We start from the raw sequence: 56,134 nt of genomic DNA on the forward strand, positions 1-56,134 counted from the left end.
TGGTCGTCAAGGAGGACCGCCCCGAGTTCCGCGGCATGGTGCACACCGTCCGCCACCTCGTGACGGTCGAGGAGGTCGACTGATCATGGCGGAGAACAACCCGCTCAAGATCCACAACCTCCGTCCGGCCCCCGGCGCCAAGACCGCCAAGACCCGTGTCGGTCGTGGTGAGGCGTCGAAGGGTAAGACGGCCGGTCGTGGTACCAAGGGTACGAAGGCCCGTTACCAGGTTCCGGAGCGCTTCGAGGGTGGCCAGATGCCCCTCCACATGCGTCTTCCGAAGCTGAAGGGCTTCAAGAACCCGTTCAAGACCGAGTTCCAGGTCGTGAACCTCGACAAGCTGGCCGCGCTGTACCCGGAGGGTGGCGAGGTCACCGTCGAGGGTCTCGTCGCCAAGGGTGCCGTTCGCAAGAACAGCCTCGTCAAGGTCCTCGGCCAGGGTGAGGTCTCCGTGGCGCTGCAGGTGACGGTCGACGCCGTCTCCGGCTCCGCCAAGGAGAAGATCACCGCCGCCGGCGGCACCGTCACCGAGCTCGTCTGATCGTTTCGGACGTCTCGATGACGTAAGCGAATCCCGACCGGGGATACCTCACAATGGGGTATCCCCGGTTGGTCGTTCCTAGGGGGGCAGTGCGGCCGGTAAGGTGGCCAGCACTGTTCTTTTTCCCATTCGTCGAACCTCAAGACCGTCACCCTTGACGCACTTGCGCGGGGGTCGCAGGAGGCACCGTGCTCACCGCGTTCGCCCGGGCGTTCAGGACGCCCGACCTGCGCAAGAAGCTGCTCTTCACGCTGGGCATCATCGTGGTCTACCGGGTCGGTACGCACATCCCGATCCCGGGTGTGAACTACACGTCTGTGCAGCAGTGCGTGAAGGAGGCCTCTGGCAACCAGGGGCTCTTCGGCATGATCAACATGTTCAGCGGCGGCGCCCTGCTGCAGATCACGATCTTCGCGCTGGGCATCATGCCGTACATCACGGCCAGCATCATCCTTCAGCTGCTCACCGTGGTGATCCCGCGCCTGGAAGCCCTGAAGAAGGAGGGGCAGGCCGGTACGACGAAGATCACGCAGTACACCCGGTACCTGACCGTGGCCCTCGCCATCCTCCAGGGCACCGGTCTCGTCGCCACCGCCCGCAGCGGCGCGCTCTTCAACGGCTGCTCGGTCGCGTCCAGCATCGTCCCGGACCAGTCGATCTTCACGACGATCACGATGGTCGTCTGCATGACCGCCGGTACGGCCGTCGTGATGTGGCTCGGCGAGCTGATCACCGACCGCGGCATCGGCAACGGCATGTCGATCCTGATGTTCATCTCGATCGCCGCGACCTTCCCGTCCGCGCTGTGGGCCATCAAGAAGCAGGGCACCCTGGCCGACGGCTGGATCGAGTTCGGCGCGGTCATCGCGATCGGCCTGATCATGGTCGGGCTCGTCGTCTTCGTCGAGCAGGCCCAGCGCCGCATCCCGGTGCAGTACGCGAAGCGCATGATCGGCCGTCGTTCCTACGGTGGTACGTCCACGTACATCCCGCTCAAGGTGAACCAGGCGGGTGTGATTCCGGTCATCTTCGCCTCGTCGCTGCTGTACATCCCGGCCCTCGTGGCGCAGTTCGCGGGCGGCAACTCGGGCTGGAAGAGCTGGATCGAGCAGAACCTGACCAAGCAGGGCGACAGCCCCACGTACATCACCATGTACTTCCTGCTCATTGTTTTCTTCGCGTTCTTCTACGTGGCGATCTCCTTCAACCCCGAGGAAGTCGCCGACAACATGAAGAAGTATGGTGGCTTCATCCCGGGCATCCGGGCTGGCCGACCGACCGCTGAGTACCTGTCGTACGTGCTCAACCGGATCACCTGGCCGGGTTCGCTGTATTTGGGGCTGATCGCTCTCGTACCGACAGTGGCGTTGGTCGGCTTCGGGGCGAGCCAGAACTTCCCGTTCGGCGGGACCAGCATCCTCATCATCGTGGGTGTCGGTCTCGAGACGGTGAAGCAGATCGAGAGCCAGCTCCAGCAGCGCAATTACGAAGGGTTCCTCCGCTGATGCGTATCGTCCTCGTCGGGCCGCCGGGTGCCGGTAAGGGAACGCAGGCCGTCCGCCTCGCCGAGATGCTGGCCGTTCCGCACATCTCCACGGGCGACCTGTTCCGCGCCAACATCAGTCAGCAGACCGATCTCGGCAAGCTCGCCAAGTCCTACATGGACGCCGGTGACCTCGTACCCGACGAGGTCACCATCGCCATGGCCAAGGACCGCATGGAGCAGCCGGACGCGGCGAACGGCTTCCTGCTGGACGGCTTCCCGCGCAACGTCTCGCAGGCCGAGGCGCTGGACCAGCTGCTGAGCGACGAGGACATCGTGCTGGACGCCGTCCTGGACCTGGAGGTCCCGGAGGCCGAGGTCGTCAAGCGGATCGCCGGCCGGCGCGTCTGCCGCAACGACTCCTCGCACGTCTTCCACGTGACGTACAGCCCGCCGAAGCAGGAGGGCGTCTGCGACATCTGCGGCGGCGAGCTCTACCAGCGTGACGACGACTCCGAGGACACCGTCCGCACCCGGCTGGAGGTCTACCACACGCAGACCGAGCCGATCATCGACTACTACAAGGCGCAGGGGCTGGTCGTGACGATCTCCTCGCTGGGCCCGGTGGACGAGATCACGCAGCGGGCGCTGGAGGCGCTGAAGCGCGAGAAGGCCGAGAACAACTAGATCGCGGTTCTTCCGGCCGCGGCGCCCTCCCCCCCGGACCAGGTCCGGGGACCCCAGGGTGCCGCGGCCGTACTGTTGTACAGGTAACCCAGTCGACGTGAGTGACGGAGAGCGCAGGCCGCCCATGGTGCAGATCAAGACCCCCGAGCAGATCGCCAAGATGCGGGCGGCGGGCCTGGTCGTGGCCGCGATCCACGCGGCGACCCACGAGGCCGCGGTGCCCGGCGCCACCACCAGGGACCTGGACGAGGTCGCCCGCAAGGTGCTCGCCGAGCACGGCGCCAAGCCGAACTTCCTCGGCTACGGCGGCTTCCCCGCCACGATCTGCACCTCGGTCAACGAGGTCGTGGTCCACGGCATCCCCTCCGACGAGGTCGTCCTGAAGGACGGCGACATCATCTCCGTCGACGCGGGGGCGATCGTCGACGGCTGGCACGGTGACGCCGCCTACACCGCCTTCGTGGGCTCGGGTCACGCTCCGGAGCTGGTCGAGCTGTCCCGGGTGACCGAGGAGTCGATGTGGGCCGGCATCGCGGCCGTCAGGCAGGGCAACCGCCTGGTCGACGTCTCCCGGGCCATCGAGACCTACATCCGCCGCCAGCCGAAGCCCGGCGGCGGCCGCTACGGCATCATCGAGGACTACGGCGGCCACGGCATCGGCACCGAGATGCACATGGACCCGCACCTGCTGAACTACGTCGACCGCCGCCGCGGCAAGGGCCCCAGGCTGGTCACCGGCTTCTGCCTCGCGATCGAGCCCATGGTCTCCCTCGGCACGCCCAGGACCGAGGTCCTGGAGGACGACTGGACGGTCATCACGACGGACGGCACCTGGTCCTCGCACTGGGAGCACTCCGTCGCCCTGACGGAGGAGGGCCCGCTGGTGCTGACGGCTCCCGACGGGGGCCGGGCGAAGCTGGCGGAGCACGGGATCACGGCGGCGCCCGACCCGCTGGCCTGAGGATCGCAAAGAGATCACAAAGCCCCCCTGGGAATCGATCCTCTGTTCGACCTTTGAGGATAAGATCATTGCCGACCGGCAGGGGGGCGGTCACGCGGTGCTGTGCACGGCACTGCGCCCGCTTCCCTGTCATGCACATGATGAAAGGGAAAACGGTGGGTTCCACTCTGAAGCGAACGGTCGGCATCCTCGCGGGAGCGGCCGCTCTGGCCATCACGACCGGCACCGCGCCCGCGTTCGCGTCCGCGGCCGGGTGTCACGGCGGTGCCTGTGTCCGGGTCGACGGCTCCGGCCTCAAGGTCAACTGGATCCAGGCCTACTCGGGCGACGAGACCTTCCACGGCAAGTTCAAGATCTACGCCGAGAAGATGGGGTACGTGAAGTACTCGCCGCTGACGACGTACTACAACAACGGCAACCACTTCACCTACTTCCGGGTTCCGATCAACGCGAACTGGAAGGACGGCACCGACATCTGCGTCCAGGCGCTCCTGGACGGCACGCACGATGACGGCACCGCCTGCGAGACCGTCGAGAAGTAAGCGGCAAGCAGCGAGAAACACGCAGTAACGAGCGGTCGGGGGAACGACCGCTCGTCCGCCCCGTCCGTCGCGCATAACCAGCCGACGGGCGGGGCATTGTCATGGGCAGGTGCGGAGGACGAGTGAGTTCGTCTTTTTCTGGGTGCTGACGTAGACTGACTCGTCGGCTCTCGTGCACCCGCATGTCCGCATGCCCCTCGGGAGTCGATCAAGGTAGTCGATTCGAAGGGCGAAGCGTGGCCAAGAAGCAAGGTGCCATCGAGATCGAGGGCACTGTCGTCGAGTCTCTTCCGAACGCCATGTTCAAGGTCGAGCTCCAGAACGGCCACCAGGTCCTGGCACACATCAGCGGCAAGATGCGTATGCACTACATCCGCATCCTCCCTGACGACCGGGTCGTGGTGGAGCTGTCTCCGTACGACCTGACGCGTGGCCGGATCGTCTACCGATACAAGTAGATCTTGCCCACGTCCCGCGCGAGCGGGGCCGCCGGCAACTGACCCGGAGAACCTCAATCCCATGAAGGTCAAGCCGAGCGTCAAGAAGATCTGCGACAAGTGCAGGGTGATCCGCCGTCACGGTCGGGTCATGGTCATCTGCGAGAACCCGCGCCACAAGCAGCGCCAGGGCTGACGCACGACCGATCCCTCTGCATCCATCGCAGAGATTCGCGCGACGCAAGCTGAATATGTTCATACGCAGAATCCAGGTGCCACGGCGCCTGACACCCCCGGTTCGGAGGCCGGGGACCCAGTACGTACCTGATACGGCGGCTGGGGACCGGTTCTGCGGAAGACCTCCGAAGATCACCAGGAGCCATTGAATGGCACGCGTTTCCGGTGTTGACATCCCGCGCGAAAAGCGCGTGGAGGTCGCGCTCACCTACGTGTTCGGCATCGGCCGGACACTCTCGCAGCAGACGCTGGCCGAGACCGGCATCGACCCGAACACCCGCGTTCGCGACCTGACCGAAGAGCAGCTGGTCGCCATCCGCGAGTACGTCGACAACAACATCAAGACCGAGGGTGACCTCCGTCGCGAGATCCAGGCCGACATCCGCCGCAAGGTCGAGATCGGCTGCTACCAGGGTCTGCGTCACCGTCGCGGTCTGCCCGTCCGCGGTCAGCGCACCAGCACCAACGCCCGCACCCGCAAGGGTCCGCGTCGCGCCATCGCCGGCAAGAAGAAGCCGGGCAAGAAGTAGTCCGCAGCGGACAACGCTTCATCAGCGGTCTTCGCTGTAGGACCGACCACCTCCCCGTAGGAGTTACTAGATGCCCCCCAAGGGTCGTCAGGGCGCTGCCAAGAAGGTGCGCCGCAAGGAAAAGAAGAACGTCGCTCACGGCCACGCGCACATCAAGAGCACGTTCAACAACACGATCGTCTCCATCACGGACCCGTCCGGCAACGTGATCTCCTGGGCCTCCGCCGGCCACGTCGGCTTCAAGGGCTCCCGGAAGTCCACGCCGTTCGCCGCGCAGATGGCCGCCGAGTCGGCTGCCCGCCGCGCCCAGGAGCACGGCATGCGCAAGGTCGACGTGTTCGTGAAGGGCCCGGGTTCCGGTCGTGAGACCGCGATCCGCTCCCTGCAGGCCACGGGTCTCGAGGTCGGCTCCATCCAGGACGTCACCCCGACCCCGCACAACGGCTGCCGTCCGCCGAAGCGTCGTCGCGTCTGACCTCGCTTCGCAGGGTTTGCTCGGGCGGTACGGCTCCGTAAGGGTCGTGCCGCCCGTACCCTTGCAGTACCCGCACTCTCACGGGTGCGGCTCCGTCGGGCGTCAAATAGCGGGCGTCCACGAAAGAAGGATCTGATCCACACATGCTGATCGCTCAGCGTCCCTCGTTGACCGAAGAGGTCGTCGACGAGTTCCGGTCCCGGTTCGTGATCGAGCCGCTGGAGCCGGGCTTCGGCTACACCCTCGGCAACTCTCTCCGCCGTACCCTCCTGTCCTCGATTCCCGGCGCGGCTGTCACGTCGATCCGGATCGACGGCGTGCTGCACGAGTTCACCACCGTGCCGGGCGTCAAGGAGGACGTCACCGACCTGATCCTCAACATCAAGCAGCTGGTCGTCTCCTCGGAGCACGACGAGCCGGTCGTGATGTACCTGCGCAAGCAGGGTCCGGGTCTGGTCACCGCCGCCGACATCGCGCCTCCGGCCGGTGTCGAGGTGCACAACCCCGACCTGGTCCTCGCCACGCTCAACGGCAAGGGCAAGCTGGAGATGGAGCTGACGGTCGAGCGTGGCCGCGGTTACGTCTCCGCCGTGCAGAACAAGCAGGTGGGCCAGGAGATCGGCCGTATCCCGGTCGACTCCATCTACAGCCCTGTGCTGAAGGTCACGTACAAGGTCGAGGCGACCCGTGTCGAGCAGCGCACCGACTTCGACAAGCTGATCGTCGACGTCGAGACGAAGCAGGCGATGCGTCCCCGTGACGCCATGGCCTCGGCCGGCAAGACCCTGGTCGAGCTGTTCGGTCTCGCCCGCGAGCTGAACATCGACGCCGAGGGCATCGACATGGGCCCGTCCCCGACGGACGCCGCCCTCGCCGCCGACCTGGCGCTGCCGATCGAGGAGCTGGAGCTCACGGTCCGCTCCTACAACTGCCTCAAGCGCGAAGGCATCCACTCCGTGGGTGAGCTGGTGGCGCGCTCCGAGGCGGACCTGCTGGACATCCGCAACTTCGGTGCGAAGTCCATCGACGAGGTCAAGGCGAAGCTGGCCGGCATGGGCCTGGCCCTGAAGGACAGCCCGCCCGGATTCGACCCGACCGCTGCGGCTGACGCCTTCGGGGCCGATGACGACGTGGACGCTGGGTTCGTGGAGACTGAGCAGTATTAAGAGTTCGGGCCTTCCGGTCCGTACTCGGGTGCGGGTGCGCTGTGGCTTGTCGCGCAGTTCCCCGTGCCCCTTCCGGTCGGGCCCCTTCGGGGCCTCGACCGGATCTCCGACAGACAACCGTCTGCTCGGATACTGACCCCGGTACCTGACACGGCCAGGGCAGACACACAGGAGAAGAACCATGCCGAAGCCCACCAAGGGTGCCCGTCTGGGCGGCAGTGCCGCGCACGAGAAGCTGCTCCTCGCGAACCTCGCGAAGTCGCTCTTCGAGCACGGCCGTATCACCACCACCGAGGCGAAGGCCCGCCGCCTGCGCCCGTACGCCGAGCGTCTGGTCACCAAGGCGAAGAAGGGCGACCTTCACAACCGCCGTCAGGTGCTCCAGGTCATCACGGACAAGAGCATCGTGCACACGCTCTTCACCGAGATCGGCCCGCGGTACGAGAACCGTCCCGGTGGCTACACCCGCATCACCAAGATCGGTAACCGCCGTGGCGACAACGCGCCCATGGCTGTCATCGAGCTGGTCGAGGCGCTGACGGTTGCCCAGCAGGCGACCGGTGAGGCCGAGGCCGCGACGAAGCGTGCGGTCAAGGAGGCCGAGGAGACCAAGGCTGCCGAGACCGTCGAGGTCGAGGACGCCAAGGTCGACGTGACCAAGGCCGACGAGGCCGAGGACGCTGCCGAGGAGTCGAAGGACGCGTAAGCGTTCTGCCGGGGACTGCCGGCCGGCGGCTGCGGCGCCGTAGTGGCTGGTCGCGCAGTTCCCCGCGCCCCTGACGGGGCGCATGAGTGGGCCTGTTCCTTTCACGGGACGGGCCCACTTTTCTTTACCTGAGAGGATTCTTCCGTGAGTGACGACGTTCAGCCCGGCCATGTGCGCATCCGTCTCGACCTGTCCTACGACGGCGCCCACTTCCACGGCTGGGCCAAGCAGGCCGGCGGGAAGCGGACCGTGCAGGGGGAGATCGAGGACGCGCTGCGGACGGTGACGCGGTCGGGGGAGACGAGGTACGAGCTGACCGTCGCCGGGCGGACCGACGCCGGGGTGCACGCCCGCGGCCAGGTGGCGCATGTCGATCTGCCCGGGGAACTGTGGGCCGAGCAGGGGGAGAAGCTGCTGAAGCGGCTGGCCGGGCGGCTGCCGAAGGACGTGCGGGTGTGGTCGCTGGCGGAGGCCCCCGACGGTTTCAACGCCCGGTTCTCCGCGATCTGGCGCCGGTACGCGTACCGGGTCACCGACCACCCCGGGGGAGTCGACCCGCTGCTGCGCAACCACGTCCTGTGGCACGACTGGCCGCTGGACGTGGACGCGATGAACGAGGCGGCCGGCCGGCTGCTGGGGGAGCACGACTTCGCCGCGTACTGCAAGCGCCGGGAGGGGGCCACGACCATCCGGACGCTCCAGGAGCTGAGCCTTCGGCGGGGGACCGACGGGATCGTCACGGCCACCGTGCGGGCCGACGCCTTCTGCCACAACATGGTGCGGTCCCTGATCGGCGCGCTGCTGTTCGTCGGGGACGGCCACCGCGGGCCGGAGTGGCCGGGGAAGGTGCTGGCCGCCGGGGTCAGGGACTCGGCCGTACACGTCGTACGGCCGCACGGGCTGACCCTGGAGGAGGTCGGCTATCCGGCGGACGAGCTGCTGGCCGCGCGGAACAAGGAGGCGCGGAACAAGCGGTCGTTGCCCGGGTGCGGCGGATGCTGAGCGGGAGTCCCGCCCTGGGCCGGCGGCCGGGGGCGGGACCCGTGCTCACTGCCTGACGGTGAAGTACTGCCAGGCGCCCCAGGTGCTGAGGTTGGTGTTGTCCCTGCTGCTCCGCACGTACTCCGCGGCGATGCGGAACCTGCTGTCGACGGAGTTGGTCAGGGACATCCTGTGGCGGCCGGCGCTGGCCGAACTCAGGGCCGCGCAGGGAGTGGTGGTCTGCGTGTGCCAGGCGCCGCTGTAGTAGCGCTGCACGCGGAAGAGGATGCACTGGCCGGCCTTGCCGGGTGTGACCGTGACGTCCAGCTGCTCCTTGGCGGTGTGGTGGTACACCCGGTAGAGAGTGCTGCCGTAGTGCGTGTTCGTGTAGTAGCCGGACAGTTTCTCCGAGACGCGCACATGGGACTGCACACTGCGGGCGACGGTCTTCGGGGCGTACCGGTAGTCGCCGGCGAACACCGCGCTGAACGTGGTGTTGCGGGCGAGCTTGTAGGACCCGGTCAGATTGCCGTGGCCGTCCACCGTCCCCGACTTCACCAGGACCGACGTGCCGCCGAACGGCTGGGCGTAGATCGCCACCGTGCGCTTGTCGTACGTCGCGCCGAGGTGCGCGGTGACCTTCGCGGTCTGACCGTACGAGTAGGTCGCGTGGTCGGTGGCGATGGTCAGGGAGGTCGGGACCCGGGAGACCTGGACGGTGGCGCTGGTGCTCCCCTGCTTGTGCGAGACGTCGCCGCCGTAGGTCACCCGGTAGGTGTTGGCGCCGCCGATCTGCGGGGTGTCCGGGAACGTGAACGAACCGTCCGCGGCGACCTTCGCGTCGGCGAGTGCGGTGCCGGAGGTGTGGGCGAGGTCGGTCTTCGTGACCTTGACGACCCCACCGGTGGCGAAGGGTGAGCCGGAGAGCCTGCCGGACACGGTCAGTTTCTGCGCGCGGGTGGCCGTGGCCGGGGCCGTCAGACTGACCGAGGTGGCCAGCTTGGACACCTGGACGAGGGCTGTCGTGCTCGCCGTCCCGTGTGTCGTGTCCCCCGCGTAGCTCGCGGCGTAGGTGTAGGTGCCCTCCGCGGGCGGGGTGTCGGTGAAGGTGAAGGAGCCGTCCGCCGCCGTCGTCACGTCGGGCAGCGCTGTGCCGTTCCGCGTGATGTGCGCGACCTGGCCCGCGGGAAGCGCCGCGGACGAGGTCAGGGTGCCGGAGACGGTCAGCGGCCGGCCCGGGACGCCCGTGCCCGGCGCGGTGAGGTGGAGCGAGACGGCCGCCGCCGCCCCTTCACTGACGACCGGTCCGCTCACCGTCTGCACGTCGGAGCTGTCGGCGTTGGCGCCGGAGAAGGCGAGGAGCGCGGTGGATGTCAGTGCCGGTGTCGTGTCCACCACCTGGGTTCCGTCGACCCATACGTACAGATGGCCGGTGGCCACCTGGACGTCGACCTGGTGGGTGCCCTGGCGCAGGGAGGTACCGAGCGGGACCACCGACTGGTAGTCGATCGTCGACGAGCCGGCCGAACTGCGGCCGACACCCGCGAAGTTCTGTGCCTTCAGCGTGTTGTTCCAGCCGGTGCCGAGCGTGACCACCGTGCCGGGCCGTCCCGCGATGCCGAGGCCGTCACCGGTACCGCCCAGTGCCGAGGCGGAGTTCTGGGCCGGGTCGAGGAGGGCGAGCGTCATGCCCTTCCCGCCGGTGCCGGGGCCGAACTTCGCGGTGAAGGTGGCCCGCAGGCCGTCGGTGCGCAAGGGCTTGGTGTACACCGCCGAGCCCGCCTTGTTGCTGGTGGCCGGGGTCAACTGGACGCCGTCGCCGGACGGCACCGCCGAGCCGTTGGTCTGCCAGAGTCCGTCGGCGGTCGAGGTGGTCGTGGCGGTGCCGGTACCGGTGCCCTTGACCTGCACGTACATGGCGCCCTGGGCGGTGCCGTCCGCGTCGGTCCCGGTGCCGGTGACCTCGTAGGAGGCGCTCAGATCGGCGGCCGAACGCGGAGTGAACGTCACGCTCTGCACCGCGGTCTGCTCGGGACCGATGACCAGGCCCTCCGACAGCTGTACCGGGCTGTTGAAGTCACCGGTCGGTGCCTTGGCCTTGGTCACCGTCACCGGGATGTTGCCGGTGTTGGTGATGGTGAACGACAGCGACTTCGAGCTGCCGATCGGGACCTGGCCGAAGTCCAGCGAACTCGTGGAGAACTGCAGGTGCCCCTGCCCCGTGACGGCCGTCGCGCCGACCGGCACGCTCAGCGTGTGGGTGGCACCCCCACCGCTGCTGCTGATCACGAGCGCGTCGCTGTCGACCTGGTCGCCGGCCGGCGTGTAGGTGACCGAGAGCACGAACGAACCGCCGGACGGTACGACCGTCCCCGTGCTCGGCAGCCCCGAGGCGGAGAAGGCGCCGCCGGGCGCGTCGACCGAGTCGACGGTCTCCGGTTCGGTGCCGGTGTTGGTGATCTGGAGGTTCAGCGTAGAGGTGCTGCCGGTGGGTACCTCGCCGAAGTCGAGGGAGCCGGGCGCCGCCCCGAAGCCGGGCCTGGTGCCGATGCCGTGGACGGCGAAGACCAGCTTCTGGCCGTCCGACAGGTTCGCGGTCAGTGTGCCGTTGACGCCGCCGGTGGTGGTGGGGGCGAAGCTGATCGGAACATCGAGGGTGGCGCCCGCCGCCAGCGCCGTGGGCTGCTCGGGGGTGGGTACGGCGGACGGCGCGACCGTGAACGGGCCGGAGGCCTTGAGCCCGGTGATGCCGACGTCCTGCGTGGCCGTCAGCGTCATCCGGGCGGAGCCGCTGTCGCCCACACCGACCTGGCCGAAGTCCAGCGAGGCCGCGGTCAGGGCGGTCCTGGCCGGGCTGCCGAAGCCGTAGAGCACACCGTCCCGGGTGCCGACGTACACCTTGCCGCTCTCGGCGGTCGGCGTGCTGAACTTCGTCGCGGTGCCGATCGGTGCCGACCACAGCAGCTGGAGGCGGCCGTTGCCGTCGGGGGTGGGGCTGTAGGCGCGCAGAGTGCCGTCGGCCCCGGAGGCGTTGGTGGCGGAGGTCATCCACACCAGGGCACTGGACGCGTCCGTGCCGTCGGACGTGACCAGGGGGGAGCCGCTGGTGTAGCCGAAGGTGTCCTGGCTCTGGCCGGTGAGGGTGAGGGTGGGTGTACCGCCGTTGCGCACGCCGTACTTGAGGGCGCGCAGCGGGCCCTGGTTGCCGACGACGTAGACGTAGCCGCCGTCGCCGCCCCAGAACGCGGGGTGTCCCCACATGCCCTGGTAGGGGCCGGACACGCTCACCGCGGCGTCGCCGCCCTGGGGCCCCTGGCCCATGCCGCCGAGGTTGTCGCGGTCGAGCAGGAACACCCGCCCGTCCTTGCCCTGCTGGACCAGGAGATGCGGGTGCTCGCTGGTGCCGAAGCCGTCCGGCAGCGCCATCGGGGCGCCCGAGGAGATGTCCTGGTCGTTGAGGTCCAGGGTGGCGGCGTTGCTGGGGCTGAAGAAGTCGGCCGTACCGAGGCTGTCGTCCGTGCCGACCTGGAGGCGTACGACGGACTCGGCCAGTGTTCCCTGCACGGTCCTGCCGGGGCCGGGCGCCGGGCTGATGCCGTTTCCGGTGCTGAAGAAGATGCGGCCGGAGCCGTCCGAGACCAGTCCGCCGCCCGCCTGCCAGATGCCGGCGCCGCCGACACCGGTCGCCGAGGCCCACATCGAGGTGATGCTGTGCCCGGTGGTGCTCACACCGACCACATAGCCGCGGTACGGCCATGCGTCGCAGTGGGCGCCGAAGCCCGCGTAGACGACGCCGTCCATCAGCAGCAGGCCGGGGCGCTGCTGCTCGTAGTAGGCGTCGAAGGTGGCGCTCGGGTCGTTGACGGGACTTCCGGCGATGGTGACCGGCCACCCGGAGCGCTCGGCTCCGGAAGCGGGGTCCACCGCGTGCATCAGCCACTTGGGGTGGCGGTGGGTGGCGGTGCCGTCGTCGACCTTGGTGGTGAAGTAGAGGGAGTCGGTGGACGGATCGTAGACCGGCGTCGCGGTCGCGCCGATGTCGGGCACGAGGTCCCCGCAGCCGATCGCCGAGGCCGGCCACGCCGGTCCGTAGTTCTTGCTCCACTCGATCGCGCCGGTGGTGCGGTCCAGGCCGTACAGGGTGTTGCTCTCGGTGACGGCGATCACCTGGTCGCCGAGCACCAGTGGCTGGGCGTATATCTGCCCGTCCAGTCTGGTGGCGAAGAGCCGGCCGAACGCGGAGGACTGGACGACCGCCGGGGAGAGCGAGGACTCGTCCTGATCCCAGTTGGTGCGCAGGTTGTCCACGCCCTGGGTGTTCTGGTCGGCCCGGGCCGAGGGCGCGACCAGGCCGATCGTCGTGCCGATCAGCGCCGCGGTGGCCACGGCCACGACGGAGACCAGCCAGGTGCGCCGCCGGTCGCGATGACGGCCACCGCGTGCGGGCATGAGAAACCCGGGCAAATCGGGACCCCCCTCGTGTTCGCACCCGGAGCGGTCACGGGTGCGGCACAAATGTGAAGACTAAGTGGTTGTTCTTATCACCGGTTGAGGTTTTTGGGCACCGTGGGGCGCGTTTCGCTTCGGCATCGTCAGCGGGAGCGGCGTGTTCGCGGGCCGTGTCCACGCGCGGACCGGATGTCGCCGGTGGTGTGACAAGAAGCGCACAATCAGGGGCAACTGCCCGGGTCGTCCCGATCTGAAACCTGTTGGTTACCCCACTCTTCAACAAAAAAAAGGTGCATAAAGTGACTTGTCGGGCGTTTGTCTCCGCGCTGCCCTTACGTCATTCACACCTCTCGGATAACCTTTCACATCTGGCCCCTTTGTTCGAAAGGGGTTCTTCTTTGGGGTGGGGAACACATCGGGCACATCGCCCGGAGGGTAGGAATGTCATCCATTGACTCTGCCCGCATGTCCGGAGTGACCGGTGCCGGGGGGCATCGATCTTCAAGGCGTGGAGGAAAGCGTGGTGCCGAGCAGGCGCCCCTGGGACTTCTGCCCGCGCCGCCGTCGCATGCGGAGAAGTATTCGTACGTCAAGAGGCGCCTGTGGGTGCTGACGCTCGCCTCGATCGTCAGCTTCGGGTGCCTGACCGTCAGCCAAGTGGCGCTGACCAAGGCCAGCCCACTGATGTGGATCTTCGCGCCGCCGCTGTTCTTCACCGTCGTCTACTACCTCGTGTCGCTGCGGGTCAACGGCTTCACGCGCGACTTCGACTTCGAGTACCACCAGCAGCTCGTCCGTGACTGGCGGCCCCGCGTCTACCCCAGCGTCGACGTCTTCCTGCCGGTGTGCGGCGAGCCCATCGAGGTGCTGCACAACACCTGGACCCATGTGCGCCAGCTGGCCGACCGCTACCCCGGCACCTGTGTGCCCTTCGTCCTCGACGACGGCGCGAGCCCCGAGCTCGCCGCCATGGCCCGGGACTTCGGCTTCCGCTACGGCACCCGCGAGAACCGTGGCTGGTTCAAGAAGGCGGGCAACCTGCACTACGGGTTCGGTCAGTCCGACGGCAAGTACATCCTGATCCTCGACGCCGACTTCACGCCGCGCTCCGACCTCCTGGAGGAGCTGCTGCCGTACATGGAGGCCGACGAACGCATCGGGATCGTGCAGTCCCCGCAGTACTTCCGGGTGCTGGACTCGCAGAACTGGATCGAGCGCGGGGCCGGTGCCGTGCAGGAGCTGTTCTACCGGTCCGTGCAGGTGTCCCGGCAGAACAGTGACGGCGCCATCTGCGTCGGCTCCTGTGCCATCTACCGGCGGGCCGCGCTGGACACCAACGGCGGCACGACCCTCATCGAGCACTCCGAGGACGTGCACACCGGGTTCGACCTGCGCGGGCTCGGCTGGGACCTGAAGTACGTGCCGGTCGCGCTGTCCACGGGCGTGTGCCCGGACACCGCCGGGGCCTTCTTCAACCAGCAGTACCGCTGGTGCTCCGGCTCGATGTCGCTGCTCGCCAGCAAGAAGTTCTGGGACGCGCCGATCGGTTTCTCCAGCCGGCTCTGCTACATGTCCGGCTTCTTCTACTACATCCACACGGCGCTCTTCACCTTCCTCGCGCCGCTCGTGCCCATCATGCTGCTGCTCACCAGCCCCGAGATGCTGCAGGTCAAGCACCTCGTCTGGGTGCTGCCCAGCATCGCCTACACCACCCTCGTCTTCCCGATGTGGCACAAGGCGCCGTACCGGCTGGAGGCATGGTCGGCACGGATGATGTACGGCTGGGCGCACGTCTTCGCCATCTGGGACATCCTGCGCAAGCAGCGCATGGGCTGGCAGCCGACCGGCTCCAAGGGCGCGAAGAAGAACAAGACCCGCCGGTTCTGGCTCGGCCTGTGGATCTGGAGCGGGGGCACCGCCGTGGTCTGGGTCGGCGCGGCCGTGTACCGGCTGTTCACCGGCTACCCGCCGGACTTCGCTCTCGTCCTGTCCTCCGGGCTGTTCTACGCGCTGGTCGTCGCGCGTGCGCTCATCCAGCCCAAGGAACACCCCTCAGCAGGTGAACCCGCATGATCCGCAAGACCGTCCTGCCGCTGTGCGCGGCGCTGATGTCCCTGGCGGCGGTCGCCGGCTGCGGCGTGCTCGGCGGTGACGACCCTGCCGCCGAGGCCGCGAAGGCACCGACCGCCGGGTCCTCGAAGGGATCCGAGGCGGAGCCGCCGTACGACGTGAAACCGCTGCTGCACCCCGACAAGGACTACTTCGGGGTGGCCCTGAACGGCGCGCCCAGCTCGATGAAGCCGGTGGACGCCTTCGCGAAGACCGTCGGCAAGAAGCCCAACCTGGTCGGCTCCTACTCGTCGTGGGGCGACGGCTTCAACGCCGTGGGCGCCCAGAACGTCTTCGGCGACGGCGGCATGCTGTACGTGTCGTGGGAGCCGTTCAAGCCCGGCCTCGGCAAGATCGCCGACGGCTCGCAGGACACGTACATCAAGAAGTACGCGGACAGCGTGCGCAAGACGAACGTGCCCGTCGCGATCAGCTTCGGCCACGAGATGAACGGCCAGTGGTACCCGTGGGGCACCAAGGACACCACCCCCGCGACCTTCGTGAAGGCGTGGCGGCACATCCACGACGTCTTCCAGGAGGTCGGCGCCACCAACGTCATCTGGGTGTGGAGCCCGAACGTCATCAACCCGGTCCCCTCCGTGAAGCTGAAGCCGTACTGGCCCGGTGACGCCTACGTCGACTGGGTCGGCATCGTCGGCTACTGGACGCAGACCGGCGCGCACACCTTCGACACCCTCTACGGCCCGACCCGCAGCCAGATCGACGCGTTCACCGACAAGCCGGTGCTGATCAGCGAGACCTCGTCCGAGCCCGGGGAGCGGCGGCGTGCCGACGTGCGCGCGCTGCTCGGAGGCGTGAAGCAGGACAAGAACGTCATCGGCTTCCTGTGGTTCAACATCCCCAAGCGGGCCGACTGGCGCATCCAGAGCAGCCCGCTCGCCCTGGCCGAGTTCAAGCGCCTCATGGCCGACGACGACTTCGGATTCGAGGTGCCGCGTTCATGACGACGCAGCAGGACGGCGGCTGGTCGGAGCGCGGACAGCAGCAGGACTGGCAGCAGCACTACCCGCCGTACGCCGAGCAGCAGCACCAGGTCCACGGCGAACAGCAGGCGTACGAGCAGCAGCAGGCGTACGGACAGCAGCAGGCCTACGGGCAGCAGCAGGCCTATGGTGATCAGCAGACCTACGGGCAGCAGCAGGCCTACGGTGATCAGCAGACCTACGGTGATCAGCGGGGTTACGGGCAGCAGCAGCCGTATGCCGGGCAGCCGTACATCCCGCAGCAGCCGACCGCCGCGCAACAGCACTACGCGCGTCCCTACACGGGCGGTTCCGACGCCGAGTACTACGTCCCCGAGTACACCGTCCTCGACCCCGAGCCGGAGCCGGAGCCCGAGCCGGGCTATGTGCTGCCCGAGGTCCCGGTGTCGGCCTGGTCGGTCGACAACAGCCGCTCGGCGTGGATCAGCCGGGGCGTCCTGCTCCTGATCCTGCTCGTGCAGGCGGGCCTGTCCTTCCGGCTCGACGGCAGCGCCTTCCCCCAGGAGGCGAAGTTCCTGACCTCCGACGGCGAGCTGTCGGGGCTGGTCTCCCAGCTCGGCCTCGGCGGGGCCCGGGCGCTGAGCCTGGCGTGGGCGCTGGGGGCCACGGCGCTGCTGTTCGGCGCCACCCGGCTGCTGTTCAACGCGCGAGCCGGTCTCGCGGCCGCCGCCATGTACTCCGTGCTGGAGTCGACCGCCTTCACCGGCCGTTACGCCTCCCTGCACTCCCTGTCCCTGTTCCTGCTCGCCGCCGCCCTGTGGCTGCTGGCCCGGACCCGGCAGGCCAGCCCCGCGGCCGTGCTGCTCGCGGCGCCCTTCGCGGCGCTCGCGCCGTTCGCCGCCTACTCGGCGGCCCTGTACCTGCCCACGCTGACCGTGCTCGCCGTGCTGACCGCCTACCGCTTCCGCGGCGCGGGAGCCTTCGCGCGGGGCGCCGTCTTCGCCGGGGCCACCGGCGCGCTGTGCTTCGCAGGCCTGCAGCTCGCCGGCACGCCGAGCGGCTGGAACGTGAAGGGCACCGACAGTGCCGTCACCCTGCTCAAGGAGAGCGCCGAGTGGGGCGGGGTCGTCCTGCTCGTCGCGGTGATCGGTGCCGCCGGTTTCGTCCGGCGGGCCCGGATGGGCGAGATGCCATGGGCCGAAGGCAGCGCACCGGGCGCGATCCGGCGCTCCCTGCTCGGTCTGACGATGTGCGCCACCGCCCTGCTCGCCCCGCTCTACCAGGCCTGGCTGGGCAACGGCAGCTCGCTGTACATCCACGTCGGCTTCGGACTGCTCTTCGCGGTGCCGATGGCCGGTCTCGGTGTCTCGCGGATGATGGGCGCCCACTTCAGGTACCCGCAGATCGGCATCATGATCTACGTCGCCGCCCTGGTCATCGGCATGGCACAGACCGGGGGGCTGTACCGGCCGCCGGACTCGGCCGCCATGATCGGCGCCCTGCGCGAGGTCGTGGACACCAAGGGCGAGTACCTGACGGACGACCCCGAGATCTCCGCCTACTACCTCCGGGCGCAGACGAAGCCGGCCCAGTGGCACCAGGCCGAGCGCGGCGCGGCTCTCGCGGCCGAGGTGAAGAAGGGCTCCTACGACGCGATCGTGCTGCGGGCCGCCTCCGTTCCCGAGGCGCTGCGCGGCACCGCGGACTACCGGCTGCTGGCCGTGCTGCGGCCCTCCGACAAGGACGGCGGACAGGAGCCGTACCGGATCTGGGTGAAGCGATGACTGCGTACACACCATCGGTCGACGAGACCGCCGCCCAGGAACCCGGGGAGGGCACGTCCGCCGAGCACCGGAGGTCCGCCGACGGTGCCGGCCGGGGCTCGGCGTGGCTCGCCTTCGTGCTGCCCGCTCTGGTCGCCGCCGCCTGTGCGGTGCCGGGGCTCGGCGGGCGCCAGCTGTGGCGCGACGAGCACGCCACCTGGTGGGCGTCCACGATCTCGTGGCACGACCTCGGACGGCTGATCGGCAGCATCGACGTCGTGATCGCGCCGTACTACGCGGTGATGCATCTGTGGATCGACGTCGCCGGGGACTCGGCGGCGATGCTGCGGCTGCCGGAGGCGCTGGCCATGGCGGTCTCGGCCGGTCTGGTCGGGCTGCTGGGGCGCCGGATGTTCGCGGTGCGCACCGGGGTGCTGGCCGGGCTGCTGTTCGCGGTGGTGCCGATGATCACCCGGTACGGCCAGGAGGCCCGGCCCTACGCCTTCGCGACGATGTTCGCGCTGCTGGCCACCCTGTGGCTGATCCGGGCGCTGGACAGGCCGAGCCTGCGCAACTGGACGCTGTACGCGCTCGCGATCGCGGCCACGGGGTTCAGCCACCTGGTGGCCATGGCGGTGCTCGCCGGTCACGTGTGGCTCGTCTTCCTGGCCAGGAAGCGGGGCGACCGCATCGCCCACTACGCCTTCGCCGGCGCGGCCATGCTGGGACTGTCCATCACCTTCCCGATGGTGGCGCAGGGCACCGGGCAGAGTGGCCAGATCGCCTGGAACGTCACCACGACCCAGGACCTGACCCGGCTCCCGGAAACCCTGTTCGGGTCGTGGGTCACCGGGGGAGCGGTGATGGCCCTCGGCGTGGTCGGCCTGCTGGTGGCCGGGCGGTACTCGGTGCTGCTCGCCGCCTGGGCGGTCCTGCCGCCGGTGCTCACCTTCGTGACCGCCAACCAGCTGCACCTCTTCCTGCCGCGGTACCTGCTGTTCACCATCCCGGCCTGGACGCTGCTGGTGGCCGCCGCGCTCACCCGGCTCGTCGGCAGGCTCGACCCCGACGCCCGCCGGGGGACCGGCGCGCGGGTGCTGAGCGGGCTGCTGGTCGCGGTCGTGGCGGCCGGGTACGCCTTCGTGGCGTGGCCGGCGATCGGCGATGCCAAGAAGGACCTGCCGACGGAACCGGACTTCCGGGGCGCGGCGAACACCGTCGCGGCGGGCGAGCGCCCGGGCGACGGGATGATCTTCAACGGCGGGATGTCGGAGCGCCGGGCCATGGCGTACGAGCTGCGGGACCGCAAGGCCCCCGAGGACGTGCTCATGGAGTACACCCCGCAGCAGAACGGGTCCTACGGCGCCACCGAGTGCCGCAAGCCGGCGAGCTGTCTCAAGGGCACCGACCGGCTGTGGCTGGTCTCCACCGTCAGCGACGGGCGCCCGCTGCTCACCGGCATGAACGAGAAGACCGCGGCGGCGATCGAGAAGTCCTTCAAGGCCGGTCGCACGGTGAAGCTGAACCATGTGGTGGTGCAGGTTCTTGAGCGCAAGTAGCGGCCGGCACGGAGTTGTGAAGGAGGCCGCCGGATGCGGCTCACAGTCATAGGCACCGGCTACCTGGGTGCCACCCACGCCGCCTGCATGGCGGAGCTCGGGCACGAGGTGCTCGGGGTCGACGTGGACCCGGACAAGGTGGCCGCGCTGCGGGCCGGCCGGGTGCCGTTCCACGAGCCGGGGCTGCCCGGGCTGATCGCGAAGCACACCGCGAGCGGTCGGCTGCGGTTCACCACCGACTACGCGGAGGCCGGGGCCTTCGGCGAGGTGCACTTCGTGTGCGTCGGCACCCCGCAGCGGCCCGGCTCCGAGGGCGCGGACCTGACCTACGTCGACGCGGCCTTCGCGGCGATCGCCGGGCACGCGGCGCCGGGGGCGCTGCTCGTCGGCAAGTCGACCGTGCCGGTCGGCACGGCCGAGCGGCTGGCCGCCGCCTTCGACGCGGAGATCGCCTGGAACCCGGAGTTCCTGCGGGAGGGGTTCGCCGTCGAGGACACGCTGCGGCCCGACCGGCTGGTGTTCGGGGTCCGGTCCGCGCGTGCTGAATCGATTCTGCGGGCGGTGTACGAGCCCGTCCTGGACCTCGGCACCCCGCTGGTCGTCGCCGACTTCCCGACCGCCGAGCTGGTCAAGACGGCCGCCAACGCCTTCCTCGCCACCAAGATCTCCTTCATCAACGCGATGGCCGAGGTCTGCGAGGCGGCCGGCGGCGACGTCGGCGTCCTCGCCGAGGCGATCGGGTACGACGACCGGATCGGCCGGAAGTTCCTGCGCGCCGGCGTCGGCTTCGGCGGCGGCTGCCTGCCCAAGGACATCCGCGCCTTCGCGCACCGCGCCGACGAACTGGGCGTCTCGCTCGCCTTCCTGCGCGAGGTGGACGCGATCAACATGCGCCGCCGTGACAAGGTTGTCGACCTGGCCCGGGAGCTGTGCGGGGGCACGGTCCTCGGGGCCCGCGTCGCGGTGCTCGGCGCCGCCTTCAAGCCGGACTCGGACGACATCCGGGACTCGCCCGCGCTCAACGTGGCCGCCCGGCTGCGCCTGGACGGCGCCGACGTCACGGTCTACGACCCCGAGGCGCTCGACAACGCCCGCAAGGCGTTCCCGCTCCTCGGCTACGCACTGTCGGCCGAGGAGGCGCTGCGCGGCGCCGACCTCGTGCTGCATCTGACGGAGTGGCCGCAGTTCCGGGAGATCGACCCGGAGCACGCCGCCACGCTGGTCGCCCGGCCACTGGTCGTGGACGGGCGGGGGGTGCTCGACGCGGACCGCTGGACCGCGGCGGGCTGGCACTTCCGGGCGCTGGGCAGACCCGCGCCCGCTGTACAGAGGCCCGTCGCGGGCCTCCACGGGGAGGGAAAGAGAACACCATGACGGAGCTCGACAGACACGCCGGCACCCCGGTCACCGTGGTGATGCCGACCTACAACGAGGCGGCGAACCTGCCCCGGATGGCGGAGCTGGTCCTCGGCCTGCCGGTCGACGGGCTGCATCTGAAGATCGTCGACGACTCCAGCCCGGACGGCACCGGGCGGATCGCCGAGGAGCTCGCCGAGAAGTACAACGCCGACCGGCCCGCCGGGCGGCCCCGCATGAGCGTGCTGCACCGGACCGAGAAGGACGGCCTCGGGCGTGCCTACGTCGCCGGCATGTCCGCGGCGCTGGCGGAGGGCGCCGCGTACGTCGTCCAGATGGACGCCGACGGCAGCCACCCCGCCGAGGCGGTCGTGCGGATGCTCGACGCGGCCCTGACCGAGGGGGCGGGCCTGGTCGTCGGCAGCCGGTACGTGGCCGGCGGCTCGCTGGACGAGGAGTGGGGCAGGCACCGCGTGCTGCTCTCCCGGTTCGCCAACCGCTACGCGCGGACCGTGCTCGGCACCGAGATCCGGGACATCACCGCCGGGTTCAACCTGTGGTCGGCGCAGACCCTGCACGACGTGGACCTGCGGACCCTGGACAGCGCGGGCTACAGCTTCCAGGTGGAGCTGAAGTTCAAGGCCGTCCGGGCCGGGCACCGCGCCGTGGAGATCCCGATCCGCTTCGAGGAGCGGACCGAGGGCGAGTCCAAGATGAACCTCGCGACCCAGATCGAGTCCGCGGTGATGCCGCTGCGGCTGCGGCTGCGCCACCGGCAGAGCCGAACGGGACGGTGAGCGGGCGGCACGCGCTCCCCTCGCGGTGGGGGAGCCTGTACCGCGAGATCGCGAAGTTCGGGCTGGTGGGGCTCACCGGGTTCGTGGTGAACCTGGCGGTCTTCAACCTGATCAGGGCCGCCGTCCACTGGCAGCCGGTGCGTGCGAGCGTCGTCGCGACGGCCTGTGCCGTGCTGGGCAACTACGTGGGCCTGCGCTACTTCGCCTACCGGGACCAGGACCGGGACGACGGCGGCGGCCGGAAGGAGCTGGGTCTCTCTTCCTCTTCTTCAGCGCCGTCGGCCTGGTCATCGAGAACGGGGTGCTCTACGCGACCACCTACGGGCTGGGCTGGCAGAGCACGCTCTCCTACAACATCAGCAAGTTCCTGGGCATCGGCATCGCCACCCTGTTCCGCTTCTGGTCCTACCGCACGTGGGTCTTCAGGACCGTCGAGGGCACCCCGCCGCGCACGGTCGCGCGCGGCGGGCCCCAGGAACCCGTGCTCCAGGCCTCCTGGGAGCGGAGCTGACCGGACGTGTCCGGGATCACTGGCCGACGTCGGCAGCCGCCGACGCCTGGGCCTCGCCGCGGCGGTGGATCTGGCGGAAGGTGAACTCCGCCAGGTCGTCGCCGGCCTGGAAGACCTTGGTGTCCTTGGTCGTGACGTCCTTGCCGTTCACGAAGCCCGCGGTGGTGAAGTAGGCGTAGCGGCCGTACGAGTTGGTCGTCGTACGGCAGACGCCGGAGTCGCAGAAGGCCTTCACGCCGGAGCCGGCCAGGGCGGTCACGAAGCCCTTCTTGTCGGCCTCGGTCTTGGCCTTGCTCGCCTGTGCCTCGGTGTTGAACACCGCCACACCGACCGTGACCGCGACACCGTCCTTGGAGTAGGTGACCCGCAGCAGGCGGGTGCAGCCGTCCTTGTTCAGGACGGCCGGGAGGGTGCCCTTGGCGGCCGTGGCGCACTTCGTGGTGTCGGCCGTGGCGCCCTTCTTGTAGACCGTCCCGCCCATGGTCAGCTGGGTGCCCGGGAAGAGCGTCGCGGCGCTCAGCGGTGCCGTGTCCTTCTGCACGCTGGCTATGAACTCCTGCGGGTCCAGCGGCGGCGGCGCGGTGGTCGGTGCGAAGGACGGCACCGCGGCGGCCGTGTCGCTGGGCAGCGAACCGCTGGCCGGCAGGTTGGTGGGCGTGCCGGAGGCCTTGTTGTCGCCGTTCGCGGACACCACGGCCATCGCGACGGCGGTGCCGATCGCCAGCGTGGCGACCACGCCACCGCCGATGAACAGCACGCGACGCCGTTTGTTCCGCGTCTCCGACGCCTCGGCGAGCGACGCCCAGTCCGGGGTCTGGCCGGCGCCGCTGCCCCAGGGCTGCTGAGACTGCGGTTTCCACGGATCCCACTGGGACTGAGGTCCCCCCTGCCCATAACTCATGGGGCGCATCTTAGACGGGGGCAGGGGGGTACCGGTGCGACTGTACGAACGGAGACAGGGGACCTTTGGGGGCAGGACGGCGCATCCCGGTACGGCCGTGCGCCGAGGATTTCCGCTGCGGTCGACGACGGCTCGCCCCGATGTCCCCGGGAGCTCGTTTTGACCCTTGCGGGGCCACCCCGGTACGCTAGCTCTTCGTTGTGTATTGGCCCGCTCATTCTCACGGGAGTGGCCTCTACCTAGGTTCCCTGGAGCAGTTACCAGTGGGCGGCATACGGGCAGCGTCCCCGGCATTGTCGTCCCCAGCTGCACGATCGCTTCAGTGATGCCATGTGTCAGCACCCATCCACTGAAGAAGAAGGCTGCGAAGTGCGTACGTACAGCCCCAAGCCCGGCGATGTGACTCGCCAGTGGCACGTCATTGACGCTCAGGACGTCGTCCTGGGCCGTCTCGCCACCACCGCCGCGTCCCTTCTCCGCGGCAAGCACAAGCCGATCTACGCGCCCCACGTCGACACCGGTGACTTCGTCATCATCATCAACGCCGACAAGGTGCACCTGTCCGGCAACAAGCGGACCCAGAAGATGGCGTACCGCCACTCCGGCTACCCGGGTGGTCTGCGCTCCGTCCGCTACGACGAGCTGCTGGACAAGAACCCCGAGAAGGCCATCGAGAAGGCCGTCAAGGGCATGCTCCCCAAGAACACACTGGGCCGTCAGATGCTCTCGAAGCTGAAGGTCTACAAGGGTGACGTGCACCCCCACGCTGCGCAGCAGCCGGTGCCGTTCGAGATCACCCAGGTCGCGCAGTAGTTCCGGCCACCCCCTAAGACTGAAGAGAATCTGAGGAGCATCGTGGCCGAGACCACTGCCGAGCAGCCGCTCGAAGAGCTTGACATCGACAGCTACACCACGGAGTCGGACGTCCCCGTCGAGGGCGAGTACACCTCCGAGTCCCTCGCGTCCCGCTTCGGCGACCCGCAGCCGGCCGCCGGCCTGGGCCGTCGCAAGAACGCCATCGCCCGCGTCCGGATCGTCCCGGGCACCGGCAAGTGGAAGATCAACGGCCGCACCCTTGAGGACTACTTCCCCAACAAGGTGCACCAGCAGGAAGTCAACGAGCCCTTCAAGGTGCTCGAACTCGAAGGCCGTTACGACGTCGTCGCCCGCATCGCGGGTGGCGGTGTCTCCGGTCAGGCCGGTGCGCTCCGTCTCGGTGTCGCCCGCGCGCTGAACGAGGCCGACGTCGACAACAACCGCGGCCCGCTCAAGAAGGCCGGCTTCCTCAAGCGCGACGACCGTGCGGTCGAGCGCAAGAAGGCCGGTCTGAAGAAGGCCCGCAAGGCCCCGCAGTACAGCAAGCGCTAATCACCAGCTGCCTGCACGTACTCCGAACGCCCCGGCGGCACGCCACATGTGCCGTCGGGGCGTTCGTTTATCCCGGCCAAGGGCGTATAACGACACAAGATGCTCAAAGGCCGGTGTGATCGCATGACTAAGCGCCTGCCATCATTTCCTGGCAGCAAGGACGCTTCTTCAGGAGGACAAGTGGGACGACTCTTCGGCACGGACGGCGTGCGCGGTGTCGCCAACGCGGACCTGACCGCCGAGATGGCGCTCGGCCTGTCCGTCGCGGCGGCGCACGTGCTGGCCGAGGCGGGCACGTTCGAGGGCCACCGGCCGACGGCGGTCGTCGGACGGGATCCGCGCGCGTCCGGGGAGTTCCTGGAGGCCGCCACGGTCGCGGGCCTGGCCAGCGCGGGCGTCGACGTCCTGAGCGTGGGTGTCCTCCCGACGCCGGCCGTCGCCTTCCTGACCGGCGCGCTCGGCGCCGACCTCGGTGTCATGCTCTCCGCCAGCCACAATGCCATGCCCGACAACGGCATCAAGTTCCTCGCCCGTGGCGGGCACAAGCTCGACGACGAGCTGGAGGAGAAGATCGAGGCCGTGTACGAGTCCCACCGGCACGGCGAGCCGTGGGAGCGGCCGACCGGCTCGGGCGTGGGGCGGGTGCGGCCGTACGACGAGGGCTTCGAGCAGTATGTCGGTCACCTCCTGTCGGTCCTGCCCAACCGGCTCGACGGACTGAAGATCGTCCTGGACGAGGCGCACGGCGCGGCCGCGGGGGTCTCGCCGGAGGCGTTCCGCCGGGCCGGTGCCGAGATCATCACCATCGGCGCGGAGCCGGACGGGCTGAACATCAACGACGGCTGCGGGTCGACCCACCTCGGCAAGCTCAAGGCCGCGGTCGTCGAGCACGGGGCGGACTTCGGCATCGCGCACGACGGGGACGCGGACCGCTGCCTGGCCGTCGACCACACCGGCGAGGAGGTCGACGGCGACCAGATCATGGCCGTACTCGCCCTCGCCATGCGGGAGCGCGGTGAGCTGCGCGCCGACACCGTCGTGGCCACCGTCATGTCCAACCTCGGCTTCAAGCTGGCGCTGGAGCGGGAGGGGCTGCACCTGGTGCAGACCGCGGTCGGCGACCGGTACGTGCTGGAGGAGATGAAGGAGCACGGCTACGCCCTCGGCGGCGAGCAGTCCGGCCACGTCATCATCCTGGACCACGCGACGACCGGCGACGGCACGCTGACCGGGCTGCTGCTGGCGGCGCGGGTCGCCGAGACCGGGCGGTCGCTGCGGGAGCTGGCGGGTGTGATGGAGCGGCTGCCGCAGGTGCTGATCAATGTGCCCGACGTGGACAGGACGCGGGTGCGGACCTCGGCCGACCTCGCTGCCGCCGTCGCCGAGGCGGAGCGGGAGCTGGGGGAGACGGGCCGGGTCCTGCTTCGTCCCTCGGGGACCGAGCCGCTGGTGCGGGTGATGGTCGAGGCTGCTGATATCGAGCAGGCGCGGTCGGTGGCGGGGCGGTTGGCGGACGCCGTGAAATCGGCTTTGGGATAACGCTGTTCCGGGTTCGGGGCGGGGGTTCTGCGGAGAGCGGGCCGCAGGTCGGCCGTGGCTGGCCGCGCAGTTCCTCCCCCAGCCTTCGGCCGGGGGTACCCCCAGCGCCCCTAAAGGGGCGTTGATACTCGGGTCGGCTTTCTCCAGAGCCATTTCTGGGTCAGCAGTGTCGCCGTGCCCGCCAGGATGATTCCGAGCAGGTTCAGCAGTAGCTGTTCCGTCGAACCCCATGCCTGCCGGTACTCCGTGAAGGCGAAGGCCACTGCCGCGTTCGCGGCTGCCGGGACCGTGGTCACCGAGATGGCCACGCCCACGAGGGCACCGGACTTCGCCGAGGTCAGGGAGAGTATGCCGGCGATGCCGGCCAGCACCGCGACCACGAACGAGAAGGCGTCGGGGCGGTAGATGAAGTTGGTGTTCGGGCGTTCCGCCTCCAACTGCACCTTGGTGAACAGGCCGAGGCCGTCCATGAGGTAGGTGAACCCGACCGTCACCAGCATCGCCACCGCGAAGCCGACGAGGAGTGCGGTCAGGGAGCGGAGCGCCAGGCGGGGGTGGCGCTGCACGAGTGCCGTGCAGATGCCGGCCAGCGGGCCGAACTCCGGGCCCACCGCCATCGCCCCCACGATCAGGATCGCGTTGTCCAGGACGACACCGCAGGCCGCGATCATCGTGGCCAGCGTGATGAAGGCGACGTAGGTGACCGACAGCGTCGACTCCTCGTGGGTCGCCTCGGTCAGCCCCTCCCACAGCACCGCGTCCGCGCCCTCGCCCGGGGCCTCCGCCTCGGCCTTGTCGGCACGGCGGGAGAGGCTCAGGTCGATGTCCTCTACGGCGATCGAGCCGGTGCGGTCGAGGTCCAACGCCCGCAGCCCGCTGATGAGTTCGTCACCGGCCTCGCGGGCCACGTCGCACATCACGACGTCCCCGGCCGGGTTGCGGGCGGCGCCCGGCAGCACGACCAGGTGCGTGGTGCCCACGGTCGTCTCGATCAGCCGGACCACGTCGTCGGTCAGTCCGGCCGGGGTGATCAGGCGCAGATGCAGCATGACGCCTTTTTAACAGGCCTGCCTGAACATACGCTCTAGAGCTTGCGGAGCCGCAGCCGCTGCACCTTGTGGTCGGGGCCCTTGCGGACGACGAGGGTGGCGCGGCCGCGGGTCGGGGCGATGTTCTCCACCAGGTTGGGCTTGTTGATGGTGCGCCAGAGGCCGCGGGCGTAGTCGACGGCCTCGTCCTCGGAGACCTGGGTGTACTTCCTGAAGTACGAGTCCGGGTTCTGGAAGGCGGTCGCGCGCAGCTTGCGGAACCGGTTGAGGTACCAGCGCTCGATGTCCTCGGTGCTCGCGTCGACGTACACGCTGAAGTCGAAGTAGTCGGCGAGACCGACCCGGGTGCGGCCGTCCTGGCCGGGGAGGGCGGGCTGGAGGACGTTGAGGCCCTCGACGATGAGGATGTCGGGGCGGCGGACGGTGAGCTTCCGGTCCGGGACGATGTCGTAGATGAGGTGGGAGTAGACGGGCGCGGTGACCTCGTCCTTGCCGGCCTTGATGTCGGCGACGAAGCGGGTCAGGGCCCGGCGGTCGTACGACTCGGGGAAGCCCTTGCGCGACATCAGGCCGCGGGCTTCGAGCTCCCTGGTCGGCAGCAGGAAGCCGTCCGTGGTGACCAGCTCGACGCGGGGGTGCTCGGGCCAGCGGGAGAGCAGGGCCTGCAGGAGCCGGGCGACGGTGGACTTCCCCACGGCCACCGAGCCGGCGACACCTATGACGAACGGGGTGCCGGACTGGGAGCCCTGCTCGCCCAGGAAGGTGTTCAGGGCGCCGCGCAGGCCGTCCGTGGCACCGACGTACAGGTTGAGCAGGCGCGACAGCGGGAGGTAGATGTCCCGCACCTCGTCGAGGTCGATGACGTCACCGAGACCGCGCAGCTTCTCGACCTCCTCGGCGGTGAGCGGCAGCGGCGTCTTGTCGCGCAGCGCGCTCCACTCGGAGCGGGTGAGGTCGACGTAGGGAGTCGCCTCCGGCCTGTGCCGGTGGGCGCTCCGGGGCATCGGGGAGACCGGAGAGATCACATTCCATTGTTAACGGAGTTTGAACGGGGTGGGAGGTGGGGTCGGTCACGTGGGGTTCCGACCATGCGAAGGACGACCCTGCCGCCCGGTGGTCCGGTGTCCGCCGGCACGGATCATGCCGCGTAGTGGCGGGATAATTTCCGATTCCGGGCACGCTGAGCCGTGTTCGGGCACGGGTCGGCACTTAGGCTGCCGCTCATGTGCGGAATCGTGGGATACGTGGGGGCGCAGTCTGCGCTCGATGTGGTGGTCGCCGGGCTCAAGCGACTGGAGTACCGGGGGTACGACTCGGCGGGCGTCGCGGTGCTCGCGGACGGCGGGCTGGCCTCGGCGAAGAAGGCCGGGAAGCTCGTGAACCTGGAGAAGGAGCTGACGGAGCGGCCGCTGCCGACGGGTGCCACCGGCCTCGGGCACACCCGCTGGGCCACCCACGGCGGGCCGACGGACGCCAACGCGCATCCGCACCTCGACAACGCCGGCCGGGTCGCCGTCGTCCACAACGGGATCATCGAGAACTTCGCCGCGCTGCGGGGGGAGTTGGCCGAGCGGGGCCACGACCTGGCCTCCGAGACGGACACCGAGGTGGTCGCGCACCTGCTCGCCGAGGAGTTCTCCGGCACCGCCGACCTCGCCGAGGCGATGCGGCTGGTGTGCCGGCGCCTGGAGGGCGCGTTCACGCTGGTCGCGGTGCATGCCGACGATCCGGACGTGGTCGTGGGGGCGCGCCGGAACTCCCCGCTCGTGGTGGGCGTCGGAGAGGGCGAGGCCTTCCTCGCCTCGGACGTCGCCGCGTTCATCGCCCACACGCGGTCGGCGATCGAGCTGGGCCAGGACCAGGTGGTGGAGCTGCGCCGGGACGGCGTGCGGGTGACGGGCTTCGACGGCGCCCCGGCGGACGTCCGCTCGTACCACGTCGACTGGGACGCGTCGGCGGCGGAGAAGGGGGGTTACGACTACTTCATGCTCAAGGAGATCGCCGAGCAGCCCAAGGCGGTCGCCGACACCCTCCTGGGCCGCATCGACGCGAACGGCTCGCTGACCCTGGACGAGGTCCGGATCGGCGCCGCCGAGCTCCGGGAGGTCGACAAGGTCGTCATCGTCGCCTGCGGTACGGCCTTCCACGCCGGCCTGATCGCCAAGTACGCCATCGAGCACTGGACGCGCATCCCGTGCGAGGTCGAGCTGGCCAGCGAGTTCCGCTACCGGGACCCGATCCTGGACCACCGCTCGCTGGTCATCGCCATCTCCCAGTCCGGCGAGACCATGGACACCCTGATGGCCCTCCGGCACGCCCGCGAGCAGGGCTCCAAGGTCCTCGCCATCTGCAACACCAACGGCTCGACGATCCCGCGCGAGTCGGACGCGGTGCTGTACACGCACGCCGGGCCGGAGGTCGCGGTCGCCTCCACGAAGGCGTTCCTGACCCAGCTGGTGGCCTGCTACCTGGTGGCGCTCTACCTCGGCCAGGTGCGGGGCACCAAGTGGGGCGACGAGATCAGCGCGGTGATCCGGGACCTCTCGCACATCTCCGGCGAGGTCGAGCGGGTCCTGGAGACCATGGAGCCGGTGCGGGCGCTGGCCCGGTCGCTGGCGGACAAGAAGACCGTGCTGTTCCTCGGCAGGCACGTCGGCTACCCGGTCGCCCTCGAAGGCGCCCTGAAGCTCAAGGAGCTGGCGTACATGCACGCCGAGGGCTTCGCGGCGGGCGAGCTGAAGCACGGGCCGATCGCGCTGATCGAGGAGGACCTGCCGGTGGTGGTCGTGGTCCCGTCCCCGCGCGGCCGCTCGGTGCTGCACGACAAGATCGTGTCCAACATCCAGGAGATCCGGGCCCGGGGCGCCCGCACCATCGTGATCGCGGAGGAGGGCGACGAGGCGGTCGTCCCGTACGCCGACCACCTGATCCGGATCCCCGCCACCCCGACCCTGCTCCAGCCGCTGGTCGCGACGGTCCCGCTGCAGGTCTTCGCCTGCGAACTGGCCACCGCCCGGGGCAACGAGGTGGACCAGCCGAGGAACCTCGCCAAGTCGGTGACGGTGGAGTAGAGGAGAGGGCGGGAGAGCGGGCCCGGCCCGACGGGGGCGGGCCCGGTGGGGGTCACAGCCGGGTGGCCGTGCGGACCAGGGCGGCGAGGGCCAGCGAGCGGCTGTGCGCGGGCCAGGCGATGTGGGTGACCACGGGTGGCGCGTCGGTCAGCGGGACGGCGGCGTGCTCGGCCCACAGCCAGGCGCGGGCCGAGTCGGGCAGGACGGTCACGGTGCGCCCGAGGGCGATCAGCTGGGCCAGCTGCGTCTGGTCGTGGATCTCCGGGCCGGGGCCGGGCGGGTACGTGCCGTGCCGGGGCCAGCGGGCCAGCGGCAGGCCGGGGATGTCGGCGACGTCGGCCAGGGAGAGCGTCCGGTGCGCGGCGAGGGGGTGACCGGCGGGCAGGACGGCGATCTGCCCCTCGGTCGTCAGCTCCTCGCTGTCGAACCCGGCGAGGGAGTTGAACGGCGCGTGCATGAGCGCCACGTCCGCGCGGCCGTCGCGCAGCATGCCCTCCTGCTCGCACATGCCGGTCGGCAGCACCTCGATCCCGGCGGCGCCGGGCTCGGCCGCGTAGGCGTCGAGGAGCTTGTGCAGCAGCTCGTGGGACGCGCCGGCCTTCACCGCCAGCACCAGGCGGTCCCGGGGGCCGCCCGGGCGGTCGGCGCCACCGGCACGGCGGGCGCGGCGGACGGCGGCGGTGGTCGCGTCGAGGGCAGCGCGGCCCTCGTGCAGCAGCACCTCTCCGGCGCCGGTCAGGGCGACACCGCGGCGGTTGCGCTCCAGCAGACGGACACCGAGGCGCCGTTCCAGCTGCTGGACCGCCCGGGACAGCGGGGGCTGCGCCATGCCGAGGCGCTCGGCGGCGCGGCCGAAGTGCAGCTCCTCGGCGACGGCCAGGAAGTACCTCAGCTCGCGGGTCTCCACGGTGTCCATCGCCACAGCGTACGTCGGTGATACCCGACGGGTATGACAGGGCACTGCGGCGGTATTGGATGCGCGGCGGCTCCGCGCGTGACCATCGACGGCATGGACAACACACCCTCCGCAGCACTGCCCGGCGGCACCTGGAACCTGGGCGATCTGACCGTCACCCGTCTCGGCTACGGCGCCATGCAGCTCGCCGGCCCCGGGGTCATGGGCCCGCCCGCCGACCGTGACGGCGCACTCGCCGTCCTGCGCGAGGCCGTCGCCCGCGGGATCACCCACATCGACACCGCCGGCGCGTACGGACCGCGCGTCACCAACCGGCTGATCCACGAGGCGCTGCACCCCTACCCCGCACCGCTGCACATCGTGACCAAGGTCGGCGCGGTCCGCGACGAGCAGGGCGACTGGATCCCCGCCCGGCGGCCGGAGGACCTGCGCAGCGCCGTCCGGGAGAACCTCGACGACCTCGGCCTCGACGCGCTCGACGTGGTCAACCTCCGGCTCGGCGACGCCCAGGGGTTCCGGCCCGGCTCGCTCGCCGAGCCCTTCGAGGCGCTCGCCGAACTCCGGCAGCAGGGCCTCGTCCGGCACCTCGGAGTGAGCAACGTGACGCCCGAACAGGTCGCCGAGGCGCAGACGATCGCGCCGGTCGTGTGCGTGCAGAACATGTACAACCTCGCCCACCGCCACGACGACGAGCTGATCGACGACCTCGCCGCCCAGGGCATCGCCTACGTGCCCTTCTTCCCGCTCGGCGGCTTCACCCCGCTGCAGTCCACGGCACTGTCCGCCGTCGCCGCCCGGCTGGACGCGACGCCGATGTCGGTCGCCCTGGCCTGGCTGCTGCGCCGGTCGCCGAACATCCTGCTCATTCCCGGCACCTCCTCGGTGGCGCACCTGCGCGAGAACATCACGGGCGCGGGCCTCGCGCTCTCCGACGAGGACCTCGTGGAGTTGGAGAAGATCGGCCGCTGAGCGCCCGGTAAGGGGCGCTGGGGGTACCCCCGGCCGAAGGCTGGGGGAGGAACCGCGCGACCAGCCACGACGGCGCCGCAGTCGGCATTCGGCAGATCGTGGCACTTCCCGCGGAGCGTTCAGCGGGCACTTGCGGGGCGCAGCCCGGCCGTGCCGGTTTGACGGGTCGTAAGGTGCTTCGGTGAGCATCATCGGAGTGGGTATCGACGTCGCCGAGATCGACCGGTTCCGGGAGTCGCTGGAGCGGACTCCCGGGCTGGCCGGGCGCCTCTTCGTCGAGCGGGAGCTGTATCTGCCGAGCGGGGAGCGGCGGGGCGTCGCCTCGCTCGCGGCGCGGTTCGCGGCCAAGGAGGCGCTGGCCAAGGCGCTCGGCGCGCCGCCGGGGCTGCTCTGGACGGACGCGGAGGTCGTCGTCGAGGACAACGGGCGGCCACGGCTCCAGGTGCAGGGGAGCGTGGCCGCCTGCGCGGCGGAACTCGGCGTGCGGTCCTGGCATGTGTCGCTCAGTCACGACGCCGGTGTGGCGTCGGCGGTGGTGGTCGCCGAGGGGTGACACGGGCGGGGCGGGCGGATGCGCGTCCCGCCGGTTCCGGGGGAGACTCGGGGCATGCGGACTGCTTACAGCGTGGAGACGGTACGGGCGGCCGAGCGGGAGCTGATGGCGCGGCTGCCGGAAGGGGCGCTGATGCAGCGGGCCGCCGCCGGGCTGGCCGCCGCCTGCGCCGAGTTGCTCGGGCGGGTGTACGGCAGCCGGGTGGTCCTGCTGGTCGGCAGCGGGGACAACGGCGGGGACGCGCTCTACGCCGGGGCGCGGCTGGCGCGGCGAGGGGCCGGAGTCGCGGCGGTACTGCTCGCGCCGGAACGTACGCATGAGGGCGGGCTGGCGGCGCTGCGCCGGGCCGGGGGGACCGTGGTACGCGACGGTGGCGCCGAGGAGTTGATCCTGCGGGCCGACCTCGTCGTCGACGGGATCGTCGGGATCGGCGGGAAGGGCGGGCTGCGGCCCGGGGCGGCGGAACTGGTGGCGGTCGTGGAGCGGTCCCGGGCCGCCGTCGTCGCCGTGGACCTGCCGAGCGGGGTGGAGGCGGACACCGGTGAGGTACGGGGGGCGGCCGTACGGGCGGACCTGACCGTGACCTTCGGGACGCACAAGCCGGGACTGCTGGTCGATCCGGCGCGGGAGTACGCCGGTTCGGTACGGCTGGTCGACATCGGCCTCGAACTTCCCGCGGCGGCCGAACTGGAGGCGCTGCAGGACGTGGACGTGGCGCGGCTGCTGCCGGAGCCGTCGGCGGAGAGCGACAAGTACCGGCGCGGGGTGGTGGGCATCGTCGCCGGGTCGGCGCGCTATCCGGGGGCGGCCGTGCTGGCCGTCGCGGGGGCGTTGCGGGGCGGGGCCGGGGCCGTGCGGTACGTCGGGCCGGCCAGGGACGAGGTGCTGGCCCGGTTCCCCGAGACGCTGGTGTCGGACGGGGGGCCGCGGAAGGCCGGGCGGGTGCAGGCCTGGGTGGCCGGACCGGGGGTCGGGGACGACGCCGACGCCGTCGCCGAGGCGCTGCAGGCGGACGTGCCGGTGCTGGTCGACGCGGACGGGCTGCGGCACGCCGACCGGGACGCGGTGCGCGGTCGTACGGCGCCGACCCTGATGACGCCGCACGCCGGGGAGGCGGCGGCTCTGCTGGGGGTACGGCGGGAGGAGGTCGAGGCCGGGCGGCTCGCGGCGGTGCGGGAGCTGGCGGCGGCCTATCGGGCCACCGTGCTGCTGAAGGGGTCGACGACGCTGGTGGCGGAGGCGGGGGGAGGGGCCCCGGTCCGGGTGAACGCGACGGGGACGCCGTGGCTCGCCACCGCCGGGAGCGGGGATGTGCTGTCGGGGCTGGCGGGGTCGTTGCTGGCGGCGGGGCTTTCCGGGAGGGACGCGGGGAGTGTGGCGGCGTATCTGCACGGGCTCGCGGGGCGGTTCGCGGCGGAGGGGGCGCCGACGGTTGCGCATGCGGTGGCGGCGGAGTTGCCGTCGGCCTGGCGGGGGGTCTACCCACCCGCCCGCCCGACTCGGTAGGCCACGACCGCACCGACACGGGGCTCCGCCCCGGACCCCGTGGGCATGCGGGTCGGGTGCGGGTGGGCGGGGGCTGGCCGCGCAGTTCCCCGCGCCCCTGACGGGGCGCTGCCGCGCCACCCGACGGGATGCTGCCGCGCCACCTGACGGGGCGCTGCCGTGTGTTCCCTGACGGGGCGTTGCCGTGTGTTCCCTGGCGGGGCGTTGTCGCGTGCCCTCTGGCGGGGCGTTGTCGCGCGCCCCCTGGCGGGGCGTTGTCGCGCGCCCCCTGGCGGGACGCTGCCGCGCGCGCCCTGGCGGGACGCTGCCCCGCCCCCCTGCCAGGGGTCCTGCATCCCCCGGGTGACCTCCCCGCGCGGCTTCCCGGAATCCTGGTCTCTGCGGGGTTGTCTGATCGCATGATTAGTGGACGAATCGTGTGCAAGCGGGGCGGGCTTGGGCGGGGTGTCGCGGGAAGTCTCGTTGCTGCCGTGGCTGTTCTTTCGCTCGGGGCCGGGACCGGGGTCGCGGACGGTGCCGTGCCCGAACCGGGGGCCGCCGTCCCCGAGTCGGAGCTGGTGCCGGGGGTCGCGCCGGGGCCCTCGCAGCCCTGGCAGATCGACACCCCCGACCAGATGCTGGCGCCCAAGGTGTACACGCCCAGCGTCAAGGAGGACGCCGTCGAGCCGAAGGCGGCGGCGCCGGGGACGTACGACCTCATCGAGTACGTGCCGCTCAGCGATGCCGTCGCCAAGGTGAGCTGCTCGAAGCTGACCGGGCCCTACCAGAAGCAGATCGAGCAGTGGCTGAAGCTGAAGGCGGACGGGAAGCAGTCGTCCGCCGACTGCAAGGCCATCCAGAAGTTCCAGAAGCAGTACAAGATCAAGCCGGCGATCGGGTTCGCGGGGCCCGTGACCTGGTACCAGATGATGCTCCTGTCGGCGCGGAAGAACCCGAACGCCGGCAAGAACTGCCCCGTGAAGTCGTACCGGGTCGCCTGTGTCGACCTCAACCGGCAGGTCACCTGGGTGCAGAAGGCCGGCAAGGTGGTCTACGGGCCCGTGCAGATGCGGAGCGGGCGGAAGGGGTACGCGACCCGGGCGGGATGGCACACCGTCTACTGGCGGCACAAGAACCACTGGTCGACCCTGTACAACTCGCCCATGCCGTACGCCCAGTTCTTCGACGGCGGACAGGCCTTCCACGCCGTCTACGGCTCCATCTACACCACCGTCGGCTCCTGGGGCTGCGTGAACCTCAAGCTCGGCGACGCGAAGAAGCTGTGGAGCGTGCTCAAGAAGGGCGACAAGGTGTACGTGTGGGGCCACCGGACCGGCACCTGAGCCCGGTACCAGGGGCTGTGCCGAAGGGCTGTCCGAGGCCTCTGAGACACTGGGGGCGCGATGAGTGATACACCGACTGCGCTGACTGCACCGACCGCACCCCTGCGCGCCCGCGCCGAGATCGACCTGGCCGCCCTGCGGGCCAATGCGCGGACCCTGCGTGCCCTCGCGCCGGACGCGGCCCTGATGGCCGTGGTGAAGTCCGACGCGTACGGCCACGGGGCCCTGCGGTGTGCCCGCGCGGCCGTCGAGGCGGGCGCGAGCTGGCTCGGTACGGCCACCCCGGAGGAGGCCCTGGCGCTGCGCGCGGACCCGGGGCTGCCCGCGGACGTGCGGATCATGTGCTGGCTGTGGACCCCGGGCGGGCCCTGGCGGGAGGCCGTCGAGGCCGACCTCGACGTGTCGGTGAGCGACATGTGGGCCCTGCGGGAGGTGACCGGGGCGGCCGGGCAGGCCGGTCGTCCCGCGCGCGTGCAGCTCAAGGCCGACACCGGGCTCGGGCGCAACGGCTGTCAGCCCGCCGACTGGCCCGAGCTGGTCCGCGAGGCGCTGCGCGCCGAGGCGGCGGGGCTGGTCCGGATCACCGGGCTGTGGTCGCACTTCGCCTGCGCCGACGAGCCCGGCCATCCCTCCATCGCCGCCCAGCTCACCCTCTTCCGCGAGCTGCTCGGGTACGCGGAGGAGCAGGGCGTCCGCCCCGAGGTGCGGCACATCGCCAACTCGCCGGCCACCCTCACCCTCCCCGAGACCCACTTCGACCTCGTCCGCACGGGCATCGCGCTCTACGGCCTCTCGCCCAGCCCCGAGCTGGGCAGCGCGGCCGACTTCGGCCTGCGCCCCGTGATGACGCTGTCCGCCTCCCTCGCCCTGGTGAAGCACGTACCGGGCGGGCACGGGGTCAGTTATGGCCACCACTACGTCACGCCCGGCGAGACCACCCTCGGACTCGTCCCCGTCGGCTACGCGGACGGCATCCCGCGGCACGCCTCCGGCACCGGGCCCGTGCTGGTCGGCGGCAAGTGGCGGACGGCCGCCGGGCGGATCGCCATGGACCAGTTCGTCGTGGACCTCGGTGGCGACGAGCCGGAGGTCGGCGCGGAGGCGGTGCTCTTCGGACCCGGCGACCGGGGCGAGCCCACCGCCGAGGACTGGGCCCAGGCCGCGGGCACGATTGCATACGAAATCGTCACCCGCATCGGAACCCGGGTTCCCCGCGTCTATGTGAATGAGCAACCGGCTGGGCAAGAACCAGGGGACGGCGCCTGACCCTCGGGGTTCGGCGACGGCACGACCCGGTTACACCTGTATCAACGGCAACAACAGCAACATGCGTCACGTCAGCATCACCCGTGTCACCTAGGCAGCGAACTGCAGTACGGCGAAGAGGAGCGGTACGTGAGCGAGAGCAGTGCGGAGGCCGTAGCGGAAGCCGCCGCGGCGGCCGTCGTCGCCTCGGCCACGGGGGCGGCCTCCGGCAGCTGGCGCAAGGTGACGGGCGTCGCCGGAGCCGCCATAGGAGTGCTCGCCGCCGGGGCGGCCGCCGGGGTCGCCGTGGAGCGGATGACCGTCGGCCGCGGCATGCGCCGCAAGGCCCGGCTGGCGCTGGACTCGGCGGGCCCGTACGGCACCCTGCGCGGCACCCCCGGCAAGGCGTACGCCGACGACGGCACCGAGCTCTACTACGAGGTCGACGAGGTGGTGCCCGACCCCGGCCCCGCCGTCTCGCCGCGCCGCCGCCGGCTCTTCGGCCGCAAGGCGCCCGCGCCCGTCACCGTCGTCTTCAGCCACGGCTACTGCCTCAACCAGGACTCCTGGCACTTCCAGCGGGCGGCCCTGCGCGGGGTCGTGCGTACCGTGCACTGGGACCAGCGCAGCCACGGCCGTTCCGGGCGGGGCGTCGCCCAGCACGAGGACGGGGTGGAGCTCACCATCGACCAGCTGGGCCGGGACCTGAAGGCGGTCCTGGACGCGGCCGTGCCGGAGGGGCCGATCGTGCTGGTCGGGCACTCCATGGGCGGCATGACGGTGATGGCGCTGGCCGCGCAGTATCCCGAGCTGATCCGGGAGCGGGTGGTCGCCACCGCCTTCGTCGGTACGTCGGCCGGGCGGCTCGGCGAGGTCAACTTCGGGCTGCCGATCGCCGGCGTCAACGTGGTGCGCCGGGTGCTGCCCGGGGTGCTGAAGGCGCTCGGCACGCAGGCCGCGCTGGTGGAGAAGGGGCGGCGGGTCACCGCCGATCTCTTCGCCGGGATCATCAAGCGGTACTCGTTCGCGTCCAAGGACGTCGATCCGGCGGTGGAGCGGTTCGCGGAGCGGATGATCGAGTCGACGCCGATCGACGTGGTCGCCGAGTTCTACCCGGCCTTCACCGACCACGACAAGACGGCCGCGCTCGCCTACTTCCAGAACCTGCCGGTGCTGGTGCTGGCCGGGGTGCAGGACCTCGTCACGCCCAGCGAGCACAGCGAGGTCATCGCCGACCTGCTGCCCGACGCCGAACTGGTGCTCGTCGCCGACGCCGGGCACCTGGTCATGCTGGAACACCCGGAAGTGGTCACCGACCGCCTTGCCGACCTGCTCACCCGCGCGGGTGCCGTGCCGGCAGGGGCTACGGTAAGTGGCTATGGAAGCACCAGCAGCACGGCACAGCCAGGCTGAGACCGAGTTGATCGTCACCTCCCCCGAGCAGATGGGGGAGCTGGGCCGCCGACTGGCGAAGTTGCTGCGCGCCGGTGACCTCGTGATGCTCAGCGGGGAGCTCGGCGCGGGCAAGACGACGCTGACCCGGGGACTGGGCGAGGGGCTCGGGGTGCGCGGGGCGGTCACGTCGCCGACGTTCGTCATCGCCCGCGTGCATCCGTCCCTGGGAGGCGGCCCGCCGCTCGTCCACGTGGACGCGTACCGCCTGGGCGGCGGGCTCGACGAGATGGAGGACCTGGACCTCGACGTCTCGCTGCCCGAGTCCGTGATCGTCGTGGAGTGGGGCGAGGGCAAGGTCGAGGAGCTGACCGACGACCGGCTCATGGTCCGGATCCACCGGGCGGTCGGCGACACCACCGACGAGGTACGGCACGTGACCCTGACGGGGCTGGGGGAACGGTGGGACGGGGTGGACCTGGGGGTGCTGGCGGCCTGAGGACCGTGTGAACGTTCCGACAAGGCGTCGGCAAGATATTGCGCCGGACGTATCGGGCGTGGTCACATGGTACCCAGTCCGTAGTTAGGTCTACCTAACTACGTCCGCCCCCGCACCTCAGGAGGCGCCCGTGTCCGTGTCCCAGTCCGAGGAGCGGCGACCGGCTGCGGTCGCCGTGGCCCCAGGCGTCTCCATGAGTGAGCTGCTGGCATCCTGCGCGGCGGCCGACGCGGTGTCCCGGCCGCCGAGAGCGCCGGCAGCGCCCCGAAGGGGCGCGGGAAACTGCGCGACCAGCCACGACGGCGCGGCAGTCGGCGCAGTGCAGCACCTTCCGCGGAGCGCTTGAGCGGGTTCGGCCGCGCGCCCCCAGACGGCGGCTGCGCCGCCGAGCAGGGGGCGCGTCAGCGGATCACGACCACCTTCACGCCGATCGTCGCGAAGTTCCACATCGCGTAGCCGTCCGGGCGGGTCTCGCGGATGCCGCCGGTCTTCACCGTCGGGTCGGGCGGCGCGGCGGCGCGCTGTGCGGTGACCGCGCTGAAGCCGATCGCCGAGCCGTCCTTCGTGGTGGTGAAGCGGACCACGTGCTCGATGGGGAGGCCGTCCGTGCCCGTGACCGCCTTCGAGCGGGACGTCACCCAGTAGGCGCCGAGGGGCGGGTCGATGGTGCCGGGGTTCACCTTGAAGGTGCGCTCGACGCGGCCCCGCTCGTTGACGAGCCAGACCCGGTCGTCGTCCACCGAGTACACCACCCGTTCACCCGTGCCGGAGGTGTTCGGCAGGGCGGTGGGATGGCGGTGGTCCCGGGGCGCCTTCGCGCCCGGCGCTCCGGGCGCGGGGCTCGCCGACGACCGGCTGCCGAGGCCGGGGGGAACGGTGGCCGAGGCCTGGTAGGCGAGGAAGCCGACCGCCCCGACGGCCGCCGCGGTGAGGCCTGCCACGACTCCCGAGCTGGTCCCTGCCACGTGCGCCACCTCTGCCTGCCGTAGAGCCTCGCGGAGAGCCCCGGGGGGAGTCTCACCGTATATGTCGTACTTCGTACAGACGGTAGCAGTCAGTGACCGTCCGACCCGGCCGGGCGTGCTCGCGGCGTCGGAGCCGTAGGCTGTTCGCGTGCTCTTGCTCGCTCTGGATACCGCCACCCCCGCCGTGACCGTCGCCCTGCACGACGGTACGGCCGTCATCGCCTCGTCGAGCCAGGTGGACGCGCGCCGGCACGGCGAGCTGCTGCTGCCGGCCGTCGACCGCGTCCTCGCCGAGGCGGGGGTCAAGCTGGACGCCGTCACCGAGATCGTCACCGGCATCGGTCCCGGCCCCTACACCGGCCTGCGGGTCGGTCTGATGACCGCGGACACCTTCGGGCTCGCGCTCGGCGTGCCCGTCCACGGCCTGTGCACGCTCGACGGACTCGCCTACGCCTCCGACATCGAGAAGGGCCCGTTCGTCGTCGCGACCGACGCCCGCCGCAAGGAGGTCTACTGGGCGGTGTACGAGGACTCGCGCACCCGGCTCACGGAGCCCGCCGTCGACCGGCCCGCGGACATCGCCGGGCAGGTGGCCGGGCTGCCCGCGGTCGGCGCCGGGGCGCTGCTCTACCCCGACACCTTCCCCGTCGCGCACGAGCCCGAGCACGTCTCCGCCGCGGCCCTGGCGTCGCTCGCCGCCGAGAAGCTGGCCGCGGGCGAGGAACTGCCCGCGCCCCGCCCGCTCTACCTGCGCCGGCCGGACGCCGAGGTGCCCAAGAACTACAAGGTGGTCACCCCGAAGTGACCGCACAGTTGCGCGAGATGCGCTGGTGGGACATCGACCCGGTCCTGGAGCTGGAGAAGGACCTGTTCCCCGAGGACGCCTGGTCGCGGGGGATGTTCTGGTCCGAACTGGCACACGCGAGGGGACCCGGGGCGACCCGGCGGTACCTGGTGGCCCTGGAGGACGACCGGATCGTCGGGTACGGGGGGCTCGCCGCCCAGGGTGCCGCGCCCGACGACAGCGGCTCCGCCGCGGTCGGCGACATCCAGACCATCGCCGTACGCCGTGACCAGTGGGGCACCGGCCTCGGTGGGGAACTGCTCACCGAACTGCTGCGGGCCGCGACCGCCTTCGAGTGCGCCGAGGTCATGCTGGAGTGCCGGGTCGACAACATCCGCGCCCAGAAGCTGTACGAGCGGTTCGGCTTCGAGCCCATCGGGTTCAGACGCGGCTACTACCAGCCGGGGAACGTGGACGCCCTGGTGATGCGCCTGACCACCGGGCAGCCCGGCACCGGCTCCGCCTCCGGGCCCACCTCCGAACAAGGAACCGAGATCAATGGCTGACGAACCCCTGGTTCTGGGGATCGAGACCTCCTGCGACGAGACCGGCGTCGGCATCGTCCGCGGCACCACCCTCCTCGCCGACGCCGTCGCCTCCTCCGTCGACGAGCACGCCCGCTTCGGCGGGGTCGTCCCGGAGGTCGCCTCCCGCGCCCACCTCGAAGCGATGGTCCCGACCATCGAGCGGGCCCTGAAGGACGCCGGGGTGAGCGCCAGGGACCTCGACGGCATCGCGGTCACGGCGGGTCCCGGCCTGGCCGGCGCGCTGCTGGTCGGCGTCTCGGCGGCGAAGGCGTACGCCTACGCGCTCGGCAAGCCGCTCTACGGCGTCAACCATCTCGCCTCCCACATCTGCGTCGACCAGCTGGAACACGGCCCGCTGCCGGAGCCGACGATGGCCCTGCTGGTCTCCGGCGGCCACTCCTCGCTGCTGCTCTCCTCGGACATCACCTCCGACGTACGGCCGCTCGGCGCGACCATCGACGACGCGGCCGGCGAGGCCTTCGACAAGATCGCCCGCGTGCTGAACCTCGGTTTCCCCGGCGGCCCGGTCATCGACCGGTACGCGAAGGAGGGCGACCCCGCGGCGATCGCCTTCCCGCGCGGCCTCACCGGCCCCCGCGACCCGGTGTACGACTTCTCCTTCTCCGGTCTCAAGACGGCGGTGGCCCGCTGGATCGAGGCCAAGCGGGCGGCCGGCGAGGAGGTCCCGGTCCGCGACGTGTCCGCCTCCTTCCAGGAGGCGGTCGTCGACGTCCTGACCCGCAAGGCCGTCCGGGCCTGCCGCGACGAGGGCGTCGACCACCTGATGATCGGCGGCGGGGTCGCCGCCAACTCCCGGCTGCGCGCCCTCGCGGCGGAGCGCTGCGAGGCGGCCGGCATCCGGCTCCGGGTGCCGCGCATGAAGCTGTGCACGGACAACGGCGCGATGGTGGCCGCGCTCGGCGCGGAGATGGTCGCCCGCAACCGGACCCCGTCCGACTGGGACCTCTCGGCGGACAGCTCCCTGCCGGTGACCGACCCGCACGTCCCCGGCACCCACCACCACGACCACGTGCACGAGGTCAGCAAGGAGAACCTCTACTCGTGACGGTCGCGTTGATGTGGGAGGCGCGGGCGGTGCCGGACCGCGGCGGGGAGTTGCTGGCCTGGGCCCGGCAACAGGCCCTCACCGGGGCCCCGTTGCGCCGCGAGACCTTCCGGGCACCGCAGGACCGGGTGCTGGTGATCACCTGGTGGGATTCGTCGTACGACGACCCGGACCTGCCCGAACTCGCGGACCCGCCGCAGGAGTTGGTGGGCCGTCCGGTGCACCGGTGGCGGTTCGAGTCGGTGGCGGCGGACTAGTCCTCCACGGTGCTCCGGCCTGCGGCGGATCAGCTGTCACCCCGTATGGTCCGCGCCGACCGGAGCCACGGACTTCATGGGCCGGCGAACGTCGCGGTCACTCGGCGTCGAGCTGGTGGGCGCCCCAGACGTAGCTTTCGGGCAGCAGGTCGGTGATGGGGACGGAGCGGACGCGGTCGCCCTCGCCGACGATGACTTCGATGGCGGGGAAGTAGTCGAGAAGGGCCTGACGGCAGCGACCGCACGGGGGAACGACCCCTCGGTCGCGGTCGCCGACGGCGACGATCGTGTCCAGCTCGTAGGCGCCCTGGGCGGCTGCCGCGCCGATGACGACCAGCTCGGCGCAGGGTCCTCCCGTGAAGTGGTAGGCGTTCAGCGCGGTGACGATCCGGCCGTCCCGGGCGCGGGCCGCGGCTGCCATCGTGTGGTTGTCGCCTCGGCAGCGGGTGCGCGCCACGTGCGCCGCGGCCCGGATGAGTTCGTGGTCGACGTCGTGGGTCTGTGCCGTCATCTCTCCGCCTTCGTCGGGTGTCAGGCGACGTTGGCCCGGGTGACGACGGTGCGCAAGCGAATAAAGGTTCCCCGGAGCCGGGTCGGGTGCGGCACTAGTTCTCGAAGTCCGTCCGCTTCGGCCAGATCTGGAGGGCCTGCGCGTCGGTCATCACGGGCGGACGCGGCGCCGGATCCTGCGGGCCCGCCGGGTCCTGGGCCAGGCCGAAGCCGGCCAGCAGCAGTTCCGCGTAGCGGCGCCAGGCGTCGGGGGCGACGTCCTCGGTGCGGTCGGCGACCGTACCGATCATGAGGAGGAACGCGTACACGTCGGCGGAGGCGAAGTCCCCGCGTACGGCGCCGGCCGCCACCGCCCGTTCGGCCAGGCCGTCGACATGGCGCCCCAGGTCGTCCCGCATCCGGGCGATCGGCTCCGCCGCGACGTCCGCGTGGGCGAGGATGACCTCCAGCGCCCTGTCCTGCGCCCGCCGGCGCGCCGCCTCCAGCAGGTAGTGGCGCAGCGCCCGCCCCGGATCGGGCTGCTCCGCGGCCGCCGCCGCGACCTCCAGGAACGTGGTGAACCGCTCCGTGAACAGCGCGTCCACCAGTGTCTGCAGGTCCGGGAAGCGGCGGTAGACCGTGCCGACCCCGACGCCCGCCTCGTGGGCGATCTCGTTGAGGGTGGCGACGGCCCCCCGCTCGGCGAACATGCGCTCGGCCGTCTCCATGATCAGCCGACGGTTCCGTTCGGCGTCGGCGCGGAGCGGGCGTTGCGTGGTATCCGGGGTCACGCCAAGACATTCTCCACGACGGCGGACCGGCGGAACTGCCTGGCCAGGACCAGCCCACCGGTCACGGCGCTCCACAGCAGCCAGGAGTAGACCCCGCCGCGCTCGAACGCACCGGCCGCGCCCGTGGAGACGCCCGTGAGGAGCTCGCTCAGCAGGCCGAGGGACCCGACCGCGACGCTGAAGACGCGGTACGGCTTCGGCAGACCGAGGCGCCGCCCCAGGCTCCGGGACGCCCCCGTCATGATCGCCAGCGTGTTCGCGCACAGGATGCCGATCCCGGCGCCCACGACGTGGAGGACCAGGGTGTAGTCCGCGCCCTCCGAGGAGCCGTGGAAGAGCGCGACCATCACGAATCCGACGGCGTGCGCGACCGCCAGCGAGGTGACGACGCGCCGCGCCCGCCCCTCGACGAGCGGCAGCGCCACCAGCAGCACCCCGGCCGCGAACAGGATCCCCTGGAGCGCGAACGACGTGTTCATCAGCGTGTGCGACGGCGAGCAGATGTCGCGCCCCTGGAAGTCCGTGCCGCAGTCGGGCACGCCGAGGTCGCTGATGTAGTTCCGGGCGTAGCTGTAGGGCGGATCGTTCCAGGCCGCCGCGGCGACGCCCTCGGCGATCACCCACTGCAACGCGTTCACGATCAGGATGACGGCTCCCACGGGAAGCCACTTGCTGCGCGACATCGGCACTCCTCATGTCCTCATGCCCTCGGACGACGGCTGCGCAGCCACCGTAACACTAACCGGATGCTTTTATCCGCTTACGCGATACGGCTGCGCACGGCCGCCGGTGCCCGTCACGCTGAGTGCATGAGCGGTGGCGTTGAGGTGAACGGTGAGCCCGAGTCGTCGGACAGCATGAAGACCTTCGGGGCGTTCGTGCAGGGGCTGCGGGAGCATGCGGGGCTGAGCCGGGAGGAGTTCGGGGCGAGGGTCCACATGTCCAAGCACTCGGTGGCTTCGATCGAGCTGGGGAGGAGGCTGGCGGACCAGAGCTTCGTGGATGCGGCGGAGGGGGTGCTGGGGAACACCGGCGCGTTGCGGAAGGCCTTCGGGAGGGTGGCACGGCAGCCGGGGTTCGCGGTGTGGTTCCGGAAGTGGGCGGACCTGGAGCGGCAGGCGGTCAGCCTTGATACGTACGAGTGCAGGCTGGTGCCCGGACTGCTCCAACCCGAGCCCTATGTCCGTGCGGTGTATGAGAATGCGCTTCCGCCGCCTACCGATGAGGAGGTGAAGGAGAAAGCCGCCCGCCGTGTGGAGCGTCAACAGCTCCTTCGGGACCAGCCCAGCACGGCGTTCAGCTTCATCGTCGAGGAGAGCATCTTGCGCCGGGGGCTTGGCGGTCCTGAGGTGACGCGGGCAGTACTTGAACAGATGCTGGAGTACGCGGGCCTACGGAATGTGGATCTCCAGGTGATGCCGGCGGAATGCCGTCAACACGCCAGCCTTGCAGGCCCCATGCGGCTCTTGGAGACCCCCGAAGGACGACGGGTTGCTTACCTTGAGGGGCACATGAGCGGCTGGCTGATCACGGAGCCGAAAGACGTGATCATGCTCTGCCAGCGCTATGCGAGACTGCGTTCGCAGGCCCTGACCCCCGGGGACTCCGTGACCTTGTTGGAGCAACTGCGAGGAGCCTTATGACCATCGCCGAACTCACCTGGTTCAAGTCCACCTACAGCACCGATCAGGATGACGACTGCATAGAGGTCGCCTTGGCCTGGCGCAAATCCACCCACAGTACCGACCAGGGCGATAGCTGCATAGAAGTAGCCGCCACCCCCGCCACCATCCACATCCGCGACTCCAAGGACCGCGGCCGCCCCCACCTCGCCCTCGCGCCCGCCGCCTGGGCCCCCTTCGTCGCGCACGCGGCGGACGCGGTCTGACGGTCAGTTCAACTCGGTCTCGCAGCGCAGGACCCGGTCCGGGCCCAACCGGCGGACCGGGCCGGTCAGTTGGAGGCGGGTCACCGCCCGTACCTCCGCGCTCGACGCCGCCAGCCGCAGTTCCAGGGCCCCCGGCTCCACCACCCGCGCCCCCTCCCGGTCCGTGAACGCCGAGAGGTCCGCGTGGAAGTGGAAGGTCAGGCTTCGGGATTCGCCGGGGGCGAGATCCACGCGCCGGTAGCCGACGAGGCGGACGTCCGGGCGGGTCACCGAGGCCACCGGGTCGTGCAGGTACAGCTGGACCACCTCCGCACCCGCCCGGTCGCCCGTGTTGCGGACGGTCACCGTCACGTCGTACGTGCCGTCCGTGCCGATCTCGGCCGTGTCCGGTGAGACGAGGTCCCACGCGAACGTCGTGTACGAGCGGCCGTGGCCGAAGGCGTACAGCGGGGTCGGGTCCAGGTTGCTGACCTCGCCCGCGAGGCCCAGCGGGGGCTGGAGGTAGGTCCAGGGCTGGCCGCCCGGCACGCGCGGGACGCTGACCGGGAGGCGGCCCGACGGGTTGACGCGGCCCGACAGCACGCCCGCCACCGCCGGGCCGCCCTCCTCGCCGGGGAAGAACGCCTGCACCACCGCGCCGAGCCGGCCGTGCCAGCGGCCCAGTGCGTAGGGGCGCCCGGTGAGGAGGACGAGGACCACCGGGACGCCCGTCGTGAGCAGCGCGTCCAGCAGGCCGGCCTGGACGCCGGGCAGGTCGAGGTCCGTGACGTCGCAGCCCTCGCCCGACGTGCCGCGGCCGAAGAGGCCCGCGCGGTCGCCGAGGACCGCCACGCACACGTCCGCCTCCGCGGCACGCGCCACCGCCTCCTCGAAGCCCGCGGTGTCGGGGTCGGAGACGTCGCAGCCCTCGGCGAACGTCACCTTCGCGTCCGGGAGTTCGGCGCGCAGCGACTCCAGCACCGTGGGGATGGCGATGCCCAGGTCCACCTCGGGGTGGTGGGTCAGGACATGGGACGGGAAGGAGTAGCAGCCGAGCATGGCGAGGGCGTCGGCGGCGCGCGGGCCGACCACCGCGATGCGGGTGTCGGGGGCGAGGGGGAGGGTGCCGTCCGGGTTGTCGAGGAGGACCACGGACTCCTCGGCCAGCCGGCGGGCGAGCGCGCGGTTCGCCGTCGAGTCGAGGTCGACCGGGCCGCCCTGCTCGGGCTCCGGGGTCCAGTCCTCGTCCAGCATCCCCAGCTCGCACTTCTGGAGCAGGACCCGGCGGGCCGCCCGGTCGACGAGGGATTCCGGGATCGTGCCCTCCCGGACCGCCGCCACCAGCGGGCGGCCGTAGCACTTCAGGGTCGGGAGTTCGACGTCGATGCCGGCGGCGAGGGCGAGGCGGGCCGCTTCCGCTTCCGTGCCCGCCACGCGGTGGAGGGTCTGGAGGAAGCCGATGCCGAAGTAGTCGGCGACGACCGTGCCGTCGAAGTCCCAGTCGTCGCGGAGGAGTTCGGTCAGGAGGCGGGGGTCGGCCGAGGCTGGGACGCCGTCCGTCTCGTTGTAGGCCGCCATCACCGAGCGGGCCCCGCCCTCGCGGAGCGCCATCTCGAAGGGGAGGAGGGTGACGTCCGCGAACTCCCGGATCCCCGCCCGGACCGGGGCCAGGTTGCGGGCGCCGACGGAGGAGGCGTACCCGGCGAAGTGCTTGAGGGTGGCGATCACTCCGGCCGACTCCAGGCCCCGGACGTACGCGGAGCCGATGGTGCCGACCAGGTACGGGTCCTCGCCGATCGTCTCCTCGACCCGTCCCCAGCGCGGGTCGCGGACCACGTCCAGGACGGGGGCCAGGCCTTGATGGACGCCGACCGAGCGGAGGTCGTGGCCGATGCGCCGGCCCAGCTCCTCGACCAGCGGCGGGTCGAAGGCGGCGCCCCAGGCGAGGGGGACCGGGTAGGCCGTCGCCTGCCAGGCGGTGAAGCCGGCCAGGCACTCCTCGTGGGCGATCGCCGGGATGCCGAAGCGGCCGGCCTCGGTGATCCGGCGCTGGGCGCGGGCCAGCGCCCGCGCGCCCAGCACCGGGTCCACCGGGGCGGTGCCGAAGGAACGGGTCAGCTGGCCGAGGCCGAGGGTGATCAGCTCGTCCCAGTCGTAGTCGGCGCTCATCTCGCGTTGCAGCGGGGCGACCCCGTCGCCGTCCGTGGCGGCGCCCACCCACACCCCGTACAGCTGGGCGGTCTTCTCCTCAAGCGTCATCCGGGCGAGCAGGTCGTCGACGCGGGTGGCGGCGGGCAGTGCGGGGTCGCGCCAAGGAGCGGTGGTCATGAAACTCCCGTCTCTGTTCTCTGCGGGTTCTCTCTGCGAACGCCGCTACGAATGTTTCGTACCACTCACCGAATGTTCCGGGAACCTATGGCGTGCGCAGGTCTTCGTCAAGGGGGAGCGCGGGGATACGATCGCGGGCATGACGCCTTCGAAGCCCACAGAAACGCAGACGGCGACGCTCGCCGAAATCGCCCGTGAGGCCGGCGTGTCCGCTCCGACTGTTTCGAAGGTCCTGAACGGGCGTGCCGACGTCGCCCCGGCGACCCGCACCCGGGTCGAGGAGCTGCTGCGCGCCTACGGCTACCGGCGGCGCCGCGCCGAGGCCTCCCGGTCGCCGCTGATCGACCTGGTCTTCCACGAGCTGGAGAGCGCCTGGGCGATGGAGGTCATCAGGGGAGTCGAGAACGTGGCCCGGGATGCCGGGCTGAGTGTGGTGCTGAGCGAGTCCGCGGGGCGGCTCACCCCGGGGCGGACCTGGGCGGACCAGGTGGCGGCGCGGCGGCCGCACGGGGTGGTGCTGGTGCTGTCGGGGCTCGACGAGTCGCAGCGGGCGCTGCTGCTGAGCCGGTCCATTCCGTTCGTGGTGATGGACCCGGCGGGGGACCCGGGGCCGGACGTGCCGTCGATCGGGGCGACGAACTGGCAGGGCGGGCTGGCCGCCACCCGGCACCTGGTCGAGCTGGGGCATCGCCGCATCGGGGCGATCAGCGGGCCGTCCCGGATGATGTGCAGCCGGGCCCGGGTGGACGGCTACCGGGCCGCGCTGGAGACCGCCGGGCTGCCCGTCGACCCGGCCCTGATCAAGGCGGGCGACTTCCACCACGACGCCGGCTACCGGCTCGGCCTGGAGCTGCTGCGCATGCCCGACCGGCCGACCGCGGTCTTCACCGGCAACGACCTCCAGGCGCTCGGGCTCTACGAGGCCGCGCGCGAACTGGGGCTGCGCATCCCGGAGGACGTGAGCATCGTCGGGTTCGACGACCTGCCGCTGGCCCGCTGGGTGGGGCCGCCGCTGACGACCGTACGGCAGCCGCTGACCGAGATGGCCGAGGCGGCGGCGCGGCTGGTGCTGGAGATGGGGCGGGCGGAGGAGGCGACGACCGCGACCCGGGTGGAGCTGGCGACCAGCCTGGTGGTGCGGTCGAGCACGGCGGCGCCCGCGGCCGCGTGAGGCGGGCTTGGCCGGAAGTTGACGTATTGACGGGTGGTGCGGTCGCCTCCACACTCCTCCGAAGTCAATCGGTTGCACAACCGAAACTTTCGGAGGCTACCCGCATGAGAACCTCCAGAACCTCCAGGTCTTTCAGGAACCTGTTACGGGCCGGGCTGGCCGGCCTGGTCGCGGGCGTCGGACTGTTCGCCGTCGGCACCGCCCCCGCGCACGCCGCCGACACCCCGCTGCGCGACCTCGCCGCCGCGAAGGGCAAGGTCATCGGCACCGCGGTGACCGGCTCCAAGCTCACCGGCACCTACGGCGACCTGGCCGGCGGCCAGTTCAGCTCGCTGACCCCGGGCAACGCCATGAAGTGGGGGACCGTCGAGCCCACCCAGGGCAGCTTCAACTGGACCGAGGCCGACCAGATCGTCGCCTTCGCCCAGGCCCACAACCAGCAGGTGCGCGGCCACACCCTGGTCTGGCACAGCCAGAACCCGAGCTGGCTGACGAACGGCACCTGGACCCCGGCCCAGCTGAGCAGCCTGCTGCAGAACCACATCAGCACCGAGGTCGGCCGCTACAAGGGGAAGATCGCGGCCTGGGACGTCGTCAACGAACCCTTCAACGAGGACGGCACCTACCGCTCGACGCTCTGGTACAACGGCCTCGGCTCCGACTACATCGCCAACGCCCTGACCTGGGCACATGCGGCCGACCCCGCCGCCAAGCTGTACATCAACGACTACAACGTCGAGGGCGTCAACGCGAAGAGCACCGCCCTGTACAACCTGGTCAAGTCGCTCAAGGCGGCCGGCGTCCCGATCGACGGGGTCGGGCTGCAGGCCCATCTCGTCCTCGGCCAGGTGCCGGCCACCCTCCAGCAGAACATCCAGCGCTTCGCCGACCTGGGCGTCGACGTGGCCATCACCGAGCTGGACATCCGGATGGCGCTGCCCTCCGACAGCACCAAACTCGCCCAGCAGAAGGCCGACTTCAAGTCGGTGGTGGCCGCGTGCGTGGCGGTGAGCCGCTGCGTCAACGTCACCGTGTGGGGCTTCACCGACTCCGACTCCTGGGTGGACAGCACGTTCCCGGGGTACGGCGCGGCGACCCCGTACGACGCGAACTACGCGCCGAAACCGGCGTACTACGGGATCTCGGAGGCGCTCGGCGGGACCACGACCACCCCGCCGCCGACCGGTGCCTGCACCGCCGCCTACAGCGTGAGCAGCCAGTGGAACACCGGGTTCACCGGCCAGGTGACCATCTCCTGCTCGGGCGCCTCGCTCTCCTCCTGGAACGTGAGCTGGACGTACGGCGCCGGGCAGCAGATCACCCAGGCCTGGAACGCCACCTGCACCCAGTCCGGCGCGGCCGTCTCCTGCGCCAACGCTTCCTACAACGGGGCGGTGGCGGACGGGAGTTCGGTCTCCTTCGGGTTCAACGCGTCCTGGAGCGGGAGCAATCCGGTGCCCGCGGTCACCCTGGGCTGAAGCCCGGGTGAGAAGGGTGAGATTTTCCGAAGAAAACCTCTTCGCGGCGCTCGCGCTAACAGTCCCCTAATAATTCGGACTTACGTTCCTGCCTTGTGACGGGACACGAGGAGCAAGGCGGCGCGGGCAGACGGGTGGGCCGGCGGTCGAGAGCGCTGAAGATCGTCGGCCTCACCCTGGCGGGGGTCATGACGCTCGGCATCGCCGGCGCGGGGTGGGTCTACTGGCACCTCAACGACAACATCAAGAGCGTCGACATCAACAGCGCGCTCGGGGACGACCGCCCGCCCAAGGCGGTGACGACGCCGACGGCCGCCGCGTCCGCGTCCGCCTCCCCGACCCCGCTGCCCACCGGCTCGGTGAACATCCTGGTACTGGGCTCGGACTCGCGCAGCGGCAAGGAGAACAAGAAGCTGGGCGGCGGCAGCAGCTCGGGCGCCCGCTCCGACACCGCGATGGTCGTCCACGTCGACGCCGGCCGCACGTCCGCCACGATCGTCAGCATTCCGCGCGACACCCTGGTCACCCGGCCCTCCTGCCCGCTCTCCTCCGGCGGCTCGACGTCCGTCGCCTACAACGCGATGTTCAACAGCGCCTACTCGGTGGGCGGGGCGGTGTGCGCGGTCAAGACGGTCGAGTCGATCACCGGCGTCCGCATGGACCACTACCTGGAGATCGACTTCTCGGGCTTCGCGAAGCTGGTGGACGCGCTCGGCGGGGTGACCGTGACCACCGACCAGGACATCGACGACGACGACAGCCACCTGCACCTGAGGAAGGGCACCCACCACCTCGACGGCACCCAGGCCTTGGCGCTCGCCCGCACCCGGCACGGCATAGGCGACGGCAGCGACCTGGGCCGGATAGGCCTGCAGCAGAAACTGGTGAAGGCCCTGCTGGACCGGATGGCCTCCATCAGCCTGCTGACCAACCCGGCCAAGCTCTACGAGGTCGCCGACGCGGTCACCTCCAGCCTCACCACCGACACCGGCCTGGACTCGCTCAGCGAGCTGATGCGGCTCGGGCAGAGCCTGAAGGGGCTGACCTCCGACCACACGAAGACGGTGATGATGCCGGTGGTGACCGCGCCCTCCGACCCCAACCGGGTGATCGCGAAGGAGCCGGCGGCGAGCGAGCTGTGGGACTCGCTGAAGTAGGCCCTCCGCGGCGGCCGGAAAAAAACTCCGGGGAGTTCCGGTGCGCGTGTCGATCCGGGGGCGGGCCGTTCGACGCAAGGGTGAGATGCGGGGAGAGACCCCGCACCGCACCGGAACACCAGGAGCCACCATGCCCCGTTACCTGTCGCTCGTGAAGATCGACGAGAACACCGCCCCCGCCGAAGGCCCCAGCCAGGAGCTGATGCAGCGGATGGGCGAGCTGATCGAGGAGATCACCAAGGCCGGCGTGATGCTGGACACCGCGGGCCTCACGCCGACCGCCCAGGGCACCCGGGTGCACTGGGAGGGCGGGAAGATCTCCGTCACCGACGGACCGTTCACCGAGGCCAAGGAGGTCGTCGGCGGGTACGCGATCATGCAGTGCAAGGACAAGGCCGAGGCCCTGGAGTGGACCAAGCGGTTCCTCAAGGTGCACGAGGAGTTCTGGACCGTGACCTGCGAGGTCCGGGAGATCGCGGAGGGCTGATCCTCCTGGCGTCCGCCCTGCGGTGGGTGTTGCATGGGGGGCTGTGAGCACACAGCCCCCCGCCGAGCCCGACGCGTCCGCCCCCGCGGGCGGCCAGGCCGACGCATCTGCTCCCGCGGGCGCCGAGGCCGATCCCCGCCACGCCATCGAGACCGTCTTCCGGCTCGAATCGCCCCGGGTGATCGCCGGCGTCGCCCGGATCGTCCGGGACGTCGGCATCGCGGAGGAACTGGCGCAGGACGCGCTCGTCGCCGCCCTGGAGCAGTGGCCCCGGGACGGTGTGCCCGACAACCCGGGCGCCTGGCTCATGACCACCGCCCGGCACCGCGCCGTCGACCTGGTCCGGCGCCGGGAGAACTACGCCCGCAAGCTCGCGGAGATCGGCCGCAGCACGGAGACGACGGCCCCGCCCGAGGAGCCCGCCGACCCGGACGACATCGACGACGACCTGCTCCGCCTCGTCTTCACCACCTGCCACCCGGTGCTCTCGCCCGAGGCCCGCACGGCCCTCACCCTGCGCCTCCTCGGCGGCCTGACCACGGCCGAGATCGCCCGCGCCTTCCTGGTGCCCGAGCCGACGGTCGCCCAGCGCATCGTCCGCGCCAAGCGCACCCTCGCGACGCGGAACATCGCCTTCGAGGTGCCGTACGGCCCCGACCGCGAGGCCCGGCTCGGCTCGGTCCTGGACGTCATCTACCTGATCTACAACGAGGGGTACGCGGCCACGGCGGGCGACGACTGGCTGCGCCCGTCGCTCTGCGAGGACGCGCTGCGGCTGGCCCGGGTGCTTTCGGGGCTGATGCCGAAGGAACCGGAGGTGCACGCCCTCACTTCCCTCCTGGAGTTCCAGTCCTCCCGTACGGCCGCCCGCACCGGCCCCGACGGCGAACCGGTCCTCCTCCGGGACCAGAACCGCCGCCGCTGGAACCGGATGCTCGTCGCCCGCGGTATCCGGGCCCTGGCCCGCGCGGACGCCACGGCGACCGGCGCCCCCGGGCCGTACGCCCTGCAGGCGGCCATCGCGGCCTGCCACGCGCACGCCTACACCTACGAGGAGACCGACTGGACGGCCATCGCCACCCTCTACGGGCTGCTGGCCGCCCGGTCCCCGTCCCCCGTCGTCGAGCTGAACCGCGCGGTGGCCGTGTCGATGGCCGAGGGCCCGGCGGCCGCCCTGGCGATCGTCGACCCGCTGACCGCCGAACCCGCCCTCAGCGACTACCACCTGCTGCCGAGCGTCCGCGGCGACCTACTGGCCCGCCTCGGGCGGACCGCCGAGGCCCGCGCGGAGTTCGAGCGGGCGACGGCCCTGGCACGCAACGAGCGGGAACGGGAGCTGCTGCTGCGGCGGGCGCGAGAGCTCTGAGCGCCCCGAAGGGGCGCGGGGAACTGCGCGACCAGCCACGACGGCGCGGCAGCCGCTCGACAACACATCGCGGCACATCGCGGCGTAGCCGGCGGAGCGCTCAGGGACGCGCCGGGCGGCCCAGCAGCATGGTCGGGGCCCCCGCCACCCGGGTCAGGAACACGGTCGCCGCGTTCGGTCCCTGCGGCTTGACCTTTCTGCGCAGTTCCTCGGGCTCCACCGCGGAGCCGCGCTTCTTCACGGTCAGGTTCCCGACCTCGCGCTCCCGCAGCAGCGCCTTCAGCCTCTTCACGTTGAAGGGGAGTTCGTCGGTGATCTCGTACGCCGTCGCGTGGTCGGTGGCCCGGAGCGTGTCGGCCGTGATGTACGCGATCGTCGGGTCGACCAGGCCGCCGGACAGCTCCTCGGCCGCCTCGGCGACCAGGTGGGCGCGGATGACGGCGCCGTCCGGCTCGTACAGGTAACGGCCGACCGGCCGCACGGCGGGGTCGGGCAGGCCGCGGCCGAGCAGGGTGCGCGGGCCGGGCAGGAGGGTGGCGCGGACGGCCCCCGGGGTACCGGTGCCGAACCAGAGGACGGCTTCCTTCACGTCGCCGTGGTCCGAGATCCACTCCGCCTCGGCGGCCGCCGGGACCGCCTCGTGCGGGATGCCGGGTGCGATCTTCAGCGCGGCCACCCGGGCGGTCGAGGCGGTCGCCACCGCCCAGGACAGCGGCGGTGAGTAGGCCTCCGGGTCGAAGATGCGGCCGCGGCCGCCGCGCCGGGCCGGGTCGACGAAGACGGCGTCGTGGCCGGCCGTGTCCACCTCCTGGACGTCCGCCTCCCGGACCTCGATCAGGCCGGCGAGCCCGAGCGCCTCGGCGTTCGCCCGGGCGGCGGCCGCGGTCACCGGGTCCCGGTCCACGGCGAGGACGCGGATCCCCGCCCGCGCCAGCGCGATCGCGTCGCCCCCGATCCCGCAGCACAGGTCGGCGACGGAGGCGACCCCCAGCGCCCTCATCCGCTCCGCCCGGTACGCGGCGACACTCGCCCGCGTCGACTGCTCGACCCCGTTCGGCGTGAAGAACATGCGGTCCGCGTCCGCCTCCCCGAACTTCGCCGCCGCCCGCTGCCGCAGCCGGGCCTGGGCCAGCGCCGCCGACACCAGCTCGGCGGGGTGCTCGCGGCGCAGCCGGGTGGCCACGGCGAGTTCGTCGGCGGGCGCGGTGCCGCGCACCTCGTCGAGGAGGGCGTGGCCCTCGGAGGTGAGGAGGGTGAGGAGGGGGGAGAGGAGGTCGTTCACCGGGTCATTGTCGGCCAGTCGGTGGATGGTTCGCCTCCGGCCGCGGTGTCTGCCGGGGTTACGGGGAAGGGGCTGGAAAGATCCGACGCCATGCGAGCAGTCGTACAAAATGACAAAAATAGGGTGGCTTTGGCCATGGCCGCCCTCACCGCCGCAGCTGCCGTCGCCGTCGTCTCCGGCTGTGCCGGACCGGGGGACGAGGCCGGGGTCCGTCCCGCCGCGGGCCAGCAGGCCCATCGGGCCGCCGCCGCCCCCGACGACCACGCCGCCCTGGTCGCCGCCGCCCGGCGCTGGGGACTGGACGCGGTCCCGCTGCGGCCCCCGGCGCCGCCGAAGTACAGGCCGAGGATCACCGCTCGCGACGGCTTCGAGGTGGACGGCCAGGTGGAGGACGACCTGCCCCCGGTCTTCACCACCGTCCCGACCAGGAAGAAGATCGTCTTCCTCACCATCGACGACGGCTCCGAGAAGGACCCGGACTTCCTGCGGATGATGAGCGAGCTGCACATCCCCTACACCGCGTTCCTCAGCAACTACCTGGTCAAGGACGACTACGGCTACTTCCGCCGGATGCAGGCCGAGGGCCACACCGTCAACAACCACACCCTCACCCACCCCTACATGCCCGGTCTGACCTACGACGAGCAGAAGCACGAGATCTGCGGCATGCAGGACATCATGAAGAGGCAGTTCGGCAAGGCGCCGACCGTCTTCCGGCCGCCCTACGGCAACTACAACGGCGACACCCTGCGCGCCGCCAAGGCCTGCGGCATCAAGTACGCGCCGATCTGGGACGAGGAGGTCTTCGTCGACCACTGGGAGTACCGCGAGTGGGACCGCTCGCTGCACCCCGGTGACATCGTCCTCACGCACTTCCGGGGCCGGAACGACTGGGACGGCACCATGGTCGACGACATGCGCCGCTTCCTGAACAAGGTCACCCGCGACGGCTACGCGGTGGCGCGCCTGGAGGACTACCTGTGAGCCGACCGAGGGCGACGGCCGCCGTCCTGGCCGCCGCCCTCGTCCTGTCCGCGTGCACGATGTCCGCCTGCGCGCCGTCCGTCGACCCCATCGAACGGCTCGGCCGGAAGGCGGCCGACCGGGTGCACCCGCACGGCCCGTCCGGCGAGCCGACGTACCGCCGGTGGGGCCTGACCGAGCCCCTCGCCCCGGCGCCCCGCCCGCCGCTCCGCCCGCTGTCCTTCCCCACCGCCCTGCCCCCGGTCGTCGACCACGTACCCACCTCCGACCGGGTGGTCTTCCTGACCTACGACGACGGCGCCGAGAAGGACCCCCGCTTCGTCGACATGGTCCGCGAACTGCGGCTTCCGGTGAGCATGTTCCTCACCGACAGCGTGGTCGGCCCCGGCTACGGCCACTTCGCCCGCCTCCAGTCGGTCGGCGCGAGCGTCGAGAACCACACCCTCGACCACCCGGCCATGCCCGGCCTGCCGTACGCCGGCCAGCGCGCCGAGATCTGCGGCCAGCAGGA

General features: G+C 70.9%; 54 protein-coding genes and 1 pseudogene (2 of these 55 cut by a window edge). 44 read left to right on the forward strand and 11 right to left on the reverse strand.

Annotated elements, in window-relative coordinates; translation table 11 throughout:
- The 13 genes from rpmD to truA form a co-directional block, all read left to right on the forward strand.
- Positions 1-83: the final stretch of a 50S ribosomal protein L30 gene (rpmD, locus tag ACFZB3_RS10800; RefSeq protein WP_006376032.1), read on the forward strand. Its footprint begins 100 nt before the window's first position; 83 of the gene's 183 nt are visible here — the last part of the coding sequence; its start codon lies off the left edge, out of view; the stop codon is at positions 81-83.
- A 2-nt stretch (positions 84-85) separates the two neighbouring features.
- Entirely contained in the window at positions 86-541 is a 456-nt protein-coding gene (gene rplO / locus ACFZB3_RS10805; RefSeq protein WP_007443991.1) for a 50S ribosomal protein L15, read from the forward strand.
- A gap of 188 nt (positions 542-729) precedes the next feature.
- Complete coding sequence (gene secY, locus ACFZB3_RS10810) at positions 730-2,046, forward strand: preprotein translocase subunit SecY (RefSeq protein WP_391372889.1); 1,317 nt, start codon at positions 730-732, stop codon at positions 2,044-2,046.
- Positions 2,046-2,711, forward strand: a complete 666-nt coding sequence (locus tag ACFZB3_RS10815) for an adenylate kinase (protein ID WP_391372892.1) — start codon at positions 2,046-2,048, stop codon at positions 2,709-2,711. Before secY ends, ACFZB3_RS10815 begins: the two co-directional genes overlap by 1 nt.
- A gap of 124 nt (positions 2,712-2,835) precedes the next feature.
- Positions 2,836-3,672, forward strand: coding sequence for a type I methionyl aminopeptidase (map, locus tag ACFZB3_RS10820; RefSeq protein WP_391374021.1), 837 nt, complete (start codon positions 2,836-2,838; stop codon positions 3,670-3,672).
- A 155-nt stretch (positions 3,673-3,827) separates the two neighbouring features.
- Positions 3,828-4,214: a hypothetical protein gene (locus ACFZB3_RS10825; protein ID WP_391372895.1), complete on the forward strand. Its 387-nt coding sequence runs from the start codon at positions 3,828-3,830 to the stop codon at positions 4,212-4,214.
- Positions 4,215-4,450: 236 nt separating this feature from the next.
- The gene (gene infA / locus ACFZB3_RS10830) at positions 4,451-4,672 is read left to right on the forward strand and encodes a translation initiation factor IF-1 (RefSeq protein WP_003948620.1); all 222 of its coding nucleotides are present in this window, start codon (positions 4,451-4,453) and stop codon (positions 4,670-4,672) included.
- A gap of 61 nt (positions 4,673-4,733) precedes the next feature.
- On the forward strand, positions 4,734-4,847 hold the full coding sequence (rpmJ, locus tag ACFZB3_RS10835) for a 50S ribosomal protein L36 (RefSeq protein ID WP_003998809.1): 114 nt from the start codon (positions 4,734-4,736) through the stop codon (positions 4,845-4,847).
- A gap of 190 nt (positions 4,848-5,037) precedes the next feature.
- On the forward strand, positions 5,038-5,418 hold the full coding sequence (gene rpsM / locus ACFZB3_RS10840) for a 30S ribosomal protein S13 (protein ID WP_031167100.1): 381 nt from the start codon (positions 5,038-5,040) through the stop codon (positions 5,416-5,418).
- A 70-nt stretch (positions 5,419-5,488) separates the two neighbouring features.
- A complete protein-coding gene (rpsK, locus tag ACFZB3_RS10845) occupies positions 5,489-5,893 on the forward strand; it encodes a 30S ribosomal protein S11 (RefSeq protein WP_003956432.1) in 405 nt (134 codons plus the stop codon).
- Between the two features lie 143 nt (positions 5,894-6,036).
- Positions 6,037-7,059: a DNA-directed RNA polymerase subunit alpha gene (locus ACFZB3_RS10850; RefSeq protein ID WP_019055532.1), complete on the forward strand. Its 1,023-nt coding sequence runs from the start codon at positions 6,037-6,039 to the stop codon at positions 7,057-7,059.
- Positions 7,060-7,240: 181 nt separating this feature from the next.
- Positions 7,241-7,765: a 50S ribosomal protein L17 gene (gene rplQ, locus ACFZB3_RS10855; protein WP_361282982.1), complete on the forward strand. Its 525-nt coding sequence runs from the start codon at positions 7,241-7,243 to the stop codon at positions 7,763-7,765.
- A 144-nt stretch (positions 7,766-7,909) separates the two neighbouring features.
- Positions 7,910-8,767, forward strand: a complete 858-nt coding sequence (gene truA, locus ACFZB3_RS10860) for a tRNA pseudouridine(38-40) synthase TruA (protein WP_391372899.1) — start codon at positions 7,910-7,912, stop codon at positions 8,765-8,767.
- A gap of 45 nt (positions 8,768-8,812) precedes the next feature.
- Here truA and ACFZB3_RS10865 read toward each other — a convergent pair whose 3' ends face one another.
- Complete coding sequence (locus tag ACFZB3_RS10865; protein ID WP_391372902.1) at positions 8,813-13,195, reverse strand: choice-of-anchor D domain-containing protein; 4,383 nt, start codon at positions 13,193-13,195, stop codon at positions 8,813-8,815.
- Between the two features lie 606 nt (positions 13,196-13,801).
- On the opposite strand from ACFZB3_RS10865, the gene ACFZB3_RS10870 reads away from it, so the two are divergent.
- The 7 genes and pseudogenes from ACFZB3_RS10870 to ACFZB3_RS10900 all read left to right on the forward strand — a co-directional run bounded on the left by ACFZB3_RS10870 (position 13,802) and on the right by ACFZB3_RS10900 (position 22,234).
- Positions 13,802-15,268, forward strand: a complete 1,467-nt coding sequence (locus ACFZB3_RS10870; protein WP_391372905.1) for a glycosyltransferase family 2 protein — start codon at positions 13,802-13,804, stop codon at positions 15,266-15,268.
- Positions 15,265-16,269: a glycosyl hydrolase gene (locus ACFZB3_RS10875; protein WP_391372908.1), complete on the forward strand. Its 1,005-nt coding sequence runs from the start codon at positions 15,265-15,267 to the stop codon at positions 16,267-16,269. Before ACFZB3_RS10870 ends, ACFZB3_RS10875 begins: the two co-directional genes overlap by 4 nt.
- Positions 16,266-18,032, forward strand: coding sequence for a hypothetical protein (locus tag ACFZB3_RS10880; protein ID WP_391372911.1), 1,767 nt, complete (start codon positions 16,266-16,268; stop codon positions 18,030-18,032). Before ACFZB3_RS10875 ends, ACFZB3_RS10880 begins: the two co-directional genes overlap by 4 nt.
- Complete coding sequence (locus ACFZB3_RS10885) at positions 18,029-19,570, forward strand: glycosyltransferase family 39 protein (protein ID WP_391372913.1); 1,542 nt, start codon at positions 18,029-18,031, stop codon at positions 19,568-19,570. The genes ACFZB3_RS10880 and ACFZB3_RS10885 overlap by 4 nt, the downstream gene beginning before the upstream one ends.
- A gap of 33 nt (positions 19,571-19,603) precedes the next feature.
- Positions 19,604-20,944, forward strand: a complete 1,341-nt coding sequence (locus tag ACFZB3_RS10890; protein ID WP_391372916.1) for a nucleotide sugar dehydrogenase — start codon at positions 19,604-19,606, stop codon at positions 20,942-20,944.
- On the forward strand, positions 20,941-21,723 hold the full coding sequence (locus ACFZB3_RS10895) for a glycosyltransferase (protein ID WP_391372919.1): 783 nt from the start codon (positions 20,941-20,943) through the stop codon (positions 21,721-21,723). Before ACFZB3_RS10890 ends, ACFZB3_RS10895 begins: the two co-directional genes overlap by 4 nt.
- A pseudogene (locus ACFZB3_RS10900) lies at positions 21,720-22,234 on the forward strand (GtrA family protein). The gene ACFZB3_RS10895 and the pseudogene ACFZB3_RS10900 overlap by 4 nt, the downstream one beginning before the upstream one ends.
- Positions 22,235-22,250: 16 nt before the next feature.
- Here ACFZB3_RS10900 and ACFZB3_RS10905 read toward each other — a convergent pair.
- Positions 22,251-23,135, reverse strand: a complete 885-nt coding sequence (locus tag ACFZB3_RS10905; RefSeq protein ID WP_391372921.1) for a hypothetical protein — start codon at positions 23,133-23,135, stop codon at positions 22,251-22,253.
- A 369-nt stretch (positions 23,136-23,504) separates the two neighbouring features.
- Between ACFZB3_RS10905 and rplM the strand changes: the two genes are divergently transcribed.
- The 3 genes from rplM (at position 23,505) to glmM (ending at position 26,042) form a co-directional block, all read left to right on the forward strand.
- On the forward strand, positions 23,505-23,948 hold the full coding sequence (gene rplM, locus ACFZB3_RS10910; protein ID WP_020941688.1) for a 50S ribosomal protein L13: 444 nt from the start codon (positions 23,505-23,507) through the stop codon (positions 23,946-23,948).
- A gap of 42 nt (positions 23,949-23,990) precedes the next feature.
- Positions 23,991-24,503: a 30S ribosomal protein S9 gene (gene rpsI, locus ACFZB3_RS10915; RefSeq protein WP_093499626.1), complete on the forward strand. Its 513-nt coding sequence runs from the start codon at positions 23,991-23,993 to the stop codon at positions 24,501-24,503.
- Between the two features lie 180 nt (positions 24,504-24,683).
- The gene (glmM, locus tag ACFZB3_RS10920; protein WP_391372925.1) at positions 24,684-26,042 is read left to right on the forward strand and encodes a phosphoglucosamine mutase; all 1,359 of its coding nucleotides are present in this window, start codon (positions 24,684-24,686) and stop codon (positions 26,040-26,042) included.
- 110 nt (positions 26,043-26,152) lie between these two features.
- Here the strand turns inward: glmM and ACFZB3_RS10925 are convergent, their stop codons facing one another.
- Both ACFZB3_RS10925 and coaA read right to left on the reverse strand, forming a co-directional pair.
- Positions 26,153-27,091 (reverse strand): DUF389 domain-containing protein, encoded by a 939-nt coding sequence (locus tag ACFZB3_RS10925; RefSeq protein WP_391372928.1) that lies wholly within the window; start codon positions 27,089-27,091, stop codon positions 26,153-26,155.
- Positions 27,092-27,126: 35 nt separating this feature from the next.
- On the reverse strand, positions 27,127-28,095 hold the full coding sequence (gene coaA / locus ACFZB3_RS10930; RefSeq protein WP_391374023.1) for a type I pantothenate kinase: 969 nt from the start codon (positions 28,093-28,095) through the stop codon (positions 27,127-27,129).
- 219 nt (positions 28,096-28,314) lie between these two features.
- Here coaA and glmS point away from each other — a divergent pair, with 219 nt between their 5' ends.
- The gene (gene glmS / locus ACFZB3_RS10935; protein WP_391372931.1) at positions 28,315-30,162 is read left to right on the forward strand and encodes a glutamine--fructose-6-phosphate transaminase (isomerizing); all 1,848 of its coding nucleotides are present in this window, start codon (positions 28,315-28,317) and stop codon (positions 30,160-30,162) included.
- A 52-nt stretch (positions 30,163-30,214) separates the two neighbouring features.
- Here glmS and ACFZB3_RS10940 read toward each other — a convergent pair whose 3' ends face one another.
- A complete protein-coding gene (locus tag ACFZB3_RS10940) occupies positions 30,215-31,078 on the reverse strand; it encodes a LysR family transcriptional regulator (RefSeq protein ID WP_391372933.1) in 864 nt (287 codons plus the stop codon).
- Between the two features lie 93 nt (positions 31,079-31,171).
- On the opposite strand from ACFZB3_RS10940, the gene ACFZB3_RS10945 reads away from it, so the two are divergent.
- The 7 genes from ACFZB3_RS10945 (at position 31,172) to tsaE (ending at position 38,564) form a co-directional block, all read left to right on the forward strand.
- The gene (locus ACFZB3_RS10945) at positions 31,172-32,047 is read left to right on the forward strand and encodes an oxidoreductase (protein ID WP_391372936.1); all 876 of its coding nucleotides are present in this window, start codon (positions 31,172-31,174) and stop codon (positions 32,045-32,047) included.
- A gap of 181 nt (positions 32,048-32,228) precedes the next feature.
- Positions 32,229-32,600 carry a holo-ACP synthase gene (locus ACFZB3_RS10950; RefSeq protein ID WP_366361942.1) on the forward strand — a complete coding sequence of 124 codons (372 nt, stop codon included), beginning with the start codon at positions 32,229-32,231 and terminating at the stop codon, positions 32,598-32,600.
- Between the two features lie 54 nt (positions 32,601-32,654).
- A complete protein-coding gene (locus tag ACFZB3_RS10955) occupies positions 32,655-34,106 on the forward strand; it encodes an NAD(P)H-hydrate dehydratase (RefSeq protein ID WP_391372940.1) in 1,452 nt (483 codons plus the stop codon).
- 398 nt (positions 34,107-34,504) lie between these two features.
- On the forward strand, positions 34,505-35,428 hold the full coding sequence (locus ACFZB3_RS10960; RefSeq protein WP_391372943.1) for a L,D-transpeptidase family protein: 924 nt from the start codon (positions 34,505-34,507) through the stop codon (positions 35,426-35,428).
- A gap of 60 nt (positions 35,429-35,488) precedes the next feature.
- Entirely contained in the window at positions 35,489-36,694 is a 1,206-nt protein-coding gene (alr, locus tag ACFZB3_RS10965) for an alanine racemase (RefSeq protein ID WP_391372946.1), read from the forward strand.
- Positions 36,695-36,823: 129 nt separating this feature from the next.
- Positions 36,824-38,086 carry an alpha/beta fold hydrolase gene (locus ACFZB3_RS10970; protein WP_391372949.1) on the forward strand — a complete coding sequence of 421 codons (1,263 nt, stop codon included), beginning with the start codon at positions 36,824-36,826 and terminating at the stop codon, positions 38,084-38,086.
- Positions 38,052-38,564, forward strand: a complete 513-nt coding sequence (gene tsaE, locus ACFZB3_RS10975; protein ID WP_391372952.1) for a tRNA (adenosine(37)-N6)-threonylcarbamoyltransferase complex ATPase subunit type 1 TsaE — start codon at positions 38,052-38,054, stop codon at positions 38,562-38,564. The genes ACFZB3_RS10970 and tsaE overlap by 35 nt, the downstream gene beginning before the upstream one ends.
- Before the next feature lie 401 nt (positions 38,565-38,965).
- On the opposite strand, the gene ACFZB3_RS10980 is transcribed toward tsaE, so the two are convergent.
- Positions 38,966-39,529: a hypothetical protein gene (locus tag ACFZB3_RS10980; RefSeq protein WP_391372954.1), complete on the reverse strand. Its 564-nt coding sequence runs from the start codon at positions 39,527-39,529 to the stop codon at positions 38,966-38,968.
- A 148-nt stretch (positions 39,530-39,677) separates the two neighbouring features.
- Between ACFZB3_RS10980 and tsaB the strand changes: the two genes are divergently transcribed.
- Genes tsaB through ACFZB3_RS11000 form a run of 4 tightly spaced genes read left to right on the forward strand, consistent with a single transcriptional unit; the run spans position 39,678 to position 42,223 of the window.
- Complete coding sequence (gene tsaB / locus ACFZB3_RS10985; protein WP_391372957.1) at positions 39,678-40,334, forward strand: tRNA (adenosine(37)-N6)-threonylcarbamoyltransferase complex dimerization subunit type 1 TsaB; 657 nt, start codon at positions 39,678-39,680, stop codon at positions 40,332-40,334.
- A 17-nt stretch (positions 40,335-40,351) separates the two neighbouring features.
- Positions 40,352-40,879: a ribosomal protein S18-alanine N-acetyltransferase gene (gene rimI / locus ACFZB3_RS10990; protein ID WP_391374025.1), complete on the forward strand. Its 528-nt coding sequence runs from the start codon at positions 40,352-40,354 to the stop codon at positions 40,877-40,879.
- Complete coding sequence (gene tsaD / locus ACFZB3_RS10995; RefSeq protein WP_391372960.1) at positions 40,872-41,966, forward strand: tRNA (adenosine(37)-N6)-threonylcarbamoyltransferase complex transferase subunit TsaD; 1,095 nt, start codon at positions 40,872-40,874, stop codon at positions 41,964-41,966. Before rimI ends, tsaD begins: the two co-directional genes overlap by 8 nt.
- Positions 41,963-42,223, forward strand: a complete 261-nt coding sequence (locus ACFZB3_RS11000; protein WP_391372963.1) for a hypothetical protein — start codon at positions 41,963-41,965, stop codon at positions 42,221-42,223. Before tsaD ends, ACFZB3_RS11000 begins: the two co-directional genes overlap by 4 nt.
- A gap of 97 nt (positions 42,224-42,320) precedes the next feature.
- On the opposite strand, the gene ACFZB3_RS11005 is transcribed toward ACFZB3_RS11000, so the two are convergent.
- The 3 genes from ACFZB3_RS11005 to ACFZB3_RS11015 all read right to left on the reverse strand — a co-directional run bounded on the left by ACFZB3_RS11005 (position 42,321) and on the right by ACFZB3_RS11015 (position 44,186).
- Positions 42,321-42,734 (reverse strand): cytidine deaminase, encoded by a 414-nt coding sequence (locus ACFZB3_RS11005; RefSeq protein WP_391372966.1) that lies wholly within the window; start codon positions 42,732-42,734, stop codon positions 42,321-42,323.
- 94 nt (positions 42,735-42,828) lie between these two features.
- The gene (locus ACFZB3_RS11010) at positions 42,829-43,503 is read right to left on the reverse strand and encodes a TetR family transcriptional regulator (RefSeq protein ID WP_391372968.1); all 675 of its coding nucleotides are present in this window, start codon (positions 43,501-43,503) and stop codon (positions 42,829-42,831) included.
- Positions 43,500-44,186, reverse strand: a complete 687-nt coding sequence (locus ACFZB3_RS11015) for a DUF998 domain-containing protein (RefSeq protein WP_391372971.1) — start codon at positions 44,184-44,186, stop codon at positions 43,500-43,502. The genes ACFZB3_RS11010 and ACFZB3_RS11015 overlap by 4 nt, the downstream gene beginning before the upstream one ends.
- Positions 44,187-44,312: 126 nt before the next feature.
- Here ACFZB3_RS11015 and ACFZB3_RS11020 point away from each other — a divergent pair, with 126 nt between their 5' ends.
- Positions 44,313-45,146: a Scr1 family TA system antitoxin-like transcriptional regulator gene (locus tag ACFZB3_RS11020; RefSeq protein WP_391372973.1), complete on the forward strand. Its 834-nt coding sequence runs from the start codon at positions 44,313-44,315 to the stop codon at positions 45,144-45,146.
- Positions 45,143-45,391 carry a DUF397 domain-containing protein gene (locus tag ACFZB3_RS11025; RefSeq protein ID WP_391372975.1) on the forward strand — a complete coding sequence of 83 codons (249 nt, stop codon included), beginning with the start codon at positions 45,143-45,145 and terminating at the stop codon, positions 45,389-45,391. Before ACFZB3_RS11020 ends, ACFZB3_RS11025 begins: the two co-directional genes overlap by 4 nt.
- A 3-nt stretch (positions 45,392-45,394) precedes the next feature.
- On the opposite strand, the gene ACFZB3_RS11030 is transcribed toward ACFZB3_RS11025, so the two are convergent.
- Complete coding sequence (locus ACFZB3_RS11030; RefSeq protein ID WP_391372978.1) at positions 45,395-47,698, reverse strand: glycoside hydrolase family 3 N-terminal domain-containing protein; 2,304 nt, start codon at positions 47,696-47,698, stop codon at positions 45,395-45,397.
- Between the two features lie 139 nt (positions 47,699-47,837).
- Here ACFZB3_RS11030 and ACFZB3_RS11035 point away from each other — a divergent pair, with 139 nt between their 5' ends.
- The 5 genes from ACFZB3_RS11035 to ACFZB3_RS11055 all read left to right on the forward strand — a co-directional run bounded on the left by ACFZB3_RS11035 (position 47,838) and on the right by ACFZB3_RS11055 (position 53,357).
- Positions 47,838-48,869 carry a substrate-binding domain-containing protein gene (locus ACFZB3_RS11035; protein WP_391372981.1) on the forward strand — a complete coding sequence of 344 codons (1,032 nt, stop codon included), beginning with the start codon at positions 47,838-47,840 and terminating at the stop codon, positions 48,867-48,869.
- Between the two features lie 104 nt (positions 48,870-48,973).
- Positions 48,974-50,347, forward strand: coding sequence for an endo-1,4-beta-xylanase (locus ACFZB3_RS11040; protein ID WP_391372984.1), 1,374 nt, complete (start codon positions 48,974-48,976; stop codon positions 50,345-50,347).
- 95 nt (positions 50,348-50,442) lie between these two features.
- Positions 50,443-51,504 (forward strand): LCP family protein, encoded by a 1,062-nt coding sequence (locus ACFZB3_RS11045; protein WP_391372987.1) that lies wholly within the window; start codon positions 50,443-50,445, stop codon positions 51,502-51,504.
- 130 nt (positions 51,505-51,634) lie between these two features.
- Entirely contained in the window at positions 51,635-51,991 is a 357-nt protein-coding gene (locus ACFZB3_RS11050) for a YciI family protein (protein ID WP_391372990.1), read from the forward strand.
- Positions 51,992-52,034: 43 nt separating this feature from the next.
- Positions 52,035-53,357, forward strand: a complete 1,323-nt coding sequence (locus ACFZB3_RS11055) for a sigma-70 family RNA polymerase sigma factor (RefSeq protein WP_391372993.1) — start codon at positions 52,035-52,037, stop codon at positions 53,355-53,357.
- A gap of 100 nt (positions 53,358-53,457) precedes the next feature.
- Here the strand turns inward: ACFZB3_RS11055 and ACFZB3_RS11060 are convergent, their stop codons facing one another.
- Positions 53,458-54,639 carry a methyltransferase domain-containing protein gene (locus tag ACFZB3_RS11060; protein WP_391372996.1) on the reverse strand — a complete coding sequence of 394 codons (1,182 nt, stop codon included), beginning with the start codon at positions 54,637-54,639 and terminating at the stop codon, positions 53,458-53,460.
- 90 nt (positions 54,640-54,729) lie between these two features.
- Between ACFZB3_RS11060 and ACFZB3_RS11065 the strand changes: the two genes are divergently transcribed.
- Both ACFZB3_RS11065 and ACFZB3_RS11070 read left to right on the forward strand, forming a co-directional pair.
- The gene (locus ACFZB3_RS11065) at positions 54,730-55,623 is read left to right on the forward strand and encodes a polysaccharide deacetylase family protein (RefSeq protein ID WP_391372999.1); all 894 of its coding nucleotides are present in this window, start codon (positions 54,730-54,732) and stop codon (positions 55,621-55,623) included.
- A protein-coding gene (locus ACFZB3_RS11070; protein ID WP_391373001.1) for a polysaccharide deacetylase family protein crosses the window boundary here: on the forward strand, positions 55,620-56,134 show its 5' portion. The gene runs 304 nt beyond the window's last position; only the first 515 of its 819 coding nucleotides appear in the window; its start codon is at positions 55,620-55,622; its stop codon lies beyond the right edge, outside the window. Before ACFZB3_RS11065 ends, ACFZB3_RS11070 begins: the two co-directional genes overlap by 4 nt.

The organism is Streptomyces sp. NPDC008092 (genome assembly GCF_042957285.1).
Taxonomy (GTDB): domain Bacteria; phylum Actinomycetota; class Actinomycetes; order Streptomycetales; family Streptomycetaceae; genus Streptomyces.

Bases quoted from the DNA above. Each gene is read 5' to 3' on its own strand.
- map (WP_391374021.1), top strand. From the start codon at position 2,836: ATGGTGCAGATCAAGACCCCCGAGCAGATCGCCAAGATGCGGGCGGCG.
- ACFZB3_RS10880 (WP_391372911.1), top strand. From the start codon at position 16,266: ATGACGACGCAGCAGGACGGCGGCTGGTCGGAGCGCGGACAGCAGCAG.
- ACFZB3_RS11005 (WP_391372966.1), bottom strand. From the start codon at position 42,734: ATGACGGCACAGACCCACGACGTCGACCACGAACTCATCCGGGCCGCG.
- ACFZB3_RS11025 (WP_391372975.1), top strand. From the start codon at position 45,143: ATGACCATCGCCGAACTCACCTGGTTCAAGTCCACCTACAGCACCGAT.
- rplO (WP_007443991.1), top strand. From the start codon at position 86: ATGGCGGAGAACAACCCGCTCAAGATCCACAACCTCCGTCCGGCCCCC.
- glmS (WP_391372931.1), top strand. From the start codon at position 28,315: ATGTGCGGAATCGTGGGATACGTGGGGGCGCAGTCTGCGCTCGATGTG.
- ACFZB3_RS10865 (WP_391372902.1), bottom strand. From the start codon at position 13,195: ATGCCCGCACGCGGTGGCCGTCATCGCGACCGGCGGCGCACCTGGCTG.
- ACFZB3_RS10890 (WP_391372916.1), top strand. From the start codon at position 19,604: ATGCGGCTCACAGTCATAGGCACCGGCTACCTGGGTGCCACCCACGCC.
- ACFZB3_RS11030 (WP_391372978.1), bottom strand. From the start codon at position 47,698: ATGACCACCGCTCCTTGGCGCGACCCCGCACTGCCCGCCGCCACCCGC.
- ACFZB3_RS11065 (WP_391372999.1), top strand. From the start codon at position 54,730: ATGCGAGCAGTCGTACAAAATGACAAAAATAGGGTGGCTTTGGCCATG.
- ACFZB3_RS11035 (WP_391372981.1), top strand. From the start codon at position 47,838: ATGACGCCTTCGAAGCCCACAGAAACGCAGACGGCGACGCTCGCCGAA.
- rplQ (WP_361282982.1), top strand. From the start codon at position 7,241: ATGCCGAAGCCCACCAAGGGTGCCCGTCTGGGCGGCAGTGCCGCGCAC.
- coaA (WP_391374023.1), bottom strand. From the start codon at position 28,095: ATGCCCCGGAGCGCCCACCGGCACAGGCCGGAGGCGACTCCCTACGTC.
- rimI (WP_391374025.1), top strand. From the start codon at position 40,352: ATGCGCTGGTGGGACATCGACCCGGTCCTGGAGCTGGAGAAGGACCTG.
- rpmJ (WP_003998809.1), top strand. From the start codon at position 4,734: ATGAAGGTCAAGCCGAGCGTCAAGAAGATCTGCGACAAGTGCAGGGTG.
- ACFZB3_RS10960 (WP_391372943.1), top strand. From the start codon at position 34,505: ATGATTAGTGGACGAATCGTGTGCAAGCGGGGCGGGCTTGGGCGGGGT.
- ACFZB3_RS10940 (WP_391372933.1), bottom strand. From the start codon at position 31,078: ATGGACACCGTGGAGACCCGCGAGCTGAGGTACTTCCTGGCCGTCGCC.
- ACFZB3_RS10925 (WP_391372928.1), bottom strand. From the start codon at position 27,091: ATGCTGCATCTGCGCCTGATCACCCCGGCCGGACTGACCGACGACGTG.
- tsaE (WP_391372952.1), top strand. From the start codon at position 38,052: ATGGAAGCACCAGCAGCACGGCACAGCCAGGCTGAGACCGAGTTGATC.
- ACFZB3_RS10905 (WP_391372921.1), bottom strand. From the start codon at position 23,135: ATGAGTTATGGGCAGGGGGGACCTCAGTCCCAGTGGGATCCGTGGAAA.
- ACFZB3_RS10885 (WP_391372913.1), top strand. From the start codon at position 18,029: ATGACTGCGTACACACCATCGGTCGACGAGACCGCCGCCCAGGAACCC.
- ACFZB3_RS11040 (WP_391372984.1), top strand. From the start codon at position 48,974: ATGAGAACCTCCAGAACCTCCAGGTCTTTCAGGAACCTGTTACGGGCC.
- rpsM (WP_031167100.1), top strand. From the start codon at position 5,038: ATGGCACGCGTTTCCGGTGTTGACATCCCGCGCGAAAAGCGCGTGGAG.
- ACFZB3_RS11020 (WP_391372973.1), top strand. From the start codon at position 44,313: ATGAGCGGTGGCGTTGAGGTGAACGGTGAGCCCGAGTCGTCGGACAGC.
- ACFZB3_RS11050 (WP_391372990.1), top strand. From the start codon at position 51,635: ATGCCCCGTTACCTGTCGCTCGTGAAGATCGACGAGAACACCGCCCCC.
- ACFZB3_RS10955 (WP_391372940.1), top strand. From the start codon at position 32,655: ATGCGGACTGCTTACAGCGTGGAGACGGTACGGGCGGCCGAGCGGGAG.
- ACFZB3_RS10875 (WP_391372908.1), top strand. From the start codon at position 15,265: ATGATCCGCAAGACCGTCCTGCCGCTGTGCGCGGCGCTGATGTCCCTG.
- ACFZB3_RS11015 (WP_391372971.1), bottom strand. From the start codon at position 44,186: ATGTCGCGCAGCAAGTGGCTTCCCGTGGGAGCCGTCATCCTGATCGTG.
- ACFZB3_RS10945 (WP_391372936.1), top strand. From the start codon at position 31,172: ATGGACAACACACCCTCCGCAGCACTGCCCGGCGGCACCTGGAACCTG.
- ACFZB3_RS10850 (WP_019055532.1), top strand. From the start codon at position 6,037: ATGCTGATCGCTCAGCGTCCCTCGTTGACCGAAGAGGTCGTCGACGAG.
- alr (WP_391372946.1), top strand. From the start codon at position 35,489: ATGAGTGATACACCGACTGCGCTGACTGCACCGACCGCACCCCTGCGC.
- ACFZB3_RS10815 (WP_391372892.1), top strand. From the start codon at position 2,046: ATGCGTATCGTCCTCGTCGGGCCGCCGGGTGCCGGTAAGGGAACGCAG.
- ACFZB3_RS10895 (WP_391372919.1), top strand. From the start codon at position 20,941: ATGACGGAGCTCGACAGACACGCCGGCACCCCGGTCACCGTGGTGATG.
- rpsK (WP_003956432.1), top strand. From the start codon at position 5,489: ATGCCCCCCAAGGGTCGTCAGGGCGCTGCCAAGAAGGTGCGCCGCAAG.
- tsaD (WP_391372960.1), top strand. From the start codon at position 40,872: ATGGCTGACGAACCCCTGGTTCTGGGGATCGAGACCTCCTGCGACGAG.